General features: G+C 42.1%; 25 protein-coding genes (1 of these 25 cut by a window edge). 19 read left to right on the plus strand and 6 right to left on the minus strand.

Translation table 11 applies throughout. The annotated features are described in order from the left end of the window. The 4 genes from BMW53_RS11580 to BMW53_RS11595 all read right to left on the minus strand — a co-directional run. Positions 1 to 2027 carry the 5' portion of a TonB-dependent receptor gene (locus BMW53_RS11580; RefSeq protein WP_168136414.1) on the minus strand. The gene continues 1195 nt to the left of window position 1, outside the view, so only the first 2027 of its 3222 coding nucleotides appear in the window; the start codon lies at positions 2025 to 2027; its stop codon lies off the left edge, out of view. Between the two features lie 294 nt (positions 2028 to 2321). After that, positions 2322 to 3488 carry a FecR family protein gene (locus BMW53_RS11585; RefSeq protein WP_038559287.1) on the minus strand — a complete coding sequence of 389 codons (1167 nt, stop codon included), beginning with the start codon at positions 3486 to 3488 and terminating at the stop codon, positions 2322 to 2324. 73 nt (positions 3489 to 3561) lie between these two features. Next, complete coding sequence (locus tag BMW53_RS11590) at positions 3562 to 4176, minus strand: RNA polymerase sigma factor (protein ID WP_038559290.1); 615 nt, start codon at positions 4174 to 4176, stop codon at positions 3562 to 3564. A 300-nt stretch (positions 4177 to 4476) separates the two neighbouring features. Further along, the gene (locus BMW53_RS11595) at positions 4477 to 5208 is read right to left on the minus strand and encodes a GntR family transcriptional regulator (RefSeq protein ID WP_038559295.1); all 732 of its coding nucleotides are present in this window, start codon (positions 5206 to 5208) and stop codon (positions 4477 to 4479) included. 202 nt (positions 5209 to 5410) lie between these two features. Between BMW53_RS11595 and BMW53_RS11600 the strand changes: the two genes are divergently transcribed. Genes BMW53_RS11600 through BMW53_RS11615 form a run of 4 tightly spaced genes read left to right on the plus strand, consistent with a single transcriptional unit; the run spans position 5411 to position 11672 of the window. After that, complete coding sequence (locus BMW53_RS11600) at positions 5411 to 7750, plus strand: GH92 family glycosyl hydrolase (protein ID WP_038559300.1); 2340 nt, start codon at positions 5411 to 5413, stop codon at positions 7748 to 7750. Positions 7751 to 7804: 54 nt separating this feature from the next. After that, on the plus strand, positions 7805 to 9574 hold the full coding sequence (locus BMW53_RS11605; RefSeq protein WP_038559305.1) for a class I mannose-6-phosphate isomerase: 1770 nt from the start codon (positions 7805 to 7807) through the stop codon (positions 9572 to 9574). Between the two features lie 5 nt (positions 9575 to 9579). Continuing rightward, positions 9580 to 10515: an ROK family protein gene (locus BMW53_RS11610; protein ID WP_168136415.1), complete on the plus strand. Its 936-nt coding sequence runs from the start codon at positions 9580 to 9582 to the stop codon at positions 10513 to 10515. Between the two features lie 14 nt (positions 10516 to 10529). After that, complete coding sequence (locus BMW53_RS11615) at positions 10530 to 11672, plus strand: MFS transporter (RefSeq protein WP_038559313.1); 1143 nt, start codon at positions 10530 to 10532, stop codon at positions 11670 to 11672. Between the two features lie 18 nt (positions 11673 to 11690). Here the strand turns inward: BMW53_RS11615 and BMW53_RS11620 are convergent, their stop codons facing one another. After that, entirely contained in the window at positions 11691 to 12269 is a 579-nt protein-coding gene (locus BMW53_RS11620) for an RNA polymerase sigma factor (protein ID WP_038559317.1), read from the minus strand. Between the two features lie 163 nt (positions 12270 to 12432). On the opposite strand from BMW53_RS11620, the gene BMW53_RS11625 reads away from it, so the two are divergent. The 12 genes from BMW53_RS11625 (at position 12433) to BMW53_RS11675 (ending at position 32536) form a co-directional block, all read left to right on the plus strand. Next, positions 12433 to 13404, plus strand: a complete 972-nt coding sequence (locus BMW53_RS11625; RefSeq protein WP_051567863.1) for a FecR family protein — start codon at positions 12433 to 12435, stop codon at positions 13402 to 13404. Between the two features lie 186 nt (positions 13405 to 13590). Continuing rightward, positions 13591 to 16941: a TonB-dependent receptor gene (locus tag BMW53_RS11630; protein WP_139178124.1), complete on the plus strand. Its 3351-nt coding sequence runs from the start codon at positions 13591 to 13593 to the stop codon at positions 16939 to 16941. Between the two features lie 12 nt (positions 16942 to 16953). After that, positions 16954 to 18573, plus strand: a complete 1620-nt coding sequence (locus BMW53_RS11635; RefSeq protein WP_038559324.1) for a RagB/SusD family nutrient uptake outer membrane protein — start codon at positions 16954 to 16956, stop codon at positions 18571 to 18573. 35 nt (positions 18574 to 18608) lie between these two features. After that, positions 18609 to 19733 (plus strand): SusE domain-containing protein, encoded by a 1125-nt coding sequence (locus tag BMW53_RS11640; RefSeq protein WP_038559328.1) that lies wholly within the window; start codon positions 18609 to 18611, stop codon positions 19731 to 19733. A gap of 9 nt (positions 19734 to 19742) precedes the next feature. Beyond that, positions 19743 to 20885 carry a SusE domain-containing protein gene (locus tag BMW53_RS11645; RefSeq protein WP_038559332.1) on the plus strand — a complete coding sequence of 381 codons (1143 nt, stop codon included), beginning with the start codon at positions 19743 to 19745 and terminating at the stop codon, positions 20883 to 20885. A gap of 68 nt (positions 20886 to 20953) precedes the next feature. Further along, entirely contained in the window at positions 20954 to 22159 is a 1206-nt protein-coding gene (locus BMW53_RS11650; RefSeq protein ID WP_081804840.1) for a glycoside hydrolase family 76 protein, read from the plus strand. 174 nt (positions 22160 to 22333) lie between these two features. Further along, entirely contained in the window at positions 22334 to 23452 is a 1119-nt protein-coding gene (locus BMW53_RS11655) for a glycoside hydrolase family 43 protein (RefSeq protein WP_038559336.1), read from the plus strand. 6 nt (positions 23453 to 23458) lie between these two features. Then, positions 23459 to 23686 (plus strand): hypothetical protein, encoded by a 228-nt coding sequence (locus tag BMW53_RS20765; RefSeq protein WP_038559341.1) that lies wholly within the window; start codon positions 23459 to 23461, stop codon positions 23684 to 23686. A 38-nt stretch (positions 23687 to 23724) separates the two neighbouring features. Beyond that, the gene (locus BMW53_RS11660) at positions 23725 to 25887 is read left to right on the plus strand and encodes a GH92 family glycosyl hydrolase (protein ID WP_139178126.1); all 2163 of its coding nucleotides are present in this window, start codon (positions 23725 to 23727) and stop codon (positions 25885 to 25887) included. 33 nt (positions 25888 to 25920) lie between these two features. After that, positions 25921 to 27357: a glycoside hydrolase family 125 protein gene (locus tag BMW53_RS11665; protein WP_038559350.1), complete on the plus strand. Its 1437-nt coding sequence runs from the start codon at positions 25921 to 25923 to the stop codon at positions 27355 to 27357. A 399-nt stretch (positions 27358 to 27756) separates the two neighbouring features. After that, positions 27757 to 29952, plus strand: a complete 2196-nt coding sequence (locus BMW53_RS11670) for a glycoside hydrolase family 43 protein (protein WP_038559355.1) — start codon at positions 27757 to 27759, stop codon at positions 29950 to 29952. Positions 29953 to 30109: 157 nt separating this feature from the next. Further along, positions 30110 to 32536 carry a glycoside hydrolase family 2 TIM barrel-domain containing protein gene (locus BMW53_RS11675; protein WP_038564782.1) on the plus strand — a complete coding sequence of 809 codons (2427 nt, stop codon included), beginning with the start codon at positions 30110 to 30112 and terminating at the stop codon, positions 32534 to 32536. A 116-nt stretch (positions 32537 to 32652) separates the two neighbouring features. Here the strand turns inward: BMW53_RS11675 and BMW53_RS11680 are convergent, their stop codons facing one another. After that, positions 32653 to 36696 (minus strand): hybrid sensor histidine kinase/response regulator transcription factor, encoded by a 4044-nt coding sequence (locus tag BMW53_RS11680; protein ID WP_038559360.1) that lies wholly within the window; start codon positions 36694 to 36696, stop codon positions 32653 to 32655. 815 nt (positions 36697 to 37511) lie between these two features. On the opposite strand from BMW53_RS11680, the gene BMW53_RS11690 reads away from it, so the two are divergent. The 3 genes from BMW53_RS11690 (at position 37512) to BMW53_RS21395 (ending at position 44388) form a co-directional block, all read left to right on the plus strand. Beyond that, on the plus strand, positions 37512 to 40706 hold the full coding sequence (locus BMW53_RS11690) for a SusC/RagA family TonB-linked outer membrane protein (protein ID WP_217642940.1): 3195 nt from the start codon (positions 37512 to 37514) through the stop codon (positions 40704 to 40706). 128 nt (positions 40707 to 40834) lie between these two features. Beyond that, positions 40835 to 42829: a RagB/SusD family nutrient uptake outer membrane protein gene (locus tag BMW53_RS11695; protein WP_038559369.1), complete on the plus strand. Its 1995-nt coding sequence runs from the start codon at positions 40835 to 40837 to the stop codon at positions 42827 to 42829. Between the two features lie 38 nt (positions 42830 to 42867). Then, positions 42868 to 44388 carry a PKD domain-containing protein gene (locus BMW53_RS21395; protein WP_038559373.1) on the plus strand — a complete coding sequence of 507 codons (1521 nt, stop codon included), beginning with the start codon at positions 42868 to 42870 and terminating at the stop codon, positions 44386 to 44388. Positions 44389 to 44514 lie beyond the last annotated feature (126 nt).

Consider the following 44514-nt stretch of genomic DNA (forward strand, 5'->3'; position numbering starts at 1 on the left):
ATGGTTTCTTTCATGCCTGCCCAGAAATTCTCTTCAGACACTAACCATCCCAGAGCAAACGATGGGAAGAATCCGTAACGTTGTCCCTTAGCAAAGTTTTCCGATCCGTTATATCCAAAGTTAAATTCTCCTACATATTTATTTTTAAACGAATAGGTAGCACGGCCAGCAATACCCTGGTTACGGTAGGGTTGAATGCCCCCGTCGTCGTAGCTACGCTGGTTAAATAGTAACAAACCTGTAAGGTTGTGGATTTCGTTAAAAGTGTGGTCGTAATTCAGAATCCATTCCAGGTAAGTTTGGTTGTTTCCATAATCACTTCCTTCTTCGTAGTTCAAAAACTCAGAACCTGAACTTAATAAAGTCAGCTCCAGTTCTCCTTCATCATCGCGTGTTGTGGCCGGTAGGTAATAAGTTGGATCTTTGCTACGCGTTAACGAACTATAGCTGTAGTTATCGAACGAGAACGATAGTTTTGTGCTTAAGCCCTCAGTAATAAAATCCAGTTTTTGCTCTAATGAGAAAAGCGATTCCAGTTTACTGCTGGTATAAACACCATAGCCATATTGGGTAAGGTGAGCCCATGGGTTTACCCGTTCACTCCTAACCGGAATTTTCCCATCGGCGTAAATGGCCGGGTGTACCATTGGTGGAGTTTCGAAAGCATAGTCCCATACTTCATTTGTTCCTTTCGACTGTTTGCGTAGTTTTTGCAGATATCCTCCAACACTCAGGCGTATTGCTGTTGTTTTAGTGAGGTTCAAATCTACATTCGAACGCAGGTTATAACGTGTTAATCCTGTGCTGGTATCGTACGAAAGCGAGTTGTCTCTTTTCATGATACCATCCTCATTATAAGCCGAGGCAGTGAGGTTATAGCGCAACATAGCCGAGCCTCCGTTCACATTCAGGTTTGCCCGGGTATTGTAGGCATGTTCTTTCGAAATAGCCTTTATCCAATCAACATTTGGATACAGTTCAGGATCATATCCGCTTCGGGTGCGGTCAATCGCCAGTTGCTCGTAATACGGAACTTTGAATTCTTCCGTAGCCAAATCGTTTAATAGTTGCATATGATCGGTAGCACCAATAAACGAAGGCATTTGAGTTGGAGCGGTTATAGCGTGTTCAACCCGAACATTCACAACCGGTTTTTGAATTTTTCCGCGCTTGGTATTTACCAGAATTACACCGTTTGCACCGCGTACACCGTACATGGCACTGGCTGCTGCATCTTTAAGTATCGAGAATGATTCGATTTCTGAAATATCCAGATCATCCAGCGAACGCTGAACACCGTCAACCAATACCAGAGGATTGGTGCTTCCCGAGAACGAAGAAATACCACGAATCCAGAAATTTGACTGGTTGTATCCTGGCTCGCCCGAACGGGTTACCGCAATTACACCGGCCAGTTTCCCGGCTAAAGTGTTTGAAATATTTTTTGATGAACTAATCTGTAATTCTCCCGGGTTGATGTTTTGAATAGCACCAACTACCGAAGCCTTTTTCTGTGTACCGTAACCAACTACCATTACTTCATCCAGGTCGGTGGTTGCTTCTTCCAAAACAATGTCGCGAGGAATTTCATTAACCGGAATTTCCTGGTTTTGCATTCCGATAAAAGAAAAGATCAAAACGGCATCGTCGGGGGCATTCAGGCTATAAACACCATCGGCATTGGTAATTGTTCCGCTAGATGTTCCTTTAATAACCACAGAAACTCCGGGTAAAGGAAGGCCCTTGCTGTCGATAATTCGTCCGCTAACCGGTTTTTGATCCTGTTCAGCAGGTTCTTCAACCTTTGTTTGTTTTACGGGAACCAGAACAATTTGCCGGTCGATTATTTTATAGGTCAGATTGGTGTTGGCCAATACTTGTTCCAGAATTTCATCCACCGATGATTGATCAGCGATCACATCGATTTTTCTTTCCAGATCAACCTGACTGTCACGGTAAAAGATGTTAAATTCGCTTTGGTTCTGAATTTTCTCAAAAACCTGTTTTACGGTTACATCCCTTAACATGAACGAAAATTTGGCACTTTGAGAATAAGTAGTGTTAGCAAAAACACTGCTCATTCCAACGAGCAAAAGAAAGATGGTAATCCTCATAATCCGAAGAAATTGGGTACCTCCTTTGCTCAAAGAGCAATTCGGATACCTCGTTTTACTTTTTTTCATAAATTTGTTTGATTTATAAATTTTAAGATACATTGCCTCGCAGCAATGTTGATTAATTTTTACAGCCTGCAGATGTTACAGCATCTGCAGGCTTTCTCATTTTTTAAGACAAAAACAAGTGGTTTTACATAGGCTTAACTAGTTTAGATTTATGATTAGCTTATTGTTTTCTCTATTTAGTTTAATCTGAGTGGTTTCAGCTATAATGTTCAGCACCTCTTCTGCGGTGTTTCTTAAGTTTAAATTTCCCGAGAATGTTTCTTTTCCAATGGCCGCACTTTGTAATTCTATATCGACATTGTAATAGCGCGATATTTTTTTAACAATGGTTTCAAGTGGCTCTTTTTCAAGAATCAGGTAGCCGTCGCGCCACGATAAATACTTTATTACATCAACCTGGCTTTCCTCAAAACGTTCCGTGTTGTTGTTGTAAACAATTCGTGTTCCGGGTAAAATTGTTTTTTTCTCGTTATGGAACACTGTATTGTTATTCGCACTGATTTCTATTTTTCCTTCCGCCAGAACAGTACCGCTGTTTTTATCATCTTCGTAGGCGTTTACATTAAAAACTGTTCCCAGAACTTTTATTTCAAAGTCTTTGGTTTTCACGTAAAATGGTTTTCCATCCATATGCGCAACATCAAAAATAGCTTCTCCGTCGATGTACACTTCTCGTTTGTTGCCTGTATTCGTTGCCGGGTACACCAATTTCGATCCGGAGTTCAACCATACCTTCGATCCGTCGGCAAGTGTTATGTGTGTACGTTTTCCGTAGGGAACAACCAGTGTGTTAAAAACAGGCTTTTTTTCCACTACCAACTGCGTAATTTTTTGAGTAGAATCGATGGTGATATTCTCGCCCTTCTCGTCGTATAAAATGTTCGATTCTTCTTCGGCAATTAAAACCTGTCGCCCATCCTGAAGTATAAGCTGTGTTGCGGTATCTGGTTGCGAAAGTTGCAGGGTTTCAACCATATTGTTGAAGTCGGTTTTAGTACTGTTGTGTTGTACTTGCCATATCGAAAATGCAACAATAAGGAAAGAAGCAGCCACAGCCCAGCGCGCAAGTGTTTTTCTCCGCTTTTCACGTTGGATAGAAAAACTGAGTTGTTTACGCACGTCTTCTTTATCCTGTAACGATGGTGCTCTTTTATAAGAAGTCAGAAAGGAATAAATCGTACGGGCCAGATGCAATTCTTCAGCTTCCGAATCATTTTTATTTTCAGCTTCTTCTACGATGGAGTCAATGCTGAATTGTTCATCTGCCAGAATATCGTATGCCTTTTTTACTTCGTTGTTATCCATTATGGTTTTAATCTACATCTACATAAAGTGGATGGAAGTAAAAACATAGACAAAAAAAATAAAAAATTTTTGTCTACCCGGTTTGAATTCTGTTTCTAAGTAAGAAAAACAAGAGTATGGAGTTAAATGTTTTACCCTTTTTAATGGCTTTTCGTAATTCTTTTAATGCTCTGTATATCATTGTTCTGGTCGATTCGACAGAGATGTTTAACGTGTCGGCAATTTCCGGATAGCTTAAATTGTGTTCAAACTTTAAGGAAAGTGCTTCCTGTTGTTTTTTCGTCAGTTTTTTCATTCCCTCGGCAAGTTCTCTGAAATGTTCTTTTTTTGTTTCGTCGGCTATAATTTCATCCTCCAGTGATCGAACTGGTGTATCGTTTAAAAGTAAAAGTTGTTCGTCGTTCAGAAGTGTGTTTCTTTTTGTTCCTTCTTTATGCAACAGCCGCCTGAGAGAGCGTAACAGGTAAAACTGAATGTTGTCGGTTTCAGAAAGTGTTTTACGGTATTTATAGAGATTTAGAAAAAGATCGTGAATACAGTCTTTTATAAAATCCGTGTCTTTCGAAAAATTCAGGGCATACGAGTATAATTCGTTAAAATACTGGTCATAGATACGATAAAACGCATCATCGTCACCATTCTTAAAACGCTCCCAAAGAAAATAGGAAGGATTTTGTTTTTCCGTCATCAGTCCCTACACTGTCAATGTCCCTCTAAAAATTGTGCTAATATAAATAAAATGATTTTCCGATATTAATTTTTCGGCTATACTTGTCTCACTATGTAATGTTTGCCAAACAACGAATACTTTTTATTTATAGTAGTTTTCTTCGTCTCATTGTCGTTTTTCAACGATTATTATATGGATAAAATCCATTCAAAAAATGAAGTGCAAAGAGATACTTTATTTCGAATTAGCCTGTATTATTCAAAACTATAGTGCAAATAATCAATACCGATAAACGCATTTCCGGCTGTACGTTTGCGATTATTTGCGCTCACTCTCCACCGAAAATACAAAACTATCGCCCCGGTAGTATCCCAGGTTAAACTCGATCGGGCGTTTGTTTTCGTCGTACACCAACCGGCGTCGAAAAAGAACCGGGTCATCATTCGGAATATTTAGCTTCTTTGATAAAAATGGCGTTGCTTTTATAGCGCTAATCTCTTCGTACGAGAGAGATGCTTTTACGTGGTACTTTTGTTCCAGAATCTCATACAGCGGATTGGCAAAATTTTCATCGCTGCTGATACCCAGTTCCGGATTAAAATAGGAGATGAAATAAACAAACGGAAAGTCTTTTTTTCCGCGCAACCGTTCTAAAGTCAGCACTTGTTGGTCGGGCTCCAAATTGAAAAAGGAACTCACTTCTTTGTCGGCTGTTTGCCAACTTATATGAAGTTCAAAATTCTGTACCTGAATTCCCATTGCCTGCATTTCCTGCGAGAAACTATACCAGTTTTTTGCCCGCCCCGAAATTCCTTTTGCAGCCACCTTGGTGCCGTATCCTTTTTTCCGAACCAGTAATCCTTCGTAAACCAATTTGTTAATTGCCTGGCGTAAGGTGTTTCTCGAAATGTTGAGTTGTTTAGATAAGTCAACTTCGTTAGGAAGCAATTTCCCCTTTTGATATTCCTCCTGCTGAATCATTTCGCGAAGAAGCGCTTCAGCCTGTAAATGTAGCGGTGTTTGACTTTTATGGTCTATGTTCAACTTCATGTTTATACATTTATCTGCGCTCAAAGATACGCTAAACACGATAAAATAAAATATATTCTTCAATATTTTAAATTCTCTGAAATATGTATATGTTTGCACAAGAAATCATATGTATGAACATATGGTTTTTTAGAGGAGTTTTAAATATTTTTGGTTATCCTGTACTGGTTTAACGATTAAAAAAATAAAAGTCAATAAAAATATGAGAAGCATTTTAGGTTTTATTACAGTGTTGTTGGTAAGTTGTTTTTGGGTTAACAGCTTCGGCCAGGAATTAACAAAATATGTCGATCCAAATATCGGAACAGCCCATTCGCGCTGGTTTTTTTATACACCGGCAGCAGTACCGTTTGGTATGGCAAAATTGGCTCCGTCAACCAATGCACATTACGGAAATGAGCAGGGCTGGGAAGCCGTTGGTTACGACGACCGCGACAGTTCAATTGAAGGATTTGCAAATTTCCATGAGTTTCAGGTAGGAGGTATTGTTTTTGCGCCAACTGTGGGCGAACTTCAAACTGTTCCCGGCGATCTTGATAATCCCGACGGCGGATACCGCTCTCGTTTCGATCGTAAAAATGAATATTCAACAGCCGGTTATTATTCGGTTTGGTTGGATGATTATAAAGTAAAGGCAGAACTTACAGCAACTAAACGAGTTGGATTCCACCGTTATACTTTTCCTGAAACCGAGTCGGCCAATATTCTTTTGGATATTGGCAACCAGCAGGGTGAAAGCGGAAAAGTAAAAGATGCGGAAGCGGTTATAACTGCAGATGGACGAATTGAAGGTTATGTGATTACCGAACCTGAATACGTAAAAAAATACCAGAAAGGTGCTGACGTTAAAATGTACTTCACGGCTGTTTTAGACAAAAAGCCAACAGCATTTGGAACTTTTAAAGGAACTGATATTTTCAGAAACGAAAAGAAGATAAGCGGCGAAGGGGCCGGAGTTTTCCTCACATTTTCAACAAAAGAAAATGAAGCGGTTACCGTAAAAGTGGGCTTGTCGTATACTTCTGTTGAAAATGCCCGCTTAAACCTGGAGACAGAGGCAACGAATCTGACTTTTGAAAAGGCAAAGAAAGCCAGCCTGAAAACCTGGGAGAACTACCTGGGGCGAATAAAAGTCAGCTCTGATAACCACGACGATAAAGTGAAATTTTACACCGGGCTTTTCCATGCTCTTTTAGGGCGCGGTTTGGCCAGCGATGTAAACGGTGCTTATCCAAAAAATAATGGAGAAGTTGGACAAATTGCGTTGGACGAAAAGGGAAACCCAATTCATAACCACTATAACACCGATGCTATTTGGGGCGCATTCTGGAACCTGACACAATTGTGGGCCATCGCTTATCCCGAGTATTATTCCGATTGGATTCAGAGTCAGTTACTTGTATATAAAGATGCCGGATGGCTGGGCGACGGAATTGCATGCAGTAAATATGTTTCTGGAGTGGGAACCAATTTTACCAGCCTGGCAATTGCGGCGGCATACAACTGCGGAATTCGCGATTTTGATGTGGAACTGGGTTACGAAGCCGCGCTGAAAAACGAAATCGAGTGGAAAGGCCGTATTGAAGGAGCCGGGAAAATGGATGTCCGGCAGTTTGTGGAGCGCGGTTACAGTCCGTACGACGAACGTTATGCCTGGATAACCGTTGATGAAGGATCGGGATTTTCAGCCTCTCACACGCTGGAGTATTCGTTTAGTAGTTTTGCAGTGGCTCAATATGCCAAACATCTTGGCAAAACCGACGATTATAAATTGTTGTCCCGCCTGTATGATGGCTGGGAATTGCTATTTGATGAAGAAACAAAACTAATCAGGCCCCGGGATCTCGACGGTAATTTTATTCAGAACTTCGATCCGTTGGCACCATGGATTGGTTTTCAGGAAGGGAACGCCATTCAATACACCTTTTATGTACCACACCAGCCCGAAGAGTTGGTGAAAAAGCTGGGACGTGAAACTTTTAATAATCGCCTGGACAGCATTTTCATCGCATCGCAGAAAAACATTTTTGGTGGCGGAAAAGAAGTGGATGCATTTGCCGGACTAAAAGCACTGTACAATCATGGAAATCAACCGAATTTGCATATCTCATGGCTATTTAATTTTTCGGGCAGACCCGACCTGACACAAAAATGGGTTCGCGCCATTTGCGACGAATTTTACGGAACGGAAGGAATTCACGGCTATGGTTACGGACAGGATGAAGACCAGGGACAGCTTGGAGCCTGGTACGTAATGGCCGGAATTGGCTTGTTCGATGTAAAAGGTCTTACTGCTATCGATCCTGAAATGCAGATTGGCAGCCCGTTGTTTGATAAAGTAACTATTCAGCTTAACCCGGATTATTACAGCGGGAAACAGTTTGTTATTGAAACTGAAAACAACTCGAAAGACAATGTTTATGTGCAGAAGATTGAATTGGACGGAAAAGTTCAGGATTCACCATTTATCAAGTTTCAGGATATTGTAAATGGCGGAAAACTTAAACTGAATATGTCCGGAACGCCAAAAATCAATCAGTAATTAATTGAACTCAATTCTCTGTTTGCGACGTGATTCGCATATAAAATAAATTAAATGAAATTGGAAAAACGGAAAACAACACAGTTTTTAATGCCTGTTGAAAAGGATGGCGCGGTGGTGAATGGCTACGATATATATCCCTCGCTGAAATTGGGAAGCGATTTAATTTCAACCGATTTATCAGAACTTGCCGAAAAGCTTAAAGGAGAAAGTACAATTATTATAGATGGCTATGTTGGAGTATACTTCGAAAACTTCAGGTCGTTGTTAGATAGTGCGCTCACCGCATTGGGAAAAACAACCAACTGGGTAAATGTAGAAACTGCCTTCAAACCGGAAAATGAAATCGATGAACTGATTTCTCCGTTTTTAGGCGAAGAAGATTCGATATTCGGAACAAGGGCCACCATTAAGCTGGAAGATTATTTTGATCTAGATAAGCTTAAAGAAATAACGCCGGAAACCAATGCGGATATAAACCTGATTTACGGTGCCGGAGCTTCTCTTGCCGGGTGGAAAGGAAAACTGTTGTATATCGATTTACCCAAAAACGAACTGCAGTTTCGTGCACGTGCCGGGAGCATTAAGAACCTGGGAGCCAGCCAGTGTTTCGACATGAAGAAGATGTACAAGCGATATTATTTTGTCGATTGGGTGGTGCTGAATAAACAGAAAAAAGAGATTTTAAATGCCATTGATGTGATAATTGACGGCCAGCATGAGGATGTATTCTCGTGGATGGACGGCGAAAAATTGCGTACAGGATTGAAAACAATGGGCGAGAACTTTTTCCGTGTACGTCCGTGGTTTGAGCCTGGCGTTTGGGGAGGAACCTGGGTTAAAGACAATATCGAAGGTTTAAACCCAAATGTACCCAATTATGCCTGGTCGTTTGAATTGATTACGCCCGAGAATGGGATTGTATTTGAAAGCTCACGAAAACTGCTGGAAGTTTCTTTCGATTTGCTGATGTTTGGCGAGGGTGAAGCAGTAATGGGAGCAGACGATCATACAAAATATGGCGATGAGTTCCCCTTGCGATTCGACTTTCTGGACACTTTCGATGGCGGAAATCTGTCGGTACAGTGTCATCCGCGTCCTGAATATTGTAAAGAGCATTTTGGCGAAGATATTACGCAGGAAGAAACCTACTACATTCTCGACCGGAAAAATGATGCATCAGTATATATCGGATTTCAGGACGATATAGAACCGAAGAAATTTGAAACCGCTTTGTGGAATAGTTTCAACACAAACACGGCGATTGATATTACCAAATATGTGCAGGTTTTTCCGGCAAAGAAGCATGATCTTTTCCTGATTCCGCCGGGAACAATTCACGGATCGGGTATCGATAACCTGGTGTTGGAAATCAGTACAACACCATACATTTTTACCTTTAAAATGTACGATTGGGTGCGTCCTGATTTGGATGGAAATCCACGTCCGCTGAATATAGAACACGGAATGAAAAACCTGTATTTCGACCGGAAAGGGGAGAAGGTAACGAAAGAGTTAGTTTCTCTCCCAAGCCTGATTGAGGAAGGCGACGACTGGCAGTTGTACGAGCTTCCAACGCACGAAAAACACAGTTACCGCGTAAAACGGTACCATTTTAATTCGGTGATAAATGTTGAAACCGAAGGGAAATTTCACGTACTTAGTTTGGTTGAGGGAACTTCTATTGAAGTAGAATCGGAAAACGGACGAATGGAAACTTTCCAGTTTGCTGAAACCTTTGTGGTGCCGGCTGCTGCAAAATCGTACACCATTCGTAATTCTTCGGATGCTGAGGCTAAAGTTGTTGTGGCGTTTATGAAATAATGACTATGAGCGAAAAATATGCAATAGGAGTAGATGTTGGAGGAAGCCACATTAGCTCCGTTTTGGTGGATGTGAGCTCCGGCAACATTATAACGGAGAGTTTGTCAGAAGTGAAAGTTGACAACCAGGCATCTGCGAATGAAATTCTGGATAACTGGGCGGCTGCAATAGCTCAAACCATGTTGTTTACCGATCGGGAAAAACTGATTGGAATTGGTTTTGCCATGCCAGGCCCATTCGATTATAAAAACGGTGTGGCCTTGTTGAAAAACGTTGCCAAGTACGACAGTTTGTACGGAATGAATATCGGCGACGAATTAAAGAAACGCCTGGAATTGCCGGGTGAAATGCCTTTCAGGTATTCGAATGACGCGCTGTCGTTTGCCATAGGAGAGTGTTGGGGCGGAGAAGCCTCAAAATACAAAAATGTAGTGGCAATTACCCTGGGAACAGGATTTGGCTCCGCCTTTTTAAGCAACGGTGTTCCCGTTATTGAGGGCGATCGGGTGCCCGAGTCGGGATATGTTTATCACATTCCTTATAAAGAAGGAATTGCCGATGATTATTTTTCAACCCGTTGGTTTCTTGGTGAATATAAGCGCCGAACCGGAATTACCTGCAGTGGTGTAAAAGAGATTGCCGACCGTGTTGGCAACGATGAGGCTGCAAAAACTCTTTTCTATGATTTCGGAAGCAATCTGGCAAATTTCCTTGTTCCTGTTCTCGCTACTTTTGATGCTGATTGTTTGGTAATTGGTGGAAATATTTCGCGGGCTTACCCATTGTTTAGCGCAGCTTTCCAACGTGTTTTGTGTGAAAGGAATATAAACATTGAAATAATGATATCAGAATTAATGGAGTCGGCAGCGATGGTGGGAAGTGCGCGGCTTTTAGATGAAGAATTTTGGACTAAAATGGAGCCTTTGGTGGCTAAAATCTAACGAGCAAAAAACTTATGAGCAAAAAATCGAATTTAGCCGTGTTACCGGTTTTGTTTAGCTTCTTTATTATGGGCTTTGCTGATGTAGTTGGCATTTCAACCAGCTATGTAAAGCAGGATTTTGGTTTGAGCGATTCAATGGCCAACCTTTTACCCATGATGGTATTTCTGTGGTTTGCCGTGTTTTCTGTACCAACTGGTGTGCTAATGAATAAACTCGGGCGGAAAAATACCGTATTACTGAGTATTGTGGTTACGCTGCTGGCTTTGCTGGTTCCATTGGCAAGCTATAGTTATTCAATGATTTTAATTGCCTTTGCCTTGCTCGGCATCGGGAACACAATTTTGCAGGTGGCGTTAAATCCGCTGTTAACCAATGTGGTTAGTGGCGAGAAGTTAACCAGCAGCCTTACACTTGGCCAGTTTGTAAAAGCCATTGCTTCGTTTATCGGGCCCATTGTTGCAGGCGTGGCATCCGGAACATTCGGAAACTGGAAACTTATATTTCCTTTTTTTGCTTCTGTTACCCTGTTGTCGGGATTGTGGCTTTTATTGGCTCCAATCCCAAAAGAACAATCAAGCAGCGAAACGGCCGGTTTTGCAGCAAGCTTTAAATTATTAAAAGATCCGGTTATGTTGAGTTTCTTTTTTGCAATTGTGGGTTTAGTGGGAATCGATGTTGGGTTGAACGTTACTTTACCAAAGTTTCTGATGGAACGTACCGTGATGCCGTTGGAGAAAGCAGGATTGGGCACGAGCTTATATTTTGCAGCGCGTACCATCGGTACTTTTATCGGTGCCATTTTACTGATGAAATATTCGGGGCGGAAATTTTACATCGGCAGTGCGGTTTTAGGAATTGTTGCGCTGGTGGTGTTGGTTGTTGTTCCTGGCCCGGTTTCGCTGATGTATATAATGATATTTTGTTCCGGATTGGCCGTTGCCAATGTGTTTTCCATCGTTTTTTCGGCAGCATTACGCCGAAAGCCGGAGTATGCAAACGAAGTTTCGGGTTTGCTGATAATGGGAGTAGCAGGAGGTGCGATTGTTCCGCCAATTATGGGTTTGGTATCCGATGGTGCCGGGCAAACCGGGGCAATGCTTGTTGTGCTTTTGTTGTTTGTTTATTTGTTGATAAACGCGTTGAAAATGAAATAGCGAAGGCTGTCCGAGCCGTTATTTGGAGTTAATAAACAGGTCGATAAATAGCAGAGCGAGGAACCCGTATTCCGTTAAATGCTTCTTTATAAATTTGCTCGCTTTGCTTAAATGATCTTCGACTGTTTTTACAGAAATACCAAGTTCGGCAGCAATTGTTTTATTCGCTAAACCTTGTTCTTTGCTAAGCTGATATATTTTTTTTCGTTGCGGAGGTAGTTGTTCTACCAGATCATTCAACTTGTCGGATAACTGGTTGTAGTTGAACTGCGATTCAGTGTCGATGCTATTGGTTATGGTTTTGTTTTTCAGGTGTTCCAGGTAGTCTTTTTCAGAAAGTTTTTTACGAAAAACAGAAACAATCGTGTTTTTGGCCACCGTAAATAAATAGGCATCAAGATTGGAGTCTTTCTTTAATTTGTTCCTGTTCACCCAAACATTAACAAATACTTCCTGAACAATGTCGAGAACTTCTGATTCCGATTTTAAGTAAGCCATTGCAAAGCGATATAATCGCGGGCTATACTCGGTGTACAAATCATTAATGGCCGTTTTATCACCATCAATAAATCGATTAATTAGTTTCTCGTTGTTCATCTGTCACTGTCAGCTAGAATGCACAAATCTATAAAATGTTTTTAGATTCTGGCAGAACTAATTCAGGGAGTCAAATTCTTCCGGAAATAAAAATGAAAAAAATGTAAAATCGAAGCAGGGGTTTTTTAAACTTTACGCGTTTAACAAGCGACTACAAGATTATATGAAAGAATATTACCGAAAATATCTCGAAAACAATTGCACGGAGGAGGAGTTTCAGCAGTTTGTTGAATTATTTGTAAAGCCGGACAAGAAGTTGGTTTTGGATGCCCAGATGAAGGAACATTGGAAACTTACAAAAGCACAGGAAACTGAAACCCCTGATTTAACGGATACGCTGCATAAAATTCATTACGAAATAAATAGCCAGGAGCCACGTACAGGCAAAACCCGAAAATTAGTGACTTATTTAACCCGGGTGGCAGCTGTTCTTTTTATTCCATTGGCCATTGCTTTCTTTTTTACCCTCGATAAAACTGAAATTGGTACTGAGCTGCAAACTGTATCAACGCCTTTGGCCTCAAAAACCTATTTTGTTTTACCCGATGGTTCTGAAGTTTGGCTGAATTCAGGTTCTACTTTGTCATATCCGAAAAAATTCGACCGCAAAAAACGTTTGGTGAAACTGACCGGAGAAGCCTATTTTGATGTTCAGAAAAGCAAAACACCATTTGAAGTGGAGACTGAAAACGTGCAGGTACATGTGCTGGGAACGGCTTTTAATGTAATGAGCTATGCGGATACCAACCCCGAAGTAACACTGGAAAGGGGAAAAGTACAGTTGTTATCAAATTCCGGCGCACAGCAAATTCTTGAACCTGGCGAACAGGCAGTAATTAACTCAGCAAATTCAACCATTCAGGTACAAAAAGTAGATACTGAAATTTACTCGTCGTGGATTGATAATAAGCTGATATTCAGAGATGAATCGTTGAAAGATGTTGTTGAGCGTCTGGAACGTTGGTACAATATTTCAATTGAAATTGATGACGAGTATATTTCGGATAAAAAATTAACGGCAACAATTGAATATGAGTCGATTACCGAGGTGATGGACTTGCTGGAGATAACATTGTCGCTAAAATATGAATACGATAAAAACGAAAGAAAACTGATTGTAAAACCAATAAAATAATAGATCTGCCTATGAAATAAACCAGTAAAACAAACCCTCAGATACGAAGAAGTGGAGAAGCCACGAACTTCCCCACCTCTGAAAAATAATTATCAAAATTATTAATCTTAATACGTCAAATCTATGAAAAAAAAGAGATTGAAGGAAATCCCTTTGTGGAGTTTCTTCTTAAAACTTTTAAGACTTATGAAAGTAACTTTGTTTTTGTTATGTATTAGTGTTTTTTCAGTAATGGCCAAAGAAAGCTATTCGCAGGTAACGCGCTTGTCGGTTGAACTGCAAAACACGGATATCAAAAGTGTCCTCGAAGAAATTGAAAGTCAAAGCGAGTTTCATTTTTTCTACTCCGGGGATGTAATCGATGCAGAGCGGAAAGTGTCAGTTAATTTTAGAAATGCTGACATTGAAAAAATTCTAACCGAAATATTTTACAACACCGGTGTTGAGTATAAAATTGTTGGCCGACAGGTAGCCTTATACAAAGGCGAGTTTGATGATACTAATTTACCCGCAGCGCAACAAGCCGTAATCGGACAGGTTGTGGGTGCTGATGGTCAGCCAATTCCGGGTGTAACGGTTGTCGTAAAAGGTACTAGCCAGGGAACGGTTACCGACATTGATGGAAATTTCCAGGTAAGTGTTGTTGATTCTGATGCTGTTTTGTCGTTCTCATTTGTTGGAATGCTATCGCAGGAAGTGTTAGTGGGAAATCAAAGTAATATTTCGGTAGTAATGCAAGAAGATGCCATTGGTATCGAGGAAGTTGTGGTAATTGGTTACGGTACCCGGCAAAAGAAAAATTTGGTCGGCGCTGTAGATCAGGTCAACTCTGATATTATTGAAGACCGGCCAGTGAGTAATGCATCGCAGGCTCTACAGGGAGCTTCGGCCAACCTGATCATTCAGCAAAAGAGTATGAATCCAAACGATAACAACATGAGTATCAATATTCGGGGCGTTAGTACGATGAGCAACAATGACCCATTGATCGTTATCGACGGATTGATTTCAGGTACAGGAACCTTGAACAACCTAAACCCGAACGACATTGAAAATATTTCGATACTGAAAGATGCCGGTAGTGCAGCCATTTACGGATCCCGTTCTGCTAACGGTGTAATTCTGGTTACGACCAGAAAAGGAGGCAAAACCGGAAAACCGCTGGTTAAGTTCAGCAGCATGGTTGGTTATCAGGATCCGGACATTTTGTTTCAGCCGGTGCAGGGCTGGGAAAACGCCATGCTCCGCAACCAGGCGAATATGAATGTAGGAAATGCCCCAATATTTACTCCGGCGCAGATCCGCGATTTATATGAAAACCGCAGTGAAGAGTTCTGGTACCTGAATGAAATCATGGATAAAGGGCTGCAGCAAAATTATAACATGAGTATTTCCGGGGGCAACGAGATCAGCACATACATGATATCAGCCGGTTATTTCGACCAGGAAAGTAACTTTGTCGGAGATTTTGGTATGAAGCGTTATAACTTCCGTGCCAACAATACAACGGAATACGGCAAATTCAAGCTCACCTCTTTAATGGCTTATACCAGGAGAGATGAAAATACGATAGCCGGAGGAACCGGAAATACCATTATCAACTCTTCGCGTATTCCGCCATATTACTATTATCAGTTTCAGCAAGACGGTAAGTGGTTGATTAACGACGTGATTGGCGATGACAATACCTTGGCAGGCTTGAAAGACGGGGGCTATGAAAAGAAGGATGAAGATAATTTTATCGGTAGTTTAGGCCTCGATTTTACTATTATTGAGGGCTTAAAGGCCAAAGGACTGGTAGGCCTTGACCTGACTCAGCATCACCGTTTCCGCAGAGATATGAAAGTGCCGTTATACTCATCGGCCGATCTTGAAACACCAGTTTCATACATTCATCCCAATACGCTTACCGAAGATTATAATAGCAAAAGGTACACTCTGAGTACACAGTTTATGCTCGACTTCGAGCGCACATTTAACTCGGTTCACAACGTGAGTGGATTGCTGGGGGTTTCCAACGAATCGTATACTTTCAAAGCAAGCCGGATTGCCTGGGAATATACAGACGAAGATCTGGGGCTTCCAACTACTGACGAATCGGAACAAAGTGTTGATAACAAAAACAGTAATGGAGATACCGATCAAACCAGCATTACCTCCGTATTTGTTCGTGGAGGATACAATTATATGGACAAATATTATGCAGATGTTACGGTTCGGTATGACGGTTCTTCAAAATTTGCCGAAGATCAGCGCTGGGGTTTATTCCCTTCGGTTTCTGCAGCCTGGAGACTTTCTTCTGAGAATTTCATGAAAAGCTACAGCGAACATATCGGCGATTTGAAAATCCGAACTTCCTATGGTGTATTGGGTAACCAGAACGTGTCCAACTACTCTTACCAAACGGTTTATCAAATGTATCAGAATACTTATGTATTCAACAATGAAGCCGTACCGGGAACAGGATATACTTACGGCAATCCTTATTTGACCTGGGAAAAATCGGCTAACCTCAATGTTGGATTGGACGCCGGATTTTTCGACGGAAGCTTGTATGTGTCCCTCGATTACTTCAACAAAGAAACGACAGATATCCTGCTTTCTCCCGAAGTATCAACCGTGTTCGGAAGTGATGCAGCGAAAGAGAATGCCGGGAAAATGAGAAACAGAGGATGGGAAGCAACCCTGACCTACCGTTTGAAGTCTACAAATTTCAATCACCGGTTCAACCTGAACATTGCTGATTCGAGGAATGAAGTGACTGATTTCGGAGGGAAAGAGCGTATCGATCAGAATGACCAGTTGTACAAGGTGATTCGCGAAGGCGAAGCGCTGGGTTCTTACTTTGGGTATAAGACCGACGGATACTTTCAAAGTTATGAGGAAATAGCCAATAGCGCCCTTCCGGTAGGAGCTTCTGTGCAACCGGGAGATGTGAAGTATAAGGATGTTAATGGAGATGAAGTGATTGACGACAAAGATCGCGTGGTGCTGGGGAATGCTTTTCCAAGGTACACGTTCGGTTTTACGTACGATGTTTCATTCAAAAATTTTGATTTTAGTGTTTTGCTACAAGGAGTAGGGAAACGTGATATGTATATCCGCGGTGAATTAATAGAGCCTTTCCACTCGAACTATTCGTACGCCATTTATCAACATCAGTTGGATTTCTGGACGCCCACCAATCCCGATGCGAAGTGGCCGCGCCTTGTAGCTCCTAGTTCTTCTTCTTCTTCAAACAACTGGGGAAAAGCAGGTACTGATATCTACCTTTTAGATGGGGCTTACCTTCGGGTTAAAAATATCCAATTGGGATATACCGTGCCAAAAAGGTTAACATCAAGGCTTGGAATTCAGAAATTGCGTGCGAGTATTAATGCGCAAAACCTGTTGACACTATCGAAAAACTCTTTTATTGATCCGGAGTCTTCTGAATTCGGAAATAACATGGGAGGAATAGGCGGTGTTGGAGCCAACAGTGCCCGTAACTATCCGACATTGGTTTATTATGGATTTGGATTGGAATTGGAATTTTAAAACACGCAAACCATGGAAAAAAATATAAGAAAATACTACGTAGGAATTGTAGTGATGTTCCTGACATTTTTTACTTCGTGTAACGATCTGGACTTGGCGCCCACGAATAAATTTACCGATTTGAACTACTGGACATCACCAGGCAAAGCTTCCGCCGTTTTAAATATGGCATATAACCAGATGTTTAATGCCAACTATTTCTTTGCTAACGAAAGGTTGTCAGACAATCTTTACGAAGGCCGGGGAAATACCGATGAAAAGATCATCACTTCGGGACAGGCCGATGCTGCCTTGGGCCGCTTTGCCAACGAATGGAGAAATTGTTACGAGGGAATCAAAACCTGTCATACCTTTCTGGAGAATGTTGATCTGGTTCCCAATATGGATGAAACGCTGAAAGAAAGCATGAAAGCTGAAGCCCGGTTTATCCGCGCCTTTTTGTTCTTCCGTCTCACAACCCACTATGGCGATGTGCCCTTGTTTGAACAGAACCTGAGCCTGGAAGAAGCGAACAGTGTGACACGTTCACCCAAATCGGAAGTGCTCAATTTTGTTAGAAATGAACTCAACGAAATCGCAACCATACTTCCGGATAAAGGAGAATACGATACTTCGGATAAAGGCAGGATTACCAGTGGGGCAGCGATGACTCTGTTGGCCCGAACCTATTTGTATGAGAATGACTGGACAAATGTGGCTTCCATTTGTGAAGATATCATGGATGGTACTTACGGACAGTATGAGCTTTTTCCAAGCTACTCAGGTCTTTTCCTGCCTGAAAATGAGTACAACGATGAAGTAATACTTGATCTTGGTTATGTATATCCGGAAAGGACATGGAGCGAGTTTTACGACGCCATTCCTATTTCGGTGGGTGGACGGATCAATGCTTTTGCTCCAACACAGGAATTGGTTGATGCCTATCTCATGAAAAACGGAAAGGGCATTAATGATGCAAATTCAGGATATAATGAAGATAATCCTTACGAGAACAGAGACCCGCGTTTTGAAGCCACGATCGTTTACCACGGCTACCAGTGGGAAAAAGGTGACGGAACAACTTCTACCATCTACATCAAACCCGGTTCCTCAGCGGATGCGGGCGCTTCTAACCTTGACGAATACGCAGGGCCAGGCCAAAATTCAACAGGGACAGGATATTACCTAAGGAAATATTTTGATCCAACAGCACCCATCGGTATTGACGCGGGCCTGAACCTGATTTTGATGCGATATGCCGACGTACTGTTGATGTATGCAGAGGCTAAAAATGAACTGGGACAAATGGACGAAAGCATCTGGAACGAAACGATCCGGGCGATCCGTGCTCGGGCAGGATTTACCGATACTGATGCATTGAGCTATCCGGCAGGAGACCATCGCGAAATAATCCGCAATGAACGCCGCATCGAGCTGGCTATCGAAGGCCTGAGGCTTTTTGATATCCGTCGCTGGGGAACGATTGAAACAGTGATGAACGGAAATCCTCACGGAGCGAAGTTCGCCGCTGGTAATACGCAGTACATCCAACTGGATGAGAGGAAATTTGACAGTGAACGGGATTATTTGTTCGCAGTGCCTCAGTCACAGCGGGATATCAATGATAACCTGACACAAAACCCAGGCTATTAATCATTTATTAATCAGCGTTTAAAATTAAACTACGTATGAAAAAAATATTGATAAAACTGTTTACAGTAGCTTCTTTTATATTTGCTTTCATCGCGTGCAGCGACGATGGTGAAGTAAGAGATTTGGATGTAACGGCAGTCCGTTCGTTTTATGAACCGGATAATGGAAAGACAATTACGCTGCAAGCTTCAGCTTCGGCTACTTTATATTTTGAATGGGAACCAGCCAGGGCTGAAGACAGCGGAATGATATTGTATGAAGTTGCTTTCGACAAAGCTGACGGAGATTTCTCCGAACCAGTTTTTGTTGCAGCAGCCGATAATAATGGCGGAAGCAACCATGCCACCTTCACACACAAGCAATTGAATCAAATCGCTGCATTGGCGGGTATCGAGTCGTCGCAGCAGGGAACACTCAAGTGGACTGTTTTTTCTTCTAAAGGATTCAGTCCGATGAAAGCGGAAGAAGAAAGGACACTTTCGTTGACCCGTTTGTCAGGCTTGGCCGACATTCCGGATAATTTATACATTACCGGTGCGGCAACAGAAAACGGTGATGACCTTTCCGAAGCGCTTGTGATGAAAAAATTGGCCGATGGTGAATTTGAAATTTACACCCAACTGACCGAAGGTGAAAGTTTTAAGTTTGTGAGCGCTACAAGCGGCACCCCGCTGGAGTTCTCTTTATCGGGAGAAAAAGTTGTGGTTGGAGGAACATCTTCGGTTTCCAAAACCGGAGTTTACAAATACTACCTCGATTTTAACATTGGTTCTTTCACTTCAAAAGAGGTCACTAAAGTCAGTTTGTACCTGAACTGGTCGCAAATGAAGATTGAACTGCCTTACAAAGGTTATGGCGTGTGGGAAGTGACCGATCATACCATCACCGGCTTAAGTGGAGGTGAAAATACAGATGACCGGTACAAATTTCGCATGGAAAGTTCTGAAGGCGAAACCGAATGGAGAGCCGTCAATAACGATAGTAAACCTACCGGTAATGAAGCGTATTACTACATGGTTGAAAAAACAAATGTTGAGCAGTGGACAAACAACCAGGTATGGAAATCCCCGGCAACAGACGGTTGGAGCGATAAAACATACGATATCACCTTCTCGCTGAATCCTGAAGGGCCTTATACTCATAATTTGGTAATAAAATAACCTGAACAGATGAAAAAGATAGTAATCAAATTAACAATTATAGCTTCTCTGTTTCTCGCATTAGTTGCATGCGAGGACGATGGAGGCGACTTGGATACCCGATTGACGGCTGTCAGCGCATTAACCGAACCGATGGATGGGAAAGAAATAGTTTTGGAGACCTCAGTGGGCGCTTCTTCCTATTTTGAATGGGAGTACTGTGATGTTGAGGAAACCGGAACCGCTGTTTATCAAATTGCTTTTGATGAAGCGGATGGTGACTTTTCCGATCCTGTTTATTTGACTTCCGCAGATAATAACGGACTGTACAATAATGTAATCATTACGCACAAGCAATTAAATAAAATAGCTGGCATGATGGGCATCGGTTCTTCGGAAACCGGAAGTTTCAAGTGGACCGTTTTCTCTTCAAAAGGCCTTAAAACGCTCAAAGGCGATGAGGAACGAACGATTACAGTTACGCGTTTGGCTGGTTTTGCAGATCTTCCAATCGATGTTTATGTAACAGGCGAAGGCTCTGAAGGTGGCGATGACCTTTCTCAGGCTCATCAAATGAAAGCAGTTGCCGGAGGCGAGTTTGAGACTTACACCCGGTTAACTGCAGGCGAACCATTTTATTTCACCGACGGCACTTCCGGCACACCCAGAGTTTTTTACACTGACGGAGGCTTAATAAAGGAAGGTGGTACCTCTACTGTTGAAACAACAGGTGTTTACAGAATTACGCTTGATTTTAACACAGGTGCCTGTACTTACGCACTGGTTACACGAATCGGTTTCTACTTCTCTCCCGAAGGGCAGATCTTATTCGATCTTCCATACGTCGGAAACGGAATTTTCAGGGCTGAAGATCAGACCGTCACTTTCAAACAAGAAAGCTGGGGCCGGGATGAACGGTACAAATTCCGTATGTTCGTAAAAGAAAACGGAGGAGCCGATCCAGAGACTGAACTGGAGTGGGGCACGCTGAATGGAACGGATTCCAGGCCGACAGCAACCAGCCCGGAATCGTACTATTATATCAAGTTAATATCCAACGTTACCCAGTGGGATGACAAATGGAAACTGATGGGTGATTTTGATGACGTTCCGGCAGATTATACCATTTATTTACAGGCAGGGCAACCCTACACACATTCGATAACAAAATAAAGAACGATAATACAACAGTTGGGAGCTGTCGCGACAGACTGCTCCCACTGTTTTAAACTGAGAAGGTTATGACAAATACGATTAAGCGAGAGCAGGGACCAGGTTTGTTTGAGACTTTGTTGGACGTGAGTATTTTGCGCACAGCGAAAAAATGGCTGTATATCGCAATGCTGCTACCTGCATTGTTGATATCGTGTGACGATGACGAAAATATTGTTCCTGAACCGGAAGAAGAGGGAATAGACTGGAACGAAGCGGCAAACCTCAGTAGTATGTCATTGGCCAGTTCGTTCTGGAATTCTGAAGGAAAGTGGTTTTTCTATGACAATAATGGGAAAGCTGACTGGAATTACTGGCCGCAGGCTCATGCGCTGGACGTCCTTACCGATGCCTGGTTGCGAACCAACGACGCGAGGTACAGTGCTTACTTCGACAACTGGTATGCCGGGGTGAAAGCCCGAAACGGAAATACGTTTGAAAACGATTTCTATGATGATATGGAATGGATTGCATTAGCCACATTACGCGTATGGCAGGATACCAATGACCCTAAATTTAAGGAGGCTACTTTACAATTGTGGGAATATATTAAAACCGGATGGAATGACAATGCAGGCGGCGGCATCACCTGGAAAAAGGGAATGGAATGGAGCAAAAACGCTTGCTCAAACGGTCCGGCCTGCATATTGGCAGCCCGCTTGTACCAGGAGTTCGGAGATGAAAGTGATAAAGAGTGGGCCCTGAAGATCTATAACTGGGAAAAGGCGACTTTGGTAAACATGAACAACGGGATGGTTTATGACAACATCAACAGCGAAACCGGCGAGATCAATACAAATTGGGTCTTCACCTACAACCAGGGAACGTTTATTGGCTCTGCAGTTGAGTTATATAAAATTTTCAACGAAAAGGCTTATCTGAACGATGCTGTTCTGGTTGCTGATTATACCACCAGTAGCCTTACCAACAACTCGGTCCTTAAAAGTGAAGGAACTGGCGACGGCGGTCTTTTCAAAGGAATTTTTATTCGCTATTTCACCGATCTGATTCTTCAGGATCGTCTGGATGCATCAGCAAAAAAACGCTACATTCAGTTTATCCGGTACAATGCTGAAGTATTGTGGACGCAGGGAACTGCCAAACCAGCTATTCTGTTTGGCCCTGACTGGAGCGTAAAGCCGGGTTCAATTACCGGATTACCAGAGCAGCTCAGCGGTTGTATGCTCATAGAAGCAGCAGCCCTTTTGCAAAACGAAGGGTTGATTAACCCGTAATGCTGAAGACAAAAACAAGAGCAACTTGTAATGAAATTTATCGGGAGAGTGAGAGAATAAGTACGTGGTCTTGTAGCAAGATTATCAGTGCGCGGTAACCTAAACCAACTAAATTTAATCATGAACCAGATTAACATGACTTATTTGCAAATAGTGAAAAGGTGTTTTCCTTCAATGAAATTTCTGTTGACATTCTGCCTGAATGCCTTTGTTCTGGCAGTAATGGCTTTGCCTAACGACTTGGTTCCTCAAAAACACTCGTCGGTCCAGGCGGAGAGTAGCAGGGAAGGATTTCAATTCAAAATTGAAGAGAATCAAGATGTACTCATGCTAACCTATTTCCGGCAACGTTATCCCACCCGGATTGAGATAGATGAAGACGGCAATACCGTTGAAGTTCCTTTGTCCGATCCGATGTTGGAGGCAAAATTGCATATTGCTTTATCTACTGACGGACGTCACTGGTTTCCTTTAAATGCTAACGAGCCCGTGTGGGATCAATGGATGCGCGACCCCTATGTAAGGCGCGGACCTGATGGTGTTTGGAGAATTCTTACAACAGGAACAACCGACGGATACAACCGTGATGCTTCTGGGCCGGGATGTTTCTTTGCATCGTCAAAAGATTTAATACATTGGAACGACGAAAGAACGCTTCCTTTGATGGAAGAAGTGCGTGACGCTTCCGGAAATTTTCTTGCGAATAACATTTGGGCTCCCGAGTGGTTTTACGATGAAGAAAATGAAGAATATATTTTAATCTGGTCATCATCGTTCAAAGATGCCGGTTGGAAAGAAAGCCGGTTGTGGTATAGCAAAACCAAAGACTGGAAGAATTTTACGCCCGCAAAAGTATTTTTCGAACCGCCTTATTCGGTAATCGACGGCACTTTGCTGAAACACGAAAATGCGTATTACCTCTTTCATAAAGAAGAAGAGTTTGGAGCTAAAACAGGTGAAAGGAGAGCAATTCGCTTAGCAACTTCAAAAAAACTCGAAGGGCCTTATCAAATTGTTGACGGAGATTTGAATGATGGCCAAATTGTTCCGGTTATTACAGAAGGACCTACCATTATCGAAGATCCTGAAAATTCGGGTTGGTTGCTTTATTACGATTACTGTATGACAAACCGCTATGGCGCTTCGTTTTCTAAAGATTTTCTGAATTGGGAGATATTGGACGATGTACATTTCCCGGCAGATGCCAGGCATGGCTGTGTTTCAAAAATATCAAGCGAAGAAGCCCGGACTTTAATTAATGAATACAATATTTCCAGCAGCACTGATAAATAGATTAGGATGATTAAAACGTTATCAGGTAACGGTCGGCGGAACATTTTTACGGGATTATTTTTAGTAATTCTTAACGTGGTCTCAAAATTTACCATGGGGCAGGCTGCCGCCGCTTCGTCGTTTTTAAATGCTGTGACAGCTGTTGACGAAATTGAAATTTCCGGGAACAGGCAAACCGTGGCTGTATTTCCCAATCGGGGTAATACGTACACCGCAAAAATTATAATACACTAAATTAGAAACATATAGTTTAATATTTGAACCAACTAAAAATGATACGAACAATTCTGTTAATTACACTTATTATTACAATGGCCGGCTGCCATACGGCGCGTAATAACCCCAGCCCAAATAAAAAAGAAAAGCTTACCGGGTATGTCAACAATTTCCTGGGAACTGCCCCTTTGCAAGACAGCATCGATTGTGGTTACAATCCGCCAAAAGACTGGCGCGTTTGGGCCGGATTAACGTATCCGGGCGCTTCGTTGCCCAATGCCATGGTGCAACTGAGCCCGATTACCGAATGGCACAGCGGAGCCGGTTACGAATACGAAGACGATGTTATTCTGGCTTTTACACACACCAATAAAGGGCACTGGAATCTTTGTCATATTCCTGTTTTACCGGTTACTGAAGGTTTTTCTGAAAATGATTTTGGATCAAAATTCAGCCACGAAAACGAATCGGCAGAACCAGGATATTACCAGGTAAAGCTCGATCGCTACGGAATTGATGCGGAGCTTACAAGCACTTTGCACTGCGGTTACCATAAATACGAATTCCCAAAAGGGAAACCACAAAATATAATAGTGAACCTGTCGAAATCGAACGAACGGGTGCGCGACTGGCATATTGAACAGGAAGGAACCAATGTTATAAAAGGATTTCAGCAAACAGGCGAAAAAATATATTTCTATGCCGAAACCAACCGGACCATAGTAAACCTTGAAACAAGCGGCGATGCACGACGTGAAATCGCCCTTGTTTCTTTTAATGAATCAGATGAAGAGCTCGAACTTAAACTGGCGCTTTCGTTTGTAAGCATCGAAAATGCGAAGCAGAATCTGGAAGCCGAATTGGCCGGAAAAAGTTTTGAAGAGGTTAAGAATGAAGCTTCTGAAACCTGGGAAAATCTGCTTTCGAAAATTAAGGTTGAAGGTGGCACCGATAAACAAAAGTCGTTGTTTTACTCGTCGTTGTACCGATCGTTTTTATGGCCGGCATTACGCAGCGATGTAAACGGCGAATTTACCGATGCAAGCGGGGAAGTTGTGAATAAAGGATTTCGTTACTACACCAATCCTTCGCTGTGGGATACCTACCGAAATAAGCTGGTTTTACTCGGAATGCTCTCGCCCGATGTAACAGCCGATGTAATTCAGTCGCTGATTGATAAAGGCGAAAAAACAGGTTTTATGCCTACCTTTTTTCATGGCGACCATGCAGCACCCTTTATTTCCGGTTCGTACCTGCGCGGAATTCGTGATTACGATGTGCAAAGTGCTTACCAGCTGTTGCTGAATAATGCAACAAAAGAAGGAGGCACGCGTCCGCACATTGCCGAATACATTGAAAAAGGATACATTTCAACGCCCGAAGTTGAGAACCCACATGTGGAATCGAAAGCCAAAGCCGGCGTTACAAAAACACTGGAGTTTGCTTACGACGATTATGCGGTGGCGCTTCTAGCCGAAGAATTAGGAAAACAGGATGATTATAAGATGCTGATGAAGCGCACATCAAACTACAAAAATCTGTTCGATCCATCAACCGGGTTAATGCGCGGAAAGTTGGAAAATGGTGATTGGGTACCAGATTTTAACGCGGAATATCCGTATTACGAATACATGTATCGTGAAGCCAATGCGTGGCAATCGTCGTTTTTTGCACCGCACGATACAAAAGGTTTAATTGGCCTGTACAAAAGTGAAGCAGAATTCGAGGAAAAGCTTGATTCACTGTTTTCAATCCCTTGGAATGCCGATTATATTGCACGTAATGTGTCTTCATTTATCGGACAGTATTGCCACGGAAACCAGCCCGATCATAGCTTCCCGTATTTATATACTTTTATTGGCAAGCAGGAAAAGTCGCAGATGTATCTCGACAGTATTATGAATCGTTTTTACGGAATGGGCGAGTGGGAAAATGCGTTTTGCGGAATGGACGATGCCGGTGAAATGTCGGCATGGTATGTATTTGCTGCCATGGGAATTTATCCGTATTCTCCAGGTGATGCCGAATACATCGTTTCTGTTCCGTTGTTTAATTCGGTAAAATTGGATTTGGGCGAGCAATCGGAATTTAAAATTTCCAAAACTAATTCAGGAAGAAAAATTAAGGATCTGACAATTGACGGAAATCTTGTTGAGGGATACTTTGTGTCTCACGAACAACTTAAAAAAGGGAAAGAATTAATAATTTTGACCGAATAGAAAATCATCGAAATAACAATAAAACCAATAAAAATGAATACAAGAAGAGATTTTATAAAAGCAGGAGCATTAACCGTTGCCGGAATCGGAATTGCCGGAGGCTCATCGGTTTTGGCGGCTTCCGGTAGAAAAAACTACGTAACGAATCGCCCGGCAGCCGGAGAGCGTAATTTTGTGTCGAAGGCAGTGGAAGAAACCATTGAGGCAGCCAAAGCAAAAATTAAAGATCCGAAACTGGCCTGGATGTTCGAAAACTGTTTCCCGAATACGCTGGACACAACGGTTGAGCATGGAACATTGAATGGCAAACCCGATACTTTTGTAATTACCGGCGATATTCATGCTATGTGGTTGCGCGATTCTACCGCACAGGTTTGGCCTTACATGCCACTGGCCAATCAGGATGACGAATTGAAAACGTTACTAGCCGGAGTTGTTCACCGTCAAACGCAATGTGTTTTGCTCGATCGTTATGCCAACGCTTTCAACAAAACAAAGGAAGAAGAAGTACACTGGATGAGCGATATGACGGACATGAAACCCGGTTTGCACGAACGCAAATGGGAAATTGATTCGTTGTGTTACACCGTTCGTTTGGCCTACAACTACTGGCTTACAACCGGCGACAAGAGTGTTTTTGATGCCGACTGGCAGAAAGCAGCAGCTTTAATTGTAAAAACATTTAAGGAGCAGCAACGCAAAGATGACCTGGGGCCTTACAAATTTCAGCGCGAAACAGCTCAGCAATTAGATACGGTTGCCAATCACGGTTATGGCCGTCCGTTAAAACCAGTAGGGCTGATTAATTCAACCTTCCGTCCATCGGATGATGCTACGACTTATGGCTTCCTTATTCCTTCGAATATTTTTGCCGTTGTATCGTTGAAGCAATTGGCTGAGATTAGCAACGAAGTTACGGGTGATAAGGCCTTTGCAAAAGAATGTTTGGCCTTATCGAAAGAAGTAGATGCAGCAATTAAGGAATATGCCATTGTTGAGCATAAAAAATACGGGAAAGTGTATGCTTTCGAGGTAGATGGTTTTGGAAACCACACGTTTATGGACGATGCCAATGTACCAAGTTTACTGGCTTTGCCTTACCTCGGACTGCTTGAAAAAGAAGATAAAATTTACCAAAATACCCGCAAGCTGGTTTGGAGCGAAGACAACCCATATTTCTTTAAAGGAAAAGCAGCCGAAGGAATTGGCGGCCCTCACGTAGGATACGACATGGTTTGGCCAATGAGTATTATTATGCGTGCCATGACCAGCTCGGATGACAAAGAAATTGCGTGGTGTATTAAAACCTTGCGCAATACCGATGCCGACACCGGATTTATGCACGAAACCTTCCATAAAGACGATCCAACAAACTTCACCCGTTCGTGGTTTGCCTGGGCAAATACTTTGTTTGGCGAGTTGGTTTTAAAGTTGGTTAACGAAGGAAAAGAAAATCTGTTAGAGGTTTAATAGGTCTTTCATAAAGTAGTTTAAAAAAGCAGCAATCTTTTAAGGTTGTTGCTTTTTTTGTTTTGTAAAGCCGCGCTTAAATCAACATTTTATGATTTTTTCAACATCAAAAACATGTTGTTTCATTAAATTTCTAAATCGCAGATAGGTAATGAAGCCTGGAAAGAAGTCCTTAAACAATGGATGGTTCTCTATCAACTAAAAGCTATTTAATGTTGAGGCTATTATATTATGTGCCTGTGTTAAAGGTTGATGGCCGAAAAACAAAGAGTTTTAATGCTTCTTTTTCGCGCGATCTGTCGAATTTGTTTCTACAATTTGACGATTCTGTAGCGGTAACAAGGCTAACCGTTAAATAAATTTGTAGCAATAAAAATCCGCATATAAAACTACATACAAATGAATAAATCAAAACCGGAATTAATTGCCGTAATTCTAAAATGTTTCCTGTTTTTCACGGGCTTGTTTTCCATCGTTTCGTGTCAGAACAAAGCCCTGCAAACCGATGCCTACCTCTTTGCCTATTTCACCGGTAACGGGCCCGGCGAAGAAGCCATTCGTTATGCGCTAAGTACCGATGGCTATAACTATCGTGCATTAAACAATAATCAGCCGGTATTGGATTCCAAACAAATCAGTACTTCGGGTGGCGTTCGCGATCCGCACATTTTACGTGGTGCCGATGGCAAAACCTTTTACATGGTTGCCACTGATTTGTATGTGCCCGAACAAGGCTGGAATAATTTTGCACTTATTCTGATGAAATCGACTGATTTGATTAACTGGCAAACAACAGTAATTAATATTCCGGAAACTTACCCGGAAGAGTTTGGTGATGTGGATCGTGTTTGGGCACCGCAAACCATTTACGATAAAGCAACGGGGAAATACATGGTTTACTGGTCGATGAAATACCGAGGAGCACATCCCGATATTATTTATTATGCCTACGCGGATGAGGATTTTAGCGGTTTCGAGGCAGCACCAAAACAGTTGTTGTACAATCCAACCAACAACGCCTGCATCGATGGCGATATCATTGAAAAGGATGGTACGTTTTATTTTTTCCACAAATCGGAGAGTGGTGCACCCGGTATAAAACTGGCTATTTCTAATAAACTGACAGAAGGATATACGTATCCGAATTTTGATCGTGTGGATAAGGAAACCGCACGGGTGGAAGGCTCGGGTGTTTTCAAACTGAATAATTCTGATGAGTATATACTAATGTACGATGTTTACACCAATGGCCGCTATCAGTTTACAAAAAGCCCTGATTTGCAGCATTTCGAAGTGATCGATGAGGAGATATCGATGAATTTTCATCCACGCCACGGTACGGTAATGCCGATAACTTCTGAGGAATACAATCGTTTAATGGCAACTTATGCGAAACCTGACGATTTGTTTGTTGAAGCAACGGCCGGTCAATTAAAAAAGAACAATGTACGCATCAACGGCAAGGAAAAAACGATTCATCTTCCTGTAAAAGTAGGAACAGATTTAACAGCATTCGATCCGCAGATTTCAGCCTGGCGAGGAATTACTGTTGCACCCCAAGGGCCGCAGGATTTTTCGAAAGGTGCAGTTGACTATACGTTTACCATTGTGGGGCAGGAGCCGGTAGTTTACAGCGTTACAGCTTCCGAAGATCATAACCCGGCGCTGGTTGGTTTTTATGCCGATCCGCAGGTGTTGTATTCCAACAAAACCGGGAAATATTACATCTATCCAACTTCCGACGGATTTCCGGGGTGGTCGGGCTATTATTTCAAAGTTTTTTCATCCGATGATTTAGTGGATTGGAAAGATGAAGGCAAGATTCTGGATATGAAAGCCGGCGATGTGCCATGGGCCGACGGCAGCTCCTGGGCGCCAACCATTGTGGAAAAAAAAGTGGGTGACAATTACAAATACTACTACTATTTCAGCGGAAACTATGTGGCAGGAGGTGGCAAACAAATTGGAGTTGCCGTAGCCGATGATCCAACCGGCCCGTTTGTAGCACAAAATGAGCCAATGATTAAGGAATCTCCTGCAGGCCGGGGTCAGCAAATCGATCCTTGTGCTTTTATCGACCCGGTTTCGGGGAAAGCCTACATTTATTGGGGTAACGGTTATTTGGCAGCTGCCGAACTGAACGACGATATGGTTTCAATAAAAAAGAAAACAATAAAAGTTTTAACGCCAAAAGGTGGAACACTTGCTGATTATGCCTTTCGCGAAGGAATTTATGTGATCTACCGCGAAGGAACCTATTATTTTATGTGGTCGGTTGATGATACCGGTTCGCCCAATTATCATGTGGCTTACGGAACTTCCAAATCGCCAATGGGACCAATTAAAGTGGCCGAAAATCCGATAACGCTCATTCAGGACTCAGCTAATGGCATTTACGGAACCGGACATCACTCTGTAGTTCAGGTTCCGGGTAACGATGAATGGTATATTGTGTATCACCGTATAAATGCAAAACACCTGCATAATGGCCTCGGTTACCACCGCGAGGTTTGTATCGACAAAATGGAGTTTAACGAAGACGGTACCATTAGACCGGTTGTACCAACAGATAAAGGAATTGATCCTGTTCAATAATTTCTAAACAAGAAGAATAATGATGAAACGAACATGAACTTTTTAAATCATAGATTCACAACCAGGCATGATTAAAAAAGTTTATGTGAGAGCGGAGCGGTTACATCCGTTCTCAAATTTTAAAGTAATTTATTGGAAACTTGAAAATTTCAAACGGATGAAATTAATAATTGCAGTACTACTTTGTTTGGCATGCACAAATGGCCTGTATGCACAGAGCGGTTTCGGTAAATCCGAACAGATTAACGGAGATTGGAAATTTACTTTGAATGACGTTGAAGACGGTGAAACTATTCCGTTGGACGATAGCCGCTGGGAAACCGTTGATTTGCCTCACGACTGGAGTGTAAAAGGGCAGCTAAGCCCAACGCTGGCCAGTGCAACCGGCTACTTGCCTGGAGGTATTGGCTGGTATCGTAAACACCTTGAAATTCCGGCAGATAAAAAGGATGAAAAAGTGTATCTGTACTTTGAAGGAGTTTACAACCGCAGCGAAGTTTTCGTTAACGGAGTGTCGCTCGGAAAACGGCCAAACGGCTACATTTCGTTTCTATACGATGCCACACCTTACATTAAATATGGTGCGGAAAATGTGATTGCTGCTCGGGTTGATCACAGCCAGTCGGCCGATTCGCGCTGGTACACCGGCTCGGGTATTTACCGCGATGTTTGGGTGGTTTATGCCAATCCGGTTCATATTGAACAGTGGGGTGTTTATGCTTATCCCGAACAATTGAAAAAAGGCTACCAGCTTCAGGTTGAAGTGAATGTTGAAAACGGTTTGTCAGAAGCATCTGCACTAACCGTTAAAAACGAATTGTTAGACCAAAATAATGAACCGCTTGCAAAATCATCGAACAAATTAACGTTAGCAGCCAATCAATCAGGAAAAATACAAACGGCCTTGAAAGTGAAAAAGCCGGAGCTTTGGTCGCTTGAACATCCCAATTTGTATAAGCTTAAAACCTCGGTTTATAAAGGAGATGAGTTAATTGATGAAAGCATAACAACAACAGGTTTCCGCCATTTTACCTTCGATTCGAATACCGGATTTGCGTTAAATGGCGAATCGATGAAGGTGAAAGGCGTTTGTTTGCATCACGATGCAGGAGTGCTGGGATCGGCGGTTCCCCGCGAAGTGTGGAAGCGAAGATTATTGACTTTAAAAGAAATTGGTGTGAATGCCATTCGAACCAGTCATAATCCGCAAGCAACAGATTTATACGATTTGTGCGATGAGCTGGGATTGCTGGTTTTAAATGAAGCCTTTGACGAGTGGGAATTCCCAAAACGTAAATGGTTACAAGGCTGGAATGTGGGCACGCCCGGTTTTCAGGGATCGTATGATTTTTTTGAAGAATGGGGCGAGAAAGACCTGGGCGATATGGTAAAACGCGATCGTAACCATCCATCCATTTTTGCATGGAGCATTGGTAACGAAGTGGATTACCCCAACGATCCTTACTCGCATCCGGTGTTAGACGGTGGGGCAGAAACAGGTTTCACGCAACCCATATTTGGCGGATACAAAAAAGATGCGCCTGATGCCGAGCGTCTTGGCGACATTGCCGAACGTTTGGTAAAAGTGGTAAAACAATACGATCAGTCGCGCCCAACAACGGCAGGATTGGCCGGTGTGGCTATGTCGAACCAAACAGGATATCCTTTTGCATTGGATATTGCCGGTTATAACTATACCGAAAGTTTATACGATCACGACCACGAAAAATATCCGAACCGTGTTCTTTACGGTAGTGAAAACCGTCATGACATAGAAGCCTGGAAAGCAGTAACATCTCGCGATTTTGTGTTTGGCCAGTTTCTGTGGACAGGTATCGATTATTTGGGCGAATCGGGCCGCTGGCCGTCACGCGGTTTTTATTCCGGCCTGCTCGATTTTGGAGGTTTCATTAAACCACGAGGCTATTTCCGTAAGTCGTTGTGGTCGGATAAACCAATGGCTTACCTCGGAACTTATTCCGTATCAGAAAGAAACAGAGACAGAGGCCCATCGATGGATGCCTGGCCAATCTGGAACTACGAGCCAGGCCAATCTGTTCGTGTGGTGTGTTACACCAATGCAGCACAGGCAGAATTGCACCTGAACGGTAAAGTGGTAGGAGAGAAGAAGCCGTACAACAACGAAACAGGAATTATTTTCTGGGATATTCCCTATGAGGATGGAAAACTGGAAGTGATTGGCATGGATGAAAACGGAAACAAGGTGAGCCAGAATGCCATACAATCATCAGGTCGCCCGAATGAAATAAAAGTTATTTCCGATGAAACAACGATAGAAAAGGGGAAAGTGGCCCATATCGTAATTCAGGTGGTTGATGAAGATGGAATACCGGTGATGTTATCTGATGATGAAGTGAGCTGTGAGGTACACGGTGATGCCAAACTGTTGGGTCTGGAGGCAAGCAATAATTCAGATATGACGGATTACACCGATAACAAACAGCGCGTATTTCACGGGCGAATGATCGCTTATATCCGGGCCGGAGAACAAACAGGAAAAGTTAAGGTAGAATTCTCGGCCAACTGGTTAAAGCCGGCAGAAACAAGTTTTGAAATCCGCTAAAGAAATCAAAAAAATCAGTTACAAACTTTCTGGTTTTTTTAGCGAAATACCTCGCAAGAAGCGACGGAAGTGATAAAAAGAAAAGCAACAAACTAATCTGGTTTGTTGCTTTTCTTTTACGATTCTTTCAGTTTCTGAAGGTATTCACTCGGATTCATCCCAAATTCTTCTTTAAAACACTGGCGGAAATAACTGCTGCTGTTTATGCCAACCTGGTACATAATTTCAGAAATATTGTATTGATTGGTTAGCATAAGTTTTTCCGCAAAGTTTATCCTTACTTTTCGGATGAACTCATTGGCAGTTAAATTGGTAAGTGCTTTAATTTTGCGATACAAGGTGGAGTGGCTCATGTTTAACTGAGCAGCAACATAGGAGATACTCAATTCTTCGTCTTCCAGGTTTTCTTCGATTACAGAAGTGAGTTTTTTCAAAAATTCCCTATCCAGTTCTCCTATGGATTCATTTAAAATTTCTTGTTTTTGCTTAAATTTTGAAGAGGTTGACAACGAATATTTGTTCCTGGCGTCGATTATATTCTTCAGTCGGCTTTTTAGTAGGTTACTGCTAAAAGGCTTGGTTAAATAGGAATCGGCTCCGGCATCGTATCCCAGCTTCTGGTCGAGTAGGGAGCCTTTCGCAGTTAAAAGAACAACCGGAACGTGACTGGTGCGTACATCCTTTTTCATGAGCTTACACATTTCAATCCCGTCCATAATAGGCATCATAATATCGCTGATTACGATGTCGGGTATTGCATCGCATGCCGTATCAAAACCAATTTTTCCGTTTTCAGCAGAAATAATGGTGTAGGTATCACTTAGTGAATCTTTAATGTATTCAATAATTTCGGCATCGTCGTCAACAACCAGAATAACACCCTTCGAATTTTCTTCGGTTTCTTCTATATGTGTATCTTCCGGATAGTAGTGTGTTGCATCGGGATAACTGTTATCTGTTAAAAGCCTCACTTTAAATGTGGTGCCTTCGTGCAATTTGCTCGATACTTCTATTTCGGCGTCGTGCAATTCAACCATACTTTTTACCAATGCCAATCCAATTCCGGTACCTTTTACCGGGTGTGAAGCATTTCGTGCCTGGTAATACCGCTCAAAAATGTGAACTAAATCCTGTTCCGAAATGCCATAGCCGGTATCCGAAACTTCAATTTCAGTATAGTCGATATTAGCTTCGGTTTTACGGGTTAACTGCAGTTTTATGCTGCCCTCTTTTGTGTATTTGAATGCATTCGATAACAGATTGTCCATTATTATGGTAATCACGTCAGGATCGAAGTACATTTCCATTTTTTTATCCGGAACGTTAATCTGAAAATCAATACCTGCATTTTGGTTCAGGTCTCTGTATTTTTCTCCAATTTCGTAAATGTATTTGGACAAATCGTCCTTTGTAACAGCAAGTTTACGGCTTTTATTTTCAGATTTACGGAACTCCAGGATTTGATTAACCGTTTGAAGCAAGCGGTTGGCAACACGTTGCATCATGTGCAATTTTTTCGACTGCTCCGGCTTTATTGAATCATCAGCGATCAAATCTTCCAATGGCCCCAGAATAAGTGTCATTGGGCTTCTGAGCTCGTGTGTGATGTTAATAAAAAACCGAAGTTTTTCTTCATTTAAATCCTGTTCCTGCTGCCTGCTTTTCTTCTCTAATAACAGATCATTCTCAATTTTTAATTTATTGGCGTAAAAGCGCAGTGCATAGATAATGAGCGTAACCAGTATAGCTAAGTATAGTAGTTTCATCCACCAGGTTAACCAGATTGGCGGTTTTATTCTGATCGACAGCGAGGTGATTTCCTCGGGCCATTCATTGTTTTGTATTCTTGTTTTCAGATTGAATGTGTAATTCCCGGGTTTTAAATTACGGAACGTAACTTCTTTTCCTGTATTTACCAGAAACCACCCGTTGTCTAAACCCTGCATTTGGTAGATAAATTCCACCTTATTTGAAAGGGAATAGTCCAATACGTTAAAATCAATTTGAAATGAGTTTTGATGATGTTTTAATTCTATGTCTTGGCCAAAAGGTATTTCGGTAAATTGATTTAGATAGTTTTTGTTGTCGGCGATTGAAAATGAGGTTAGCGCCGCTGTGGGGTTCGGAATGGTTGTGTGTTCCAGGAACTGATCGAACCAGCTTGTTCCGTTTTGTGAGCCAAAATAAATTTTCCCATTATTTGTTTTTGCCACCGAAGCCGGCAGATAATCGCCCGGAACAATGCCGTCGCTAACATCGAAATTGCTCACATGCATGGTGTTTAAATCAATGTGGCTTATCCCGTTTATTGTGCTCACCCATATTTCATCTGCCGTTTTCCCTTCAACAATGCTTCTTATATCAGCGCCTGCCAACCCCGATAGTTTACCCAAACGCATAATTGAATCAGTGTGGATACTGTTAAATAAAAAAAGATCATTTTGGCTGGCAATCCACATTCTGTTTTTCGAGTCTTTGTAAATGTGGTTTACGGCAAAAAAATCATGCGACTGGCCTAAATTCCGAAGCAGCTTAAAATCACGATCAAATACACAAAGCCCTCCGGCTAATGTGCCCACCCAAATATTTTGCTCACTGTCTTCAGCAATTGTTCTTATTAAATCGTCTGGTAAGTCGGAATTTTCGGTAGTATAAACCAAGCTCTTTCCTGATTTGGGATTGTACATGTGCAATCCAATATCGGTGGCAAACCATAAATTGTTCCCCGAATCTTCCAGAAAGGAGTATATCGGAATGTTTTTTAAATCGTTAAAAGCGTTAAGCGCTGTAAATTTATCCTGTTTGGTATGGTAAAAATAGATGTCGCCTGTGGAGGTGCCGATAATTATTTCGTTATTATGTGCCTTGTAAACACTCATAAAATTCTGAGTAATATTGGCATTGTTAATGCTATTTATTTGTCGGCGTTTTTCTCCGTCTTTATAAATACCAATACCGCCAAATCCGTTTGCCAGCCAAACCCGATCTTTCGAATCAGTGCATATTCCGGGTACTGTTTTGGCATTCAGGCTGTTGGTGTTTCCGGTATAGGGTAGGTAACGTATTTTATTAAAGTCGTTTTCGTGTGCAGGAATAAAGTTTAAGCCCGATCCCAAACCTCCGGCCCATATGTTTCCGAACGAATCCTGGAAAACGCTCTGCACTGATAATCCGGCTAAGCCATCGGGGGTTTCAGAAGCTAAAATACGATCGAAGGTAACCGATGAAAGGTCATCGAAAAAGGTGAGCGTTTTTAAATCTAAAATATTCAAACCACCGCCCTCTGTTCCTATGTATAATTTATGATCGGGGGTTTCGATTATTTTCTGTATAAAATTATTGGACAGCGAACGGATGTTTTTCGGATCGTTTTTAAAAGAAATCATCCTATGGTTTTCGGGATTGAATAAAGCGAGGCCGTTGCGTGTACCAATCCATATTCGTTCTTTGGAATCTTTCAGAAAACAGGTTACCGTATTGTCGGGCAGCGATGCCGGATTATCGGGATCGTTTTTGAAATGCAGTGCCGACATGGTTTTAGTGTTGATAATACTAAATCCTTCGGTAACATGTCCAACGTAAATCCTTTCTTCGCTGTCGAATAATACCGTCCAGTTTAAATCCGAACCAAGGCCCTGTACATTTGATTGGCTGTAGTTGGTAAAACGTTGTGTCTTTCTGTCTAAACGATCGATACCTGCATTGTACGTGGCAAACCACAGGTTTCCTTCTTTATCTCCATCAATATGGGTAATACCATTTGCACTAAGGTCGTTTTTTGATGGATCACCGTAATCATGCTCATAGTGCGTAAATTCATGTGTTCGATAGTTGTAGGCATCCACACCGCTTTTTTCCGATGCAATCCACACCACATCGTCAAATTTATCAGCATAAACATAGTTAAGCACATTGCTGCAAATTGAGTTCGGATCAGCGTCGTTGGTTTTATAAACTTTAAAAGTGTTGGCATCAAAACGGTTTAATCCATCCTTCGTGCTAATCCAGATAAAACCATCATTGTCCTGGGTTATGCTTACTACGTTAATATTTGATAAGCCGTCTTCTGCACTTAATTTTTTTATTTCAATACCATAGGCCTGATATAAAAATAAAACAACACAAACTAGTATAAATAGTATTGATCTGATCAATTTCATTTCTGCTTTAGTTAATCCATTCCAATCACTCGTAAAATTAATGAAATCTTGCGAAGCACCTCTTTGTAAAAAAAATCAAACAATGGTTTGACCGGTTTTCGGTGGATGAATGATGAGAATGTGACGCATGTGTTCTTAACCTGCTAAGTAGTTTAAATAATCCGAAGTTTGAACGCAGAATTAAATACTTTTGCGCCTCAAAATTAGAATAGTCATCTGATTAAAAATCGACAGAATAATGTTTAGTGTATTATTGAAAATCCTGAACCTCTTCCCGTGTTGGCATTTATTTGTCTCTTGTGTGAAACGAACATGAATTTTCCTCATTCTAAATTCACAGATGAAATGGGATAGTTGCGGTTCGAAAAACCATTTTTTTCATCAATAAACAGAATTTAAACCAGCTCCTGTGGTACTATTTGCGCCTGTATGGTTTACGGTAGAGAATCTGTTGGGGTGGTTAAAAGTTAGTAATGAGTAATTTGTAAGTGGCTGATAGTTAGTAATGTATTGGCTGGTGTGAATTTGCGACCCTTTTTGACGGATTTAAGATTAGCCGGAATTTTGCACCTCGCTACTTTCGTCTGTCTAAAAGCCAATATTATAACGAATAAAACTAAAAGAAAAACAGAAATAAATGTAATAAACTATTCGCTTGCCGATTCTGGCAATAAAAAGAAGCACGAATTAAAACCGCTGTTTCTTTTCAAAAACAAAATAATTATTCAAGTTTCTATTAAAACTATTCAAAAATGATGGAAAAAAATCGATGTATTCATGGATTAAGCCCATGTGTGCAAAAAATGCTCAGACTTATGACGCTAACGGTTTTAATGATGTTCATCTTCAATGTTGGAGTGATGGCATCTGGAAATACCGTTACGGGTGTTCAGCAAAATTCTATTTCAGGTAAAGTAATCGATGAGTCAGGTGAAACATTACCTGGTGTTACAGTATTACTAAAAGGAACTACCAACGGTACTGTTACCAACATTGATGGGCTATTTACCCTTTCGGGAGTAAAAGAAGGTGATGTGTTGCAGTTTTCGTTTGTTGGAATGAAATCGCAGGAAATTACAATTGCCAGTCAGACTTCAATTGATGTAACCATGATGCAGGAAACTGTAGGTATGGAAGAAGTTGTGGTGGTTGGTTTTGGTACGCAAAAAAAAGTTAACCTAACCGGTGCAGTTGGTGTAGTTGATAATGAAAAACTGGAAGCACGACCTGTACAAAATGCATCGCAAATGTTGCAGGGTTTGGTTTCGGGTCTAAACATTAGCCAAACAGGTGGTAGCCTGGAAGATAGTCCAACTATTAATATCAGGGGTACGGCCACTATTGGTCAGGGATCTACCGGATCGCCACTGGTACTTATCGATGGTATGGAGGGCGATATCAATGCTATTAACCCACAGGATATCGAAAGTATTTCGGTACTGAAAGATGCTGCTGCTTCATCAATTTACGGTTCACGTGCACCATTTGGTGTAATTTTGGTTACCACAAAAAAAGGTGCCGAAGGCAAAATGGTGATTAACTACAACAATAACTTCCGTTGGAGTTCGCCAATTAACGTGCCCGATATGATGGACTCGTACACCTTTGCCACTTTCTTTAACGATGCCAATATTAATGGTGGAGGCGGTGCCTTTTTCGATGAGGAAAGAATGCAACGTATTCTTAACTATCAAAACGGATTAACAAGAGACGAAATAATCCAAAACCCGGATAACCCGCAATACTGGGCTGATGGTTATGGCTACGGACAAGCAAATAACGACTGGTACGATGTGATCTATAAAGATTATTCTTTCTCGCAGGAACACAATATGAGTATCAGTGGCGGAAATAAAGCAATTAAATATTATGCTTCAGGAAACTTCCTCGATCAGAGTGGTTTAATGGAGTTTAATACCGATAAGTTTAAACGCTATACAACAACCGTAAAAGTTTCGGCACAACTAACCGATTGGGCAAAAGCCACGGTAAGCAACCGTTTTATCCGCGAAGATTTTGGCCGACCAGCTTCCTTAACCAACGACTTATTTGCCGATTTGGCACGCCAGGGCTGGCCTGTACTTCCCGTTTACGATCCGAATGGATATTTATACTCTTCGCCTTCGCCGGCTTTGGGTTTAAGTGATCGTGGCCGCGATAAAAGTCAGAAGGACTGGCTTTATCAACAAGCACAGTTAGTGTTGGAACCCGTTAAAGACTGGATAATTACAGGTGAACTGAATTACCGTACTCAAAACGATTTCAGAAGCTGGGATTTACAGAAAACTTATAACCACGATGTTGACGGAAACCCGGTGTTGTACAGCAGTAGTTCGCTGGTTCATGAACAGGCATTCCGTGAAAACTATGTGAACAGCAACTTGTTTACCGAATATACTAAAGAAGTAGGCGAAGGACACAATTTTAAAGTGCTTGTGGGTTTCCAGTCTGAAGTATTAAAAAGACGTGCTATTTCGGCCGAGCGCAACGGAATTATGGTTCCATCGTTACCAACTTTAAATACAACTTCAGGTACCGATGCCAATGGCGAAGTAACTGCTCCGCTGGTGTCGGGAGATTATAACCACTGGTCAACACAAGGTTTCTTTGGTCGTATAAACTATAACTATAAAGAACGTTATTTAATTGAAGGTAACCTTCGTTACGATGGAACATCACGTTTCCGTTCCGACCGACGCTGGAACTGGTTCCCTTCAGTATCAGCAGGATGGAATATTGCCCGCGAACCATTTTGGGAAGATATGCAGGACATAATCGGAACAATGAAACTGCGTGGCTCGTATGGCGAACTGGGTAACCAAAATACCTCAAACTGGTACCCAACTTATGTTACAATGCCTGTAGGAACTTCAAACGGAGGTTGGTTGGTAAATGGCGTACAGCCTAATACAGCTTCTGCTCCTGGTTTGGTAAGCCAATCGTTAACCTGGGAAAGGGTAAAAAGCTGGGACGTAGGTTTGGATATGTCGTTTATCAGCGGAAAACTTTCTACATCATTCGATTATTATACCCGTTATACCAACGATATGGTTGGACCGGCACCTGAGTTACCTGTTATTTTAGGTAATAATGTTCCCTCGGTTAATAATACCGACTTAAAAACCTATGGTTTTGAATTGGAAGCAACATGGAAAGACCGTTTGAAAAATGGCCTGGGTTACAGTGTGCAGGTATTATTATCGGACGCACAAACCGTTATTGAAAAATATCCGAATCCGACCGGAAACCTTGATACTTATGTTGAAGGCCGTAAACTGGGTGAGATTTGGGGATACGAAACCATTGATATTGCCAGAAACGAAGGAGACATGGAAGCTCACCTGGCTACCTTGCCAAACGGCGGACAGGATGCACTGGGCAGCCAATGGGAGCAAGGAGATATTATGTATCGCGATTTAAACGATGATGGTAAAATTGATAATGGTGCCAACACCATTAACGACCATGGCGATATTAAAGTAATTGGAAACAGTACTGCACGTTTCCCGTTCTCGGTTGATTTAGCCGCCGACTGGAAAGGCTTCGATATTCGTGCTTTCTTCCAGGGTGTTCTGAAAAGCGATTACTACATTAACAGCTACTATTTCTGGGGTGCCTGGGACTGGGGCATTTGGTGGTCTTCGGGTTTAACTCAACACGAAGATTATTTCAGAGCCGACGCTGATCACCCGCTCGGACAAAACCTTGATGCTTATTATCCACGTCCGTTGTTTAACGGTAAAAACCATCAGTCGCAAACTGGTTATTTACAGGATGCCTCTTACATTCGTTTGAAAAACCTGCAGTTTGGTTATACCATTCCGGAGCGTTGGGCTAATTCTATTGGAATTGAGAAACTGCGTGTTTACGTTTCCGGAGAAAATATCTGGACGGGTACTAAAATGACCAAGATTTTCGATCCTGAAACAGTGTTCAATCCTGACCGATGGACGGGAACAAATTACCCGTTAAACAGAACTATTTCATTAGGTGTGAGTGTTAATTTATAATTCTGATTACAAATGAAACGCGCATGAGAAAGATTACCGCATACAGGCGAATGCTTAAAATCGTGCGGGTTCCCTGTCTGCCGACAGGCAGGCAGCTTATACCTTTAATAACAAACAATTTAAATAAGATGAAAAAACAATATAATCTTTTATTAGTAGTACTACTTGGGGGGATCGCGTTTTTCACCTCGTGCGAAAACAATCTTCTTGACAGAGAGCCTCTTTCAAGTATTACTCCGGAGCAATACCTTTGGGATGAATCGCAATTGGCAGCCTATTCCATTGATAGATATGGTGCTTTACCAACCCATGGTACATGGTCGTTTGGTACTTTCGGAAACGATGCCAATACCGATAACCAGGCCAGTATCGGTTACGATAATAAATATGCACCGGGCCAGTGGCGCGTAGGCCAATCGGGTGGCGAATGGAATTTCTGGAACATTAACCAGTGTAACTATTTTCTGCAAACCGTTTTGCCACGCTGGAAAGCAGGCGAAATTACCGGTAGCACCGAAAAAGTTAATCACTATATCGGAGAAATGTATTTCTTCAGAGCATGGGAATATTTCCAAAAAGTACAAACTATTGGCGATTGCCCTATTGTGAAAAGCGTACTGAAGGACGAACAAACCGAGCTGACCGAAGCCAGTAAGCGAACGCCACGTTCGGAAGTGGTTCGTTTTATTGTTGCCGACCTCGATTCAGCCATTAATTTAATGATGGTTACCTCTCCTGATGCTGCACAAAACCGATTAAATAAAGCTTGTGCACAGCTTCTGAAATCGCGGGTTACACTTTACGAAGCAACCTGGTTGAAGTATTTTAAAGGTACTGCTTTTGTACCGAACGGAACAGATTGGCCGGGAGCATCAAAAGCCTACAACGACGGCTACCAATTCCAGGCCGGAAGTATTGATGGCGAGATTGAATGGTTATTGAGCGAATCAATGGAAGCTGCAGCTGAAGTAGCCGATAATTATCCGCTGGTAGAAAACAACGGTATATTACAACAATCAACTGCTGATGCCAATAACCCTTATTTCGATATGTTTAGCGATGTGGATATGTCGGGGTATGCCGAAGTTTTGTTGTGGAGACAATACGATAAAGGTTTAGGAATAACACATAACGTTCCGGTTTATGCCCAACGTGGTAACCACGGAGTAGGCTTAACTAAAGGAATGGTTGATGGTTTTGTTATGGCAAATGGTTTACCTATTTATGCTGAAGGTTCAGGATATCACGGCGACGACTATGTTGAGGATGTGAGAACAGATCGCGACGGCAGATTGTGGTTATTCCTGAAACAGCCCGACCAGGTTAACGTACTTTACGAGTCGGTAGAAGGAACCCACGCTACACCGGTTGAACCCGTTCCTGAAATTACAAACACAAACGTAGAACAAGGATACAGCACCGGATATGCAATTCGTAAAGGATTAAATTACGATGCAGCGCAATGTGCAAACGGTGGTGGTTACACCGGAGCAATTGTGTTCAGAGCAACCGAAGCTTATTTGAACTACATGGAAGCATGTTACGAAAAGAATGGTTCGCTGGATGGAAAGGCAAGCGCCTACTGGACAGCTATCAGAAACCGTGCAGGAGTAGATGCCGATTTCCAGAAAACAATTGCCAATACCAACATGGCCGAAGAAGCTAAAGGCGACTGGGGTGCATACTCGGCCGGTAGCCTAATCGACGAAACCTTGTATAACATCCGCCGCGAAAGACGTTGCGAGTTAATGGCTGAAGGACTTCGCTGGATGGATTTAAAACGTTGGAGAGCACTGGATCAAATGATCGATGAGCCCTACCATGTTGAAGGTTTTAAACTTTGGGGACCAATGCTCGACTGGTACGATGCAGCTAAATTAACGCATAGCTCGGCTAATGCAAATGTATCTGCACCATCGGCAAGCGATTACCTGAGACCTTATGAAAAAACCGGAAAAGAACTGGTGTACGAAGGATACCGTTGGACAATGGCACATTACCTGAGCCCAATTGCAACTCAACACTTCCTGATTACTTCGGAAAACGACGATACTTCTACTTCGCCGATTTATCAAAATCCGGGATGGTCAATTGAAGCGAATACATCTCCAACAGATTTATAAAAGCAGGTTGTTTTTTTGAATCCTTTAAATGAATTAAAATGAAAAATTTTAAAAGATATATGTCGAGATTGTCAGCAGTAGCACTTCTGCTTTCTCTGATTGTCGGATGTAACGACGATGACACTTTCGAGCCGATTAACCCAAAGGCTGAATTTACTTACGAGATAAGTGCCGATAACCCATTCGAAGTGAGTTTTGTAAGTACCATTACCGATCGCGATTCGCTGCGCTGGAACTTTGGCGATGGCGAAACCTCTACTTTAGCTCACCCTTCGCATATTTATGCTGAAGTTGGTGCGTATGATTTAACTTTAACTGCCTATGGTGAGCCGGGTTCTGTTCCAACGGTAATCGATACAATAATAAACATTCAGGTTTTCGATCCGGAGGCAGACTTTTCCTATTCGGCAAGTACCGATAATCAGCTGGAAATTAAATTTACGGCCTCAACCAGCTTTGCCAAATCGTATGCATGGGATTTTGGTGATGGCGGAACATCGGGTGTAAAGTCGCCAACACATATTTTCGACGAAGTTGGAACTTACACGGTAACCTTAACGGCCACCGGATTCGAGGGATCAACTCCAACTGTTGTTACCAAATCGGTAACTGTTGGCGAAGTTTTGGATAAACTTAGCGGTACTGTAATTGGTCACGAAGGATCGTGGGATGGCGTAAACGGTTTAATTGGTGCTGCACTTGACGGCGATTTATCAACCTTTGTTGATGCTGCAAGTGGCGACGAAGGATTTGTAGGTTACGACTTCGGCGAAGGCAACAAAGCCCGCATCAAGTTAATTCGCTATGCTCCACGTAATGGTTATACCGGTCGTGTTGTAGGTGCTGAAATCAGAGCTTCGAATGATGCCGACTACATGAATAATTACGATGTGCTGTATACAATTAGCGAAGAACCAGCCGAAGGAACACTTACAGAGGCTGCCATTTCGCTGACAAAAAGCTACCGCTATGTTTACTATTATTCGGCTCCGGGCGGGTATTGTAACGTGGCCGAAGTTGAATTTTATGGTGAGTTGAATCCGTTTGAAGCAGGTTTGATCGATATGTCGAACTGGTCAGAGGCAGTAAATGTTGCCGGAATTTCTGTAGCGATTACTCCAAGTACTATTAGTTTTAGCGGAGGTGATGATAGCTGGCCTGGTACAGCTATTTATCAGCAGGTTACTGTTGAGGCAGGTACCTACAAACTCGATGGAAGTTTGATAATTGATGAGATTAATACGAATACCTGGTGCGAAATGTTCTTCAGTTCTGACGCGCCGCAGTCTGGTGTCGATTATTCTTCGGATGGTGGTTCAATGGCCGAGAATGGCGGATTACAGGTTGCGTACAGTACCTGGAACGGAAGTCCGCAAACAGTGGGAACATATGATTTCTCGAGTACTGATGAAGGAGGAATGAATACTGCCGGTAATTATCCAACCGACGGAATATACACCTTTAGCGAGCCTGCAACTTTTTATATTGTAATTAAAAGTGGAGCCGCACAGGCGTATAACTTTACACTGAATAAATTAGCATTTAGTAAGGTAAACTAGTTGCAAACTGGTTGTTTATAGTTTTTAAAATGAGGCTGTCCAAAAAGGCGGTCTCTTTTTTTATGCTGCAATTTCAGAATAGTAGTTTTTCATCCAGATTTTAGATTGTTGCTTTTTCAAGTTGTT

It is taken from the genome of Draconibacterium orientale (genome assembly GCF_900111425.1).
Classification (GTDB): domain Bacteria; phylum Bacteroidota; class Bacteroidia; order Bacteroidales; family Prolixibacteraceae; genus Draconibacterium; species Draconibacterium orientale.

What these genes read in the sequence shown, in the direction of transcription:
- BMW53_RS20765 (WP_038559341.1), top strand. Translation starts at nt 23,459, where the DNA reads ATGATTAAAACGTTATCAGGTAACGGTCGGCGGAACATTTTTACGGGA.
- BMW53_RS11655 (WP_038559336.1), top strand. Translation starts at nt 22,334, where the DNA reads ATGAAATTTCTGTTGACATTCTGCCTGAATGCCTTTGTTCTGGCAGTA.
- BMW53_RS11640 (WP_038559328.1), top strand. Translation starts at nt 18,609, where the DNA reads ATGAAAAAAATATTGATAAAACTGTTTACAGTAGCTTCTTTTATATTT.
- BMW53_RS11630 (WP_139178124.1), top strand. Translation starts at nt 13,591, where the DNA reads ATGAAAGTAACTTTGTTTTTGTTATGTATTAGTGTTTTTTCAGTAATG.
- BMW53_RS11690 (WP_217642940.1), top strand. Translation starts at nt 37,512, where the DNA reads ATGACGCTAACGGTTTTAATGATGTTCATCTTCAATGTTGGAGTGATG.
- BMW53_RS11645 (WP_038559332.1), top strand. Translation starts at nt 19,743, where the DNA reads ATGAAAAAGATAGTAATCAAATTAACAATTATAGCTTCTCTGTTTCTC.
- BMW53_RS11600 (WP_038559300.1), top strand. Translation starts at nt 5,411, where the DNA reads ATGAGAAGCATTTTAGGTTTTATTACAGTGTTGTTGGTAAGTTGTTTT.
- BMW53_RS11675 (WP_038564782.1), top strand. Translation starts at nt 30,110, where the DNA reads ATGAAATTAATAATTGCAGTACTACTTTGTTTGGCATGCACAAATGGC.
- BMW53_RS11695 (WP_038559369.1), top strand. Translation starts at nt 40,835, where the DNA reads ATGAAAAAACAATATAATCTTTTATTAGTAGTACTACTTGGGGGGATC.
- BMW53_RS11635 (WP_038559324.1), top strand. Translation starts at nt 16,954, where the DNA reads ATGGAAAAAAATATAAGAAAATACTACGTAGGAATTGTAGTGATGTTC.
- BMW53_RS11660 (WP_139178126.1), top strand. Translation starts at nt 23,725, where the DNA reads ATGATACGAACAATTCTGTTAATTACACTTATTATTACAATGGCCGGC.
- BMW53_RS11585 (WP_038559287.1), bottom strand. Translation starts at nt 3,488, where the DNA reads ATGGATAACAACGAAGTAAAAAAGGCATACGATATTCTGGCAGATGAA.
- BMW53_RS11665 (WP_038559350.1), top strand. Translation starts at nt 25,921, where the DNA reads ATGAATACAAGAAGAGATTTTATAAAAGCAGGAGCATTAACCGTTGCC.
- BMW53_RS11605 (WP_038559305.1), top strand. Translation starts at nt 7,805, where the DNA reads ATGAAATTGGAAAAACGGAAAACAACACAGTTTTTAATGCCTGTTGAA.
- BMW53_RS11610 (WP_168136415.1), top strand. Translation starts at nt 9,580, where the DNA reads ATGAGCGAAAAATATGCAATAGGAGTAGATGTTGGAGGAAGCCACATT.
- BMW53_RS11670 (WP_038559355.1), top strand. Translation starts at nt 27,757, where the DNA reads ATGAATAAATCAAAACCGGAATTAATTGCCGTAATTCTAAAATGTTTC.
- BMW53_RS11625 (WP_051567863.1), top strand. Translation starts at nt 12,433, where the DNA reads ATGAAAGAATATTACCGAAAATATCTCGAAAACAATTGCACGGAGGAG.
- BMW53_RS11620 (WP_038559317.1), bottom strand. Translation starts at nt 12,269, where the DNA reads ATGAACAACGAGAAACTAATTAATCGATTTATTGATGGTGATAAAACG.
- BMW53_RS11590 (WP_038559290.1), bottom strand. Translation starts at nt 4,176, where the DNA reads ATGACGGAAAAACAAAATCCTTCCTATTTTCTTTGGGAGCGTTTTAAG.
- BMW53_RS21395 (WP_038559373.1), top strand. Translation starts at nt 42,868, where the DNA reads ATGAAAAATTTTAAAAGATATATGTCGAGATTGTCAGCAGTAGCACTT.
- BMW53_RS11680 (WP_038559360.1), bottom strand. Translation starts at nt 36,696, where the DNA reads ATGAAATTGATCAGATCAATACTATTTATACTAGTTTGTGTTGTTTTA.
- BMW53_RS11615 (WP_038559313.1), top strand. Translation starts at nt 10,530, where the DNA reads ATGAGCAAAAAATCGAATTTAGCCGTGTTACCGGTTTTGTTTAGCTTC.
- BMW53_RS11595 (WP_038559295.1), bottom strand. Translation starts at nt 5,208, where the DNA reads ATGAAGTTGAACATAGACCATAAAAGTCAAACACCGCTACATTTACAG.
- BMW53_RS11650 (WP_081804840.1), top strand. Translation starts at nt 20,954, where the DNA reads ATGACAAATACGATTAAGCGAGAGCAGGGACCAGGTTTGTTTGAGACT.